Below are 57,379 nucleotides of genomic sequence, written 5' to 3'. Positions count from 1 at the left end.
CCCCGACGGGTTCCGCGTCGGCAACACCACGGTCAAACTCAACGGCTTCGTCCGGCTGAACACCATCGCTAGCCGCTACAGCGATGGCGAGGTCGCGGTCGGCGGGCTCGGCAAGGAATTCTACCTGCCGCAGCAGATTCCGGTCGGCGGAGGCTTTGCGAGCGAGGATCTGTTGCTGTCGGCGCGCCAGTCGCGGATCGTGCTGAGCTCGTCGACCCCGGTGGGCGGTGTCGACATCAAGACGCTGATCGAGTTCGACTTTGCCCTCGCGACGGCACCGGTTGGAGCGCAGCGCGCGACCAACCCCTATGTGCCCACCTTCCGCCGCGGCTTCATCGAATATGGCCATCTGCTGGTCGGGCAGGAATGGTCGACTTTCCAGAATATCGGCGTGCTGCCCGAGACCACCGATTTCGTCGGCCCGCTCGAGGGCACGGTGTTCAACCGCCAGGCGCTGATCCGCTACACCGTGCCGCTGTCGAAGACCGCGAACCTGCAACTGGCGATCGAGAACCCGCAGAGCGAGACTGCGCTGCCGGGCAACGCGGCGTTGGTCGACACCGATGACGATCGCGCCCCCGATCTGGTCGCTCGGCTCAACCTGAAACCCGCGTTCGGCGACTTCGCGATCGCCGCGATCGCGCGCGAACTGCGCGTCGATGCCCTGGGCGTTGGCGACAGCGCATTTGGCTGGGGCGTCTCGGGATCGGGCAAGGTACCGATCGGCGCCAATGGCAGCGATATCCGTTTCATGGCGACCTATGGCCAGGGCATCGGCCGCTATCTGGGCCTCGGCTATGTCCCCGACGCGCTCTATGCCGGGCCCGGCGGCCAGCTCGAGGTGATCGACAATTTCGCGGGCTTCGCGGCGGTGAAGCTCGGCTGGACGCCGACGATCCGATCCACCTTTACCGGCAGCTACCAATCGGCGCAGTATCCCGACGGGCTGATCGTCACCGGCCTGGCCAATGCCAAGGCCTATAGTGGCGCGGCCAATTTGTTCTGGACGCCCGCCAAGGGTTTCGACGTCGGCGTCGAATATCGCCACGGCGTCCGCGAATTGCTCAATGGCGACACCGGTGCGCTCGATCGCATCGAATTCGCGATCAAATACGGCTTCTAATTCACCACAGGGAGAGGGTGCATGGCGACGACATATGACGAGGTGCCACCGGGCAAGAAGTCGGTGAAGCAGAACGAGAAACTGGTGATCGCGGCGTCGTCGCTAGGCACCGTTTTCGAATGGTACGACTTTTACCTCTACGGCCTTCTCGCGGCCTATATCACCGCGCAATTCTTCTCGGGCGTGAACGAGACAACGGGCTTCATCCTGGCGCTTGCGGCGTTTGCTGCGGGGTTCGCGGTGCGGCCGTTCGGCGCACTGGTGTTCGGGCGGATCGGCGATCTGGTCGGGCGCAAGAACACCTTCCTGGTGACGATGGGCCTCATGGGCCTGTCGACCTTCGCGGTCGGGCTGTTGCCGAGCTATGCCTCGATCGGCGTTGCCGCGCCGGTCATCCTGGTGGCGCTGCGGCTGGTGCAGGGCCTGGCGCTTGGCGGCGAATATGGCGGCGCGGCGACCTATGTCGCCGAGCATGCCCCGCCGGGCAAGCGCGGGCTGTTCACCAGCTGGATCCAGACGACCGCGACGATGGGGCTGTTCGCGGCCTTGCTGGTCGTCATCGGGCTGCGCACCGCGATGGGCGAGGAAGCCTTCGCCGCCTGGGGCTGGCGCGTGCCGTTCCTGATCTCGATCTTCCTGCTGGCGGTATCGCTGTGGATCCGCTTGCAGCTCGCCGAAAGCCCGGTCTTCCAGAAGATGAAGGACGAAGGCGCGACGTCGAAGGCACCGCTGACCGAAGCGTTCGGCACGTGGAGCAACGGCAAATGGGTGCTGATCGCGCTGTTCGGTGCGGTCGCGGGGCAGGGCGTGGTCTGGTACACCGGGCAATTCTATGCGCTGTTCTTCCTCGAACGCACGATGAAGGTCGATGGCGCGAGCGCGAACATCATGATCGCGATCGCGCTGGCGCTGGCGACGCCGTTCTTCGTGTTCTTCGGCTGGCTGTCGGACAAGATCGGTCGCAAGCCGATCATCCTCAGCGGCTGCGCATTGGCGGCGATCCTGTACTTCCCGCTGTTCGGTGCGCTGACCGACGCGGCCAACCCGGCGCTGGCGCGCGCCACTGCCGCTGCACCGATCACCGTGCTGGCGCACGAGAATGAATGCTCGTTCCAGTTCGATCCGGTGGGCAAGAACAAGTTCGACAGCACCAGCTGCGACATCGCCAAGGCGTATCTCGCCAAGAACGGCCTCGACTATAACAATGTCGAGGGGCCAGCGGGCACCGTGGCGCAGATCCGCATCGGCGAGACGGTGTTCACCTCGCCCGATCCGGCGACGGTGAGCGGCCCCGAACGGGCAGCCGCGATCACCGCGTTCCAGAACGAGGTGAAGGCCGGGCTGGCGACTGCTGGCTATCCCGCCAAGGCAGATCCGGCGCAGATCGACCGGGTGAAGGTGGTCGCGATCCTGTTCGCGCTCGTCTTCCTGGTGACCATGGTCTACGGCCCGATCGCGGCGCTGCTGGTCGAATTGTTCCCGACGCGGATCCGCTACACCTCGATGTCGCTGCCCTATCATATCGGCAATGGCTGGTTCGGCGGGTTCCTGCCGACGGTAGCCTTCGCGATGGTCGCGGCGACGGGGGATATCACCTATGGCCTGTGGTACCCGATCGTGGTCGCCTCGCTGACCGTGGTCGTCGGACTGATCTGGCTGCCCGAGACGTTCAAGCGGAGCCTGAACGACTAACCCGAGACCCGCCCCTTCAAATCCTCCCCCGCAAGGGGGAGGTGGCAGGTGAAGCCTGACGGAGGGGGAGGCCGCGAGCCGCTGGGTTCGGGAGTCCTCCCCCTCCGTCGCCTTCGGCGCCACCTCCCCCTGGCGGGGGAGGATTGGTTTGGGCCGGCACCTGCCGCGGGGTCATCCGCCCTTTTCTCGCACAACGGGCTTGCCCGTGGCCCCCCCCATCGGCCACACGCACCCGATGGCGATATCGGTGGACATGGGGGTCGACGATGCGGGACGTCCCGCGTCGATCGATCTGGAAGAACTATTGGCGACCCGCCTGCTGGTGCAGGGGAATTCGGGGTCGGGCAAATCGCATCTGCTGCGCCGGCTGCTCGAGCGCAGCGCACCGCACGTGCAGCAGGTCATCATCGATCCCGAGGGCGATTTCGTCACCTTGTCCGAACGCTATGGCCATGTCGTGGTCGAGGCGGGGGAGTATTCGGCGGCGGAGATCCTGCGCTTCGCCGGGCGCTGCCGCGAGCATCGCGCGTCGGTGGTGCTGAGCCTGGAAGGGCTCGAGGCCGAGGGCCAGATGCGCACCGCCGCTGCGTTCCTGGGCGGGCTGTTCGATGCGCCACGCGAGCATTGGTATCCGGCCTTGGTCGTGGTCGACGAGGCGCAGGTGTTCGCGCCGGCGGGCGGCGGCGAAGTCGCCGAGGAGGTGCGCCGCGCGTCGCTGGGGGCGATGACCAACCTGATGTGCCGCGGGCGCAAGCGCGGGCTGGCCGGGATCATCGCGACTCAGCGGCTGGCCAAGCTGGCCAAGAACGTCGCCGCCGAAGCGTCGAACTTCCTGATGGGGCGCACCTTTCTCGACATCGACATGCTGCGCGCCGCCGATTTGCTGGGGATGGAGCGCAAGCAGGCCGATGCGATCCGCGATCTGGCGCGCGGCAGTTTCCTGGCGCTGGGGCCGGCGATCTCGCGGCGGCCGGTGTCGATCCGCATCGGCTCGGTCGAAACCGGCGCGCGTGCGGTGGCACCCAAGCTGACGCCGTTGCCGACGCCTTCGGCGGACATGAAGCAGACATTGCTCGAAGAACCCGAGCAGGCCAGCCTGTTCCTGGTGCCGCCACCCCCGCCGCCGCCAGCCCCCGCCGAGAGCGTGCTCGAAACGCTGGGGCAGGTCGATCTGCCGCCGCCGGTCGAGGATGATTCGCCCCCCGTCGATGTCGCCGCGGTGGTTGCCGATGTGCTGCGCGCGATCGTTGCCGAGCCCGATGCCGCCGCGCGATCGGCAACGATGTTGTTCCAGGATTTCCAGGTCCGCTGCCGGATGCAGGGGGTGCATCGCTCGCCGCTCGATGCTTCGGCCTTCGCCCGCCGGGTCGCGGCGGCGCGCGCGGGGGTGTATGATTGCGAGGGCGAGGAATGGGCACCCGCGATCCGCGCCGCGCGTGACCTGCCCGACGACATGCTAGGGCCGTATCTGGCGATCGCGCGCGCCGCGCGCGACGGGGCGCCGTGCCCGAGCGACGAGGAACTTGCGCGGGTATATGGCACCACCTCGCTTGGGCGCGCGCGGCGGGTGATAGGCTATATCGAGGAGCGTCAGATATTGGTCACGCGGGTCGATCTGTCGGGCAAGCGTTCGATGACGATCCCCGCGCTGGGCTGGACGACGCTGCCGGCGGCGGCCTGATCGCACGGGTCAGGCGGTCGCGAAGGCCCAGCGTAGCGCCCGTGCGACCCCGGTAGTCGTCCCCGACACCAGCGGTCGGCGCATCCGCGAGGTCGGCAGGCCGTGCATCGCCGCCGCCCAGGGCGGCAGCAGGTCGACCGCCGCCTGCAGCAGCATCGCCTGCACGGGTCCCGCGACCGCCGAGCGCGGCGGCTGCGACAGGATCAGCCGCGAAACCTCGCGCGTCCGCGCATCGACGCGCAACTCGCTTCGATAGGACAGCAACAGCGCATCGGCGGCGGCGCGGGTTTCGGGCACCGGATCAGCACCCAGCGCGCGCGCAATCTGTGCGAACTGCGCGAAATAGCGGTCCTGTTCGGGGCGGGTGAGCGGCTTCGATCCGAATTTCTGCCACGCATCGAGGAAGCCGATCGCTTCGGCGACATGCACCCATGCCAGCAGATGCGGATCACCCGCGCGATAGGGGGTGCCATCGGCCAGCGTGCCGCCGACATGATCGTGGATTCGACGTACCCGCGCCATCGCGGCCTCGGCGTCGACACGGTCGCCATAAGTGGTCACCGCGATGAAGCGCGCGGTGCGGCGCAGGCGGCCGAGCATGTCGTCGCGGAAATTCGAATGGTCCCACACCCCGGCAAGCGCGGCGGGGTGGAGCATCTGGAGCAACAGCGCGGCGACTCCGCCGACCATCATGCTGGTGACGTCGCCATGCACGCGCCAGATCGGCGTGCCCGGGTCGAACAGCGCGTTGTCCGATCGCATCACCGGGCGCTCGCCCTTGGCCTGGTCGTTAAAGACGGCGCGCACCTGACCGATCATCTGCCGCCGCAGCAGCGCGGCGGGACCCGAGCCGATATCGGCCAAGCGGAGCGGGGTGGGGGCTGGCATCCCCACCGATATGGGGCCGCGGTGCGCAACGTGCAGGGGGAAGCGCACGAAATCGTCAGCCCAGATGCTTTCGCAGCGCGGCGACGAAGGCGGGCGGGGTGGTGGCGAGCCCCTCGGCATTGGCGGCGTAGATCAGCCCGATCGATCGGCGCAGCTTGAACCCGGCGAGCTTGGGCCGGGCGACGCCGGCCGCGACATAGGCGTCGGGCATCACCGTCAGTCCCAGCCCCCCGGCGATCATCGCGAGCACGCGCTCGTCATTGGTCGATCGATAGGCGAAATGCGGGCGCACCCCGCGTTCGGTAAAGTGGCGGCTGGTTTCGGAGAGTGCCTCGCAATGGCGGCGGACGATCATCACCTCGGCGGCGAGCGCCTCGGCCTCGATCACCGCTTCGCCCGCCAGCGGGTGCGTGGCGGGGAGCGCGAGCGCATAGCCTTCGTCGATCAGCGGCTCATCGAGGAACCGGTCGCCGCCGCGCCCCACCAAGGTGACCGCGCAATCGACCCGCCCGCGCGCGACATGGCCGATCAGTTCGCGCTCGCTGCCACCGACGAGCTCGACCCGCGCGTCGGGGTCGATCGCGAGCATGCCCGCGATCGCGCCCGCGACCAGCGCTCCGGGGACGCTGCGCAGCATCCCGACGCGCAGCACCGCGCGATCGGTCGCGGCGGTGGCGGCCTGCAGCGCCAGGTTGAACTCGCTTTCGATTCGCCGCGCATGATCGAGGAAGCGCGTGCCCGCGCTGGTCAGTTCGACCCGCTGGCTCGATCGCAGGAACAGGGGGGTGCCAAGGAAGCGTTCGAGCTTCGCGATGCCGGCGGACAAGGTCGGCTGCGACACATGGCAATTGGTGGCGGCGCGCGAGAAATTGCCGTGATCGACCACTGCGAGGAAATAGCGAAGCTGATAGCGGTCGATCATAGACGTCATCTATAGCATGGGGCGCGAAGCTTCAATTTCTGTCGCAGCTCGAAATCGGCTAGAAGCGGTGTAAATAGGAGAGAGCCATGGCCAGTTTCGATTTCGCGCTCGGCGAAAATGCCGACATGATCCGCGACAGCACCCAGCGGTTCGCGACCGACCGGATCATGCCGATCGCCGCGCGCGTCGACGCCTATGACTGGTTCCCGCGCGAGCTGTGGCCCGAAATGGGTGCGCTCGGGCTGCACGGGATTACCGTTGCCGAGGCGGATGGCGGGCTGGGGCTCGGCTATCTCGAACATGTGATCGCGTGCGAGGAGGTCAGCCGCGCATCGGCGTCGGTGGGCCTGAGCTACGGCGCGCATTCGAACCTGTGCATCAATCAGATCGCGCGCTGGGGCAATGCCGAGCAGAAGGCGAAATATCTCCCCAAGCTGATTTCGGGCGAGCATGTCGGATCGCTGGCGATGTCCGAGGCGGGGGCCGGATCGGACGTGGTGTCGATGAAGCTGAAGGCCGAGCGCGTGGCGGGCGGCTATGTGCTCAACGGCACGAAGTTCTGGATCACCAACGCGCCCTATGCCGACACGTTGGTGGTCTATGCCAAGACCGGCGAGGGATCGCGCGGGATCACCACCTTCCTGATCGAAAAGGACATGGCGGGCTTCGCGATCGGCCAGAAGATCGACAAGATGGGGATGCGCGGCAGCCCCACCGCCGAACTGGTCTTCACCGATTGCATGGTCCCCGAGCAAAATGTGATGGGCCCCGAAAATGGCGGCGTCGGGGTGCTGATGTCAGGGCTTGATTACGAACGCACCGTGCTCGCGGGGATCCAGCTCGGGATCATGCAGGCCTGCCTCGACGTCGTGCTGCCCTATGTCCGCGAGCGGCGGCAGTTCGGCGCGGCGATCGGCTCGTTCCAGTTGGTGCAGGCCAAGATCGCCGACATGTATGTCGCGCTCAATTCGGCGCGCGCTTATGTCTATGCGGTCGCCAAGTCATGTGATGCGGGGCGGACGACGCGCTTCGATGCGGCGGGCGCGATCCTCCTGGCGAGCGAGAACGCGTTTCGGGTCGCGGGCGAGGCGGTGCAGGCGCTGGGCGGGGCTGGCTATACCAAGGACTGGCCGGTCGAGCGCTTCCTGCGCGATGCCAAGCTGCTCGATATCGGCGCCGGGACCAACGAGATTCGGCGGATGCTGATCGGCCGCGAGCTGATCGGAGCGGGGGCGTGAAGATCCTCCCCCGCAGGGGGAGGGGGACCATGCGTAGCATGGTGGAGGGGGGTCGCCATCGGCGAAACCGCTCGTTGCCAGCCCCCTCCACCACCAGCTTCGCTGGCGGTCCCCCTCCCCCTGCGGGGGAGGAATGCCGATGAGCGCGCCTGTTCTTACCTCGGCGATCGCGACCGACACGCCGGAGTTCGTCGCCCGTGCCGCGCATAACCGCGCGCTTGCCGATGACCTTCGGACGCGTGTCGCCGAGGCGGCGCAGGGCGGGCCGGAACGCGCGCGCGACAAGCACACCGCGCGCGGCAAGCTGCTGCCGCGTGATCGGGTCGAGCATCTGCTCGACGCGGGCAGTCCTTTCCTTGAGATCGGGCAGTTGGCGGCGAACGGGCTGTATGGCGACGAAGTGCCCGGCGCCGGCGTGATCGCGGGGATCGGCCGGGTATCGGGGCGGCAGGCGATGATCGTGTGCAACGACACCACGGTGAAGGGCGGAACGTACTTCCCGATGACGGTGAAGAAGCATCTGCGCGCGCAGGAGATCGCCGAGGCGAACCGGCTGCCGTGCATCTACCTGGTTGATTCGGGCGGCGCGAACCTGCCCAACCAGGCCGAGGTGTTTCCCGATCGCGACCATTTCGGGCGCATCTTCTTCAACCAGGCGAATATGAGCGCGGCGGGGATCGCGCAGGTCGCGTGCGTGATGGGAAGCTGCACCGCGGGCGGCGCCTATGTGCCCGCGATGTCCGACGAAAGCGTCATCGTGCGCGGGCAGGGCACGATCTTCCTCGCCGGCCCGCCGCTGGTGCAGGCAGCGACCGGCGAGGTCATCAGCGCCGAGGATCTGGGTGGCGGCGACCTCCACGGGCGGCGATCGGGCGTGGTCGACCATGTCGCCGAGGATGACGCGCATGCGCTAACGATCGTGCGCGACATCGTGTCGACGCTCGCGCCCGATGCAGTGCCCGACGTGAATTTGCGCATGCCGGTGCCGCCGAAATACGACCCCGCCGAGCTGTATGGCATCGTTCCCGACGATGTGCGGGCGCCCTATGACGTGCGCGAGGTGATCGCGCGGCTGGTCGATGCGTCGGAATTTCATGAGTTCAAGGCGCTGTACGGCACCACGCTGGTGTGCGGTTTCGCGCATATCCACGGGATGCCGGTCGCGATCCTGGCCAATAACGGCGTGCTGTTCAGCGAAAGCGCGGTCAAGGGCGCGCACTTCATCGAACTGGCGTGCCAGCGACGGGTGCCGTTGCTGTTCCTCCAGAACATCAGCGGCTTCATGGTCGGCGGCAAATATGAGGCCGAAGGGATCGCCAAGCATGGTGCCAAGCTCGTGACCGCGGTCGCGACAGCCAGCGTGCCCAAGGTGACGGTGCTGATCGGCGGCAGCTTCGGCGCGGGCAATTACGGCATGTGCGGCCGCGCCTACAGCCCGCGCTTCCTGTTTTCCTGGCCCAACAGCCGGATCAGCGTGATGGGCGGCGAGCAGGCGGCGAGCGTACTGGCGACGGTTCACCGCGACGCCGCGACCTGGTCCGACGAAGAGGCCGAAGCCTTCAAGGCCCCGGTGCGCGCGACCTATGAGGCCGAGGGCAGCCCCTATTACGCGACCGCGCGGCTGTGGGACGACGGGATCATCGATCCGGCGCAGACCCGCGACGTGCTGGGGCTGGCGTTCGCGGCATGTTTGAACGCCCCGGTGCCGCAGCGCGCAAGCTTCGGCGTGTTCCGGATGTGATGGGATTTAGGTAGATATCATGATCCAATCGCTGCTTATCGCCAATCGCGGTGAAATCGCCTGCCGCATCATCCGCACCGCGCGGGCGATGGGGATCCGCACCGTTGCCGTCTATTCGGATGCCGATGCCGGGGCGTTGCATGTTCGCCTTGCCGATGAGGCGGTGCATGTCGGGCCGTCTCCGGCGCGCGAAAGCTATCTGGTGGGCGAGCGTATTATTGCCGCTGCACGCGCGACGGGGGCCGAGGCGGTCCATCCGGGCTATGGCTTCCTGTCGGAAAACGCCGCGTTCGCGCAGAGCGTGATCGATGCTGGCCTCGTGTGGGTTGGGCCGCGCCCCGCCTCGATCACCGCGATGGGGCTTAAGGATGCGGCCAAGCGGCTGATGCAGGATGCCGGGGTTCCCACGACGCCGGGCTATCTGGGTGAGGATCAGTCGCCCGAGCGACTGGCGCGCGAGGCCGATGCGATCGGCTATCCGATGCTGATCAAGGCTGTGGCGGGCGGCGGTGGCAAGGGGATGCGGCGGGTCGATGATCCTGCCGACTTTGCCGAAGCATTGGTTTCGTGCCGGCGCGAGGCGAGCGCGAGCTTCGGCAACGATCATGTGCTGCTCGAAAAATGGATCACCAATCCGCGCCATATCGAGGTGCAGGTGTTCGGCGATGCCCATGGCAATGTCGTCCACCTGTTCGAGCGCGATTGCTCGCTGCAGCGCCGCCACCAGAAGGTGATCGAGGAAGCGCCTGCACCGGGCATGGACCCCGCCACCCGCGCCGCGATCTGCGATGCGGCGGTGCGCGCTGCGCGCGCGGTCGACTATGTCGGGGCGGGGACGATCGAGTTCATCGCCGATGGGTCGGGGCCGCTGTCGGCCGACCGGACCTGGTTCATGGAAATGAACACGCGGCTGCAGGTCGAACATCCGGTGACCGAAGCGATTACCGGGGTCGATCTGGTCGAATGGCAATTGCGCGTCGCATCGGGCGAACCGCTGCCGCTCACCCAGGATCAACTGACGATCACCGGCCATGCGATGGAAGTGCGGCTCTATGCCGAAGACCCCGCCAAGGGTTTCCTGCCGTCGATCGGGCGGCTCGACCGGTTCCGGTTGGGTGAGGGGTGCCGGGTCGATACCGGGGTAGAGGAAGGCGCGACGATTTCGCCCTTCTACGACCCGATGATCGCGAAGGTGATCACCCACGGACCGACGCGCGAGGCGGCGCGGGGGCGGCTTTCGGCGGCGTTGGCGACGAGCGTGATTTCGCCGCTGCGAACGAATGCTGGGTTTCTGGTCAAGGCGCTCGACCATCCGGCGTTCGTTGCGGGCGAGGTTGATACCGGGCTGATCGCGCGCGAGGGCGAGGCGTTGATGCCGGCGGCGATGCCTTCGGAGGCCGGGTTTGCGGCGGCTGCGGGGGCGCTGGTGGCGGGGGACGTGCTCGGCGGGTTTCGGCTGAATGCGGCGCGGCGGGGGACGGGGCGGTTTTTGCTCGATGGGGCGGTGGTCGAGACAAGCCTTGGGGGCGCCCTTCGACAAGCTCAGGGCGAACGGGGAGAGGGCACCACCCTGACCGGGGACCGTGTTCTCATCTCTGAAGCCGGCCAGACCTGGCAGCTCACTCCCTGGCGGGTCGACGGGAAGGGTGCGGCGGCGGCGGGTGACGGGTCGATCATCTCGCCGATGCCAGGGCGGATCATCGCGGTTGCGGTCTTGCAGGGCGAGCAGGTCGTCAAAGGCCAGAAGCTGCTGACGCTCGAGGCGATGAAGATGGAGCATAGCCTGGTCGCGCCCTATGACGGGGTGGTCGCCGAACTGAATGCGGTCGAGGGTGGGCAGGTGAGCGAAGGCGCGGTGCTCGCGCGGGTTACCGAAGCGGAGGCGGGGTGATGGCGGGGCGCTATTTCGACCAGTGGTATGTCGGCGACCGGATCGTCCACGACATCCGCCGGACGGTGACCGAGACCGACAATCTGCTGTTCACCGTCATGACGCACAACCCGCAGCCCTTGCACCTCGATGCCGAGGCGGCGCGCGCTTCGGAGTTCGGGCAGATCCTGGTCAACGGCACCTTCACCTTCGCGCTGATGGTCGGGTTGTCGGTGGGCGACACGACGCTGGGGACGCTCGTCGCGAACCTTGGCTATGACAAATTGGTGATGCCCTCGCCGGTGTTCCTGGGCGACACCTTGCGTGCCGAGACCGAGATCGTCGCGCTGAAGGACAGCCGCTCGCGGCCCGAGGCGGGGATCGTGACCTTCGGCCACCGGATGCTGAACCAGCGCGACCAGGTGGTGTGCGAATGCCTGCGGACCGCGCTGCTGCTGCGGGCACCGGCATGAGGCTGCGCTCGCTGCTGTTCGTGCCCGGCGACCGGCCCGAACGCTTCGCCAAGGCCGCGGCTAGCGGGGCCGACGCGATCATCCTCGACCTCGAGGATTCGGTGACGCCGGCGCGCAAGGACACCGCGCGCGCAGCGGTGGCTGACTGGCTGGCGGCTGAGCGGACGGTGCCTGCGATCGTGCGGATCAACCCGATCGATGGCGGTCTGGCCGAGCAAGACCTGGCGGCGGTGCTCGCGGCGCGGCCCGATGCGATCATGTTGCCCAAGGCCGAGGGGGCGGCATCGGTCGAGGCGCTGGTGGCGATGATGGGGGCGGGCGCGGTGCCGGTGCTGCCGATCGCGACCGAGACGCCGCGCGCTATCTTTGCGCTGGGTGAATATGCCGCGGTCGCCGATCGGCTGATCGGGCTGACCTGGGGGGCTGAGGATCTGCCCGCCGCGATCGGTGCCACCTCGTCGCGCAATGCCGATGGTGGCTACACCGCGCCCTATGAAATGGTGCGATCGCTCACGCTGTTCGGCGCGCATGCCGCGGGGGTGGCGGCGATCGAGACGGTGTTTCCCGCGATCGGCGATGGCGCGGGGCTGGCGGCTTATGTCGCGCGGGCGCGGCGCGATGGCTTTACCGGCATGATGGCGATCCATCCTGCGCAGGTGGCGGTTATCAACGAAGGGTTTACCCCGAGCGCCGACGAAGTGGCGCGCGCTCGGGCGATCGTCGCCGCGTTTGCCGGGGCCCCCGATGCCGGGGCGTTGCAGCTCGACGGGCGGATGATCGACCGCCCGCATCTGGTGCAGGCGCGCAAGCTGCTCGCCCAGGCGGGGGAAGCTTAACGGGTGGGCGTTACTTTTCGCTGACCCCAAGCGCATCGGTGATCACATAGTAGATGCTGTGCTGTTCGATCGTGCCCTTGAACAGATGCGCCTTGGGGCCCGCCGCGCGTACCGCGACGTCCTCGCCGGCATGGGTTTCGCCGCCGAGCGGCACCAAGGCCTGTTGCTTATAGTCGAGCACAGTGGTGTCGGTCGCGACGGGATCGGCGCGTTCGCCCTCGACCGCGCCGGGGCCGTTGGCATAGCCGAGCGTCGTGTACCCCTTGCCGTCGCGCGCGCGCGAAGGCTGCTTGTCGTCGCCCGCAACGACTCCCAGGATCGGATTGCCGCGCGCCGGATAGCCCGCCATCGCGAAGGCGTGGCTGTGATCGGCGGTGGTGACGATCAGCGTGTCGGTGCCCTTGGTCGCCTCAAGCGCGGCGGCGACCGCCTGGTCGAGCGCCACCGCATCCTCGAGCGCGCGGCGCGCGTTGCCGGCGTGATGCGCGTGATCGATCCGACCGCCTTCGACCAGCAGCACAAAGCCGCGGCGCTCGCGCGACAGCATCGCGATCGACGTCCGCGTCATGTCGGCTAGCGAGGGCTCGCCCGCCTTGTCACAGTTGCGATCGGCTTCATATTGCATGTGGTCGGGCTGGAAGAGGCCGAGCACCTTGCGGTCGCGCGCGGGGTCCAGCGCGGCAAAGCCGGCGGTGTCGGTGATGTAGCGCGCGCCGCGATTGCGCCGCTGCCATTCGGCGATCAGGTCGCGGCCATCGTCGCGCGCGCCCTTCACCTCGGGATATTCGGGGTCGACGGCGGTCGCGGGCAGGAAATAGCGCCGGCCGCCGCCGAGCACCACGTCGAGCTTCGATCCGACCTTGTCCTCGACCAGCTGCGCGGCGATGTCCTTGCATCCCCCCGCCTTGGCTTCGGCGGGCAGCTTGGCCTCCCAGTCGCGCTCGGGGGTGTGCGCATAGGCCGCCGCCGGGGTGGCGTGGGTGATCCGCGCGGTCGAGATCACCCCGGTCGCGCGGCCCTGCTGCTGCGCCAGCGCGATGAAAGACGGCACGACATGGCGAAGCGCGCCCGCGCAATCGGTGACGAGCGCTTCGGGGCCGACCCCGATCGATCCGTTGCGCGTCTTCACCCCGCTGAGGATCGCTGTGGCGGTCGGCGCCGAATCGGCGACCTGGGTGTCGTGCGAATAGGTCTTCACCAGCGCCGAATGGGGCAAAGTGTCCATCGCGGTGACGAAGGATTCGCCGTCCTTGCCAGCGATCTGCCCCTGATGAATCCGTGCCGCGGTGAGCGTCGATACCCCCATGCCGTCGCCGATGAAGACGATGACGTTGCGCGCCGGCCGATCGATCGGCACCGCCGCCTTCAATCGCGCAAGCTCGGCGCGTCCCTGCGCGCGATAGGCGGCGGTATCGGCCTCCTGCGCGGCGGCGGGCAGGGCGGCGGGCAGGGCGGCGATGCAGATGAGCGGAACGAGGCAGCGGCGCAGGGCGAGGGTCATCGAAATCTCCTTGGCGGTCCCCTTTCCAGACCGATGTGACAATATCGATACATTGGTGGGATGCGGGCGGCGGGGACGGCGGCCGGAGCCGATTGTGTTCCCGGCTAGCGGGACCCGTGGCGGCCCATTTTCGGAGTCGTGGTGGCCGAGCGGGTGGCTCGCGGTGTTCGGAAAGCTACAAAAGCTACACTACGTACCCCCCGGATTCGCCTATTCCGCCCAACAACGCGCGATGCGGGTGGAGTATGCGGGGAGCGTGGTCATGCGGCATGCGTACCAAAGCGGGGGCTTGTAGGACAGCGGGTTTGGTTGGCGGCGTGGGGGACGAGCCTGTTCGGTAGACGGGGGTGGCGGGAAGGGGTGGAAGGCGGCTGGCCGATTTCGGGAAGGCAGACGGCGATAGCCGAGATTGACCATTTGCGGACGTTCTCAAAGGGGTCAGAAAGTTGGAACGTAAACGGCTTCTCGAACCTCGGCATTTTGAAAAGGCGACGCCGGCCTCGCGCCAAGGGCTTTTGAAAATCAACGCTTGACGTTAAATCTATCTAGGTAGATTTATAGTGCATGTCTCGAATGCGCGCGCTCTCACCCCATGCCCGTACGGTCCTCGCCGTCCTGCTCGATGCCGGTGTCCAATGGTCACACGGCTATGAATTGGCTCAGCTTGCCGATGTGAAATCGGGCACCATCTATCCGCTGCTGATCCGTCTGGAGGCGCAAGGCTATCTCGAAGCGGAATGGCAGCAGCCGGCCGAAGGGGGGCGGCCGCCGCGACACGCCTATCGGTTGACGGCAAGCGGCGTGCAGCTCGCTCGCGCTAACCCCCCGGGACCGACGGCGGCACCGACCGTGCGACGCTGGGAGGCAATCATATGAGCGCTGGCCTTCGCCGACGGGTTACCGATCTGGCCTGCCGTGCTTTGCAAGCGATACTGCCACCCTCGTTGCAGTCGTGGGGATGGGCGGTCCGCTGCGAGGCGGCCAGCATCCCGGACGATACCAAAGCGCTCCTGTTCACGCTCGACAGCCTGTGCGGACTCATGCCGCGTGCGGTCGCTTCGCATCTTCTTTACCCCTTCGCTTCGCTTATCGGCGACGGCGCGCCTCTCTCCGAAGGATCGAGCATCATGAACATCTTCCACGCCACGATGCGTCGCCCGCGCGCCCTCGGCATCGCCTCCGCGATTGGCGCCGTGGTGCTCGGCATCGTCTATATGGCGATCGCCGGTGCGCCGATGCGCTATCTCGGGATCAACGCCGGCGCATTGGTGATCGGGCTGACGATGCTGGCGCTGCTCGGCCGCCCAGTAGCGGCGGGTCAACGATGGACGGGGGTTGCGATCATCGCGATAGCGGGCATGCTGCTCGCGACCGCTTTTCTCGGCTCCGAGGTCGAGGGCGCAGCGCGCTGGGTGAAGCTGGGCGGACTGGCGATCCAACCGAGCCTGATCCTGTTGCCGGTGATGCTCGTCGCCTTCTGCCGAACCCGTAGCTTGCCGGCGACCGCGGGCATCGTCGCTGCCGCTGCTGCTATCGCGCTTCAGCCCGACCGGGCTATGGCCGGAATGCTTGCACTATGCCTCGCCACGCTCGCGGTCATACGCCGTGACAGGCATGTCGTCGTGGCGCTCACCGCCAGCGTCGCCAGCTTCGCGGCAACGCTGGCGCATGCCGATACACTGCCGGCGGTCCCCTATGTCGACCAGATCCTCTATTCGTCTTTCAATGTTCACGCCGGTGCCGGTCTGGCTGTGTTGGGCGGTTCGGCGCTGCTCTTGGTCCCGGCGATCGTTGGTTGGAGCCGCGACGCCGACAATCGCGCGACCTATGCTGTTTTCGGCGCCGTATGGTTCGCCGCGATCATGGCCGCTGCGCTTGGCAACTATCCGACACCGATTGTCGGTTATGGCGGCAGCGCCATCATCGGCTATGCTTTGAGCCTCCTGGCGCTGCCGAAGCTGGCAGGAGCCTCCACCGGAGTTGGTTTCGGAACGGTCGGCACAACGGATCGATCGCCGTCCGACCACCATCTGCTCGTCGCACTGGCCTGAGCGCGTGTCTGCGTCCGCTGCTGGCAGCAGGCTTGGTCGGGGGGTGAGGTCGATGCTGACGCGCCCCTATCGATACTGGCTCATCGCGGCACTATTGACCGCCCTGGCCTACTACGCATGGGGCGAGATCACGCGAACACGGGGTGCTCAAAAGGTGTCGTTCCGCCCGGCGGAGGAAGCGTGCGATACGTCCGGGTCGCTTCGCTACTGCGTCTATCGTGATCGGCGGGGGACGAACGGCGACATCGTCTACCATCTTCACGGTCGCAACCTCGACGAGCGCATCTGGAACGACGACACCTATCTGACCGCACTGATCCAGTCGGAATGGCAGCGCAGCGACAAGCTGCCGCCCACTGTCGTGACCGTTTCCTATGGTTCGACTTGGCTGCTGACCCCGAAAGGCGAGAAGCCCGACAGCGGGCTACTGGACGATCTGATGACCCGTCTGCCGGCGATCGAGGCCAAGGTCGGACGTCCGCGTCGGCGCCTCCTGATGGGAGAGTCGATGGGCGGCCTCAATGTCCTGATCGCCGGCCTGTCCCACCCGTCCCGGTTCGCCAAGGTCGCGGCGCTATGCCCCGGTGTATATTCGATCTCGCCGTTCGCATCGCTGTCCACGATCCGTGCGACGATGCAGCGCGCCGGGGCGAACCCCAAGATCATCTTCGGGGTTTGGATGATGGCGCGGAAATATGCAGCGAACGATGCCGAGTGGCAGCGGGTATCGCCACTCGCCCTGATTCAGCGGGCTGGTCCGGCCTATCCGGCGCTCTATCTCTCTAACGGTCTCTATGACGTCTACGGCAATTTCGATGGCACGCAGCGGCTTGCCGACATGGCGCGCGAGCGCGGTGTCAAAACCGAATGGCACCCTCTCTATGGTGGGCATTGTGCCACCGATACATCCTCGCTCGCAGCCTTCCTCTCGTCCTGAGGTTTTCCCAAAAACAAACGTCGATCGGGAAGGCAGGGCCGGGATCGCTTACCTCGCTGCAACCAATATGACCGCTTTCCCAAAATGAGCCGTTGAAGATGGAGCAATGGGAATGTCGAGCTAGCGCTCGAACGGCCACCTTCGGTTGATACGCGCTCGCTCCCCGCGGTATGCCACTCACCAAAGGAGCAAGCATGACGACAACGCTGTACGGCATCCCCAATTGCGACACCGTCAAGAAGGCGCGGGCGTGGCTCGCCGAGCATGGCGTCGCCTATCACTTCCACGACTATAAGAAGCAGGGCGTCGATGCCGCGCGGCTTGCCAAGTGGAGCGAGCAGGTCGGCTGGGAGCGGCTGGTCAATCGCGCGGGCACCACCTTTCGCAAGCTGCCCGATGCCGACAAGGCGGTTGCCGATGCCGATGCGGCGATCGCGCTGATGGTCGCCAACCCGTCGCTCATCAAGCGGCCGGTGGTCGAATATCCCGGCGGATTGCTCGTCGGCTATTCGCCCGAAGGCTTCGCCGCGGCGCTGGGCTGAGCGCGGTCGGCGGCGCTGGCATCGTCGTTGTATCTGCGTTACGATTGGGCTCGGGCGCCGCTTCGGGCGCGGGCATGAGAGGACATCCGCCATGTTTAAACGGCCTTTGCCCGGCTGGTATTGGATCGCAGCGGCGTTGATCGTGCTGTGGGGCGCGATGGGGGTGTTCGCCTTCTATACCGATGCGACGATGTCCGATGCGGCGCTGGCGGCGCTGCCCGCATGGGATCGCGCTTTTTATCAGGCGCGACCGGGCTGGTTCGTCTGGGTCTATGGCATCGCCACCTGGGGCGGGCTGCTCGGCGGCATCGCCTTGCTCGCCAAGCGGCGGCTGGCGATCGCGTTGTTCGGGGTTTCGCTCGCGGCGATCGTCGTCCAGTTCGGCTATGTGTTTCTGGCGACCGATATCGTCGCGGCCAAGGGCGCGGCGGCGACGGTGCCGTTCCCGCTGCTGATCGCGGCGGTCGGCGTGGTCCAGCTGTGGCTCGCGCGAACCGCGGCGGCGCGCGGCTGGCTGCGGTGAGGCTTGCCGCCGCGCTTGGCGTTTGGGCGCCGAGGCTCTAGAGCGCGGCGCAATGTCCACGACCTTCACCCTCGACACCGGCACCAGCCGCGCCAACCCCACGCCGGCACCGATGCGCCGGCTGACCGTGCCCGCAATCGCGGCGCGCAAGGGGGGCGAGCCGATCGTGATGCTCACCGCCTATACCGCGCGGACGGCGCAGCTGCTCGATCCGCATTGCGACATGCTGCTGGTCGGCGACAGCTTGGGGCAGGTGATCTATGGCCTGCCCTCGACGCTGTCGGTGACGCTCGACATGATGTGCGCGCATGGCGCGGCGGTGGTGCGCGGCAGCTATCATTCGGTGGTGGTGATCGACATGCCCTTCGGCAGCTATGAGGCGAGCCCGCAGCAGGCGTTCGCCTCGGCGGCGCGGATCATGGCCGAGACCGGCGCGGCGGCGGTGAAGCTCGAGGGCGGCGCGGCGATGGCGCCGACGATCGCGTTCCTGGCGCAGCGCGGGATCCCGGTGATGGCGCATATCGGGCTGACTCCGCAGGCGGTGAACGTGCTGGGCGGCTATGGCGCGCGCGGGCGTTCGGATGCCGAGCATGCCAAGATCCTTGGCGATGCGCGCGCGGTTGCCGATGCCGGCGCGTTCGCGCTGGTGGTCGAGGGCGTGGTCGAGCCGCTGGCGGTGGCGATCACTGAAGGCGTGTCGTGCCCGGTGATCGGCATCGGCGCTTCGGCCAAATGCGACGGGCAGGTGCTGGTGACCGAGGATATGCTGGGCATGTTCGAGCGCACCCCGCGCTTCGTGAAGAAGTTCGACGACATGGCTGGCCGCATTTCCGCCGCGGTTGCGCACTATGCGGCCGACGTACGCGGGCGCAGCTTTCCGGGGCCGGACCAGCTATATCAACCCAAGCCCTGACCGATCCGATAGACCATTTCGTTTCGCCCGCGCTGCGGCTAATGTCCGCCGCCGCAATACCGCATGGAGTTCCCCTTGGCGTTAACCCCCCAGAATAACGACCAGTTCGCTCGCGAAGTCGACGAGGAACTGCGCCGGGAAGAATTGCGCAGCTTCTGGCAGCGTTGGGGAATCGCGCTGATCGCGGGGATCGTGCTGGCGCTCGCCGCGCTGGCGGGCTGGCTGTGGTGGCAGCAGCATCAGGTGACGCAGGCGGGGGTGCAGGGCGAGCAATTCTCCAAGGCGCTCGAAAGCCTGGGCGCGCAAAAGGCCGATGCGGCCAAGGCGCCCTTGGCCGAGCTCGCGGCCTCGGATGCCGCGGGCTATCGCGCGATGGCGCAGTTCACCCAGGCCGATATCCTGCTGCAGGCCGATGATCTGAAGGGCGCCGCCGCCAAGTTCGCCGCGGTCGCCGCCGATGGCTCGCTGCCGCAGCCCTATCGCGACCTGGCATTGGTGCGTCAGACCAGCGCCGAATATGACACGCTGAAGCCGGCGGCTGTGATCGACCGGCTGCGCGGCCTCGCGACCAAGGACAGCCCGTGGTTCGGCAGCGCGGGCGAGATGGTCGGCATCGCTTACATGCGGTTGGGCCGCAACGCCGAGGCGGGGCGGCTGTTCGGCGAAATCGCGCAGGCCGAAACCGTCCCCGAAACCATCCGTCAACGCGCGGTTCAGCTCGCCGGCGTACTCGGGGTCGACGCGGTCGACACCGACCAGGAAAAGAAAGCGGCATCATGATCAATCGGGTCAAATTTCCCATCGCGTTGCTCGCGATGACCGCGCTGAGCGCGTGCGGGATCTTCAAGGGCGGCGACAAGAAGACCCCGGTGCTGGGCAATCGCGTGCCGATCCTGGTGTCCGAAAGCGATACCGAGGTCGATCTGACGCTGGCGGGGCAGGAAGTGCTGCTGCCGCCCGCGGTGGCGAACACCGGCTGGACCCAGCCCGGCGGCAATGAATCGAAGGCGATGGGGCATCTGGCACTGGCGGCGCAGCCGACGCGCGCCTGGTCGGTATCGATTCCCGGCGGCGACACGCGCGTTCGGCTTGCCGCCACCCCGGTGATCGATGGCGCGCGGCTATACGTCTCCGACGTCAACGGCGCGGTGCACGCGATCGACACCGCGACCGGCGCGACCGTGTGGCGCGCCGAAACCGCGCGCGGTGACGAGAACCAGAATGCGCGCTTCGGCGGCGGCGTGAGCGTCGAGGGCGACCGGCTCTATGCCAGCAACGGCGTCGGCGACGTGGTGGCGATGAACATCGCCGATGGCAGCGAGATCTGGCGGGTGAAGCCCGGCGGCCCGCTGCGCGGTGCGCCGACGATCGCCAACGGCGCGCTGTACATCCTCACCCAGGACAACCAGCTGTTCGCGCTCAACACCGCCGACGGCAAGACGATCTGGACGCAATCGGGCTCGCTCGAGGCGCAGGGGGTGTTCGGCGTCGCCGCGCCCGCCTCGGCGCAGGGCACCGTGGTCGCGGGCTTCTCGTCGGGCGAACTCAACGCCTATCGCTACGAGAATGGCCGCTCGGTCTGGGCCGACAGCCTGTCGCGCACCAGCATGACGACCTCGGTGTCGAGCCTGGCCGATATCGATGCCTTCCCGGTGATCGACAATGGGCGGGTCTACGCCGTCGGGCAGGGCGGGCGGATGGTTGCGCTCGAAATCCTCAGCGGCCAGCGGCTTTGGGAACAGAATATCGCGGGCATCTCGACTCCCTGGGTCGTGGGCGAATGGATCTTCGTCGTGACCGACGAAGCGCGACTGATGGCGATCTCACGCGGCAATGGCCGGATCCGCTGGATCTCGCAGCTGCCGCGCTGGCGCAACGAGAAGAAGAAGTCGGGTGCGATCCGCTGGGTCGGGCCGGTGCTGGCGGGCGATCGCCTGCTGGTGGCGAGCTCGCGCGGCGTGGTGGCTTCGGCATCGCCCGCCGACGGAACGCTGACGACGATCGCCGAGGGCAAGACCGGCTACACGCTGCCCCCGGTGGTGGCGGGGAACACGATGTACCTGCTCGACGATGCGGGCGAGCTGAGCGCGTATCGGTAAGTTAAATCCCCCTCCCGCTTGCGGGAGGGGCTAGGGGAGGGCATGTCCGGGTGCGGTGGCGTTCGATAACCCCACCCCCGACCCCTCCCGCAAGCGGGAGGGGGGAAGAAAATCGCCTCCCACCAGGTAATATCCATGCCCCTGCCTACCGTCGCCATTATCGGCCGCCCCAATGTCGGCAAATCGACGCTCTTCAACCGCCTGGTCGGCAAGAAGCTGGCGTTGGTCGACGACCAGCCCGGCGTCACGCGTGACCGGCGCGAGGCCGATGCGCATTTGCTCGGTCTCGATTTCCGCATCATCGACACTGCTGGTTTCGAGAACGAGGATATCGCAACGCTGCCCGGGCGGATGCGCGCGCAGACGCAGGCGGCGCTCGACGAGGCCGATGTCGCGCTGTTCCTGGTCGATGCGCGCGACGGGCTGACGCCGATCGACGAGGAAATCGCGCGCTGGCTGCGCGTCGCCGACGTGCCGGTGATCCTGGCCGCGAACAAGGCCGAGGGGCGACTGGCGCAGAGCAGCATCTACGAGGCGATGTCGCTCGGCTTCGACGACCCGATCGCGCTGTCGGCCGAACATGGTGAAGGCATCGCCGACCTGTTCGACGCGCTTCGCCCCTATATCGAACGGCTCGAACAGGAGATCGAGGAAGAGGATCCCGAGGATCCCGACGCGATCCTGAAGCTGGCCGTCGTCGGCCGCCCCAATGCGGGCAAGTCGACGCTGATCAACCGCATCCTCAACCAGGAACGGCTGATCACCGGCCCCGAGGCGGGCATCACCCGCGATTCGATCGCGATCGACTGGGTGTGGACCGATGCCGAGAACAAGGACCGCCGAGTCCGGCTGATCGACACCGCGGGCATGCGCAAGCGCGCCAAGGTGCAAGAGAAGCTCGAGAAGCTGTCGGTTGCCGACGCGCTGCGCGCGGTCGATTTCGCCGAGGTCGTCGTGCTGCTGCTCGATGCCACCAAAGGGCTCGAGGTGCAGGACCTCAAGATCGCCGACAAGGTGCTGCAGGAAGGCCGCGCGCTGGTGATCGCGCTGAACAAATGGGACGTCGCCGAGAATGCGTCGAGCCTGTTCAACGGGGTGAAGGGCGCGCTCGACGAGGGGCTGGCGCAGGTCAAGGGCGTGCCGCTGCTGACGGTGTCGGGCGCCACGGGCAAGGGGCTCGACGTGCTGTTGCGCGTGGCGTTCGAAACCCGTGCGGCGTGGAGCCGGCGCACCTCGACCGGCGCGCTCAACCGCTGGTTCGAAAAGGCTATCGAGGCCAATCCGCCGCCCGCCCCCGGCGGCAAGCGGATCAAGCCGCGCTACATCACCCAGAACAAGACGCGCCCGCCGACGTTCGTGCTGTTCGGCACCCGCGTCGATCTGTTGCCCGAGAGCTATCGCCGCTATCTGGTCAACAGCATGCGCAAGGAATTCGACATGGGCGCGGTGCCGGTGCGGCTGATGCTGCGCGCCTCGTCGAACCCGTTCGACCACGACAAGTGAGCGATGCGCCGCTGCGGATCGACGCACGCGGGCTAAAATGCCCCTGGCCCGCGATCCGGCTGGGCCGCGCGCTGCGCGGAGGCGCGGCGATCGTCGAGATCAGTGCCGACGACCCCGCCGCCGAGCGCGAACTGGCGGCACTGGCTTCGGCGTGTGGGGCGGCGTTCACGCGTTTGGAATCACAAGTTTTTCGTATCGAGACGCGGGCGGTGTAACCGGTCATTTACCCCGGCGCGCTAGACCTCAGCCGTCTGCGATCTGGCGGATGGGAGGCATTGCATGATCCTTGGCGCCGATACTGGTTCGCTGGTGAATATGGCGACCCTGTCGCAGGCGCGCGCCGAATTGGGCGCGAATTTCGTGCGCATCCTAGGGTATTTTCGCGAGGACGGGATCAAGTCGCTCGACCGCATCGAAGCCGCGATGCGCGGCGGGATCGCGGCGGCGATGGTGATCCCGGCGCACACGCTCAAGGGCGAAGCCGCGCAGTTCGGTGCCGATCAGCTCGCCGAGCTTGCCGAAGCGATCGAGATGATCGCGCGCGATTGCGTGGAGACGCATGATTCACCCGATGAGGCGCTGGCGCATGTGGTGCGGTTGCGGCCCCTCTTCGAGGCGACGCTGGCGCTGCTCGAAACGGAGGCAAATCCGCTGGTGGCGCGCAAGTCGGCGGTCTTCGGGCGCCGCGCGGTCTAGCCGGGGGCGCCGTCCGCCATTCGCGCAGGCCGCGCGAACGGCGGATCGCGACGATCAGTCCTTCTTGTCGGCGTCGGCCTCGGCCTGCGAGTTCAGCTGGACATAGTTTTGCAGCCCCATCCGCTCGATCATGTCGAACTGGCGTTCGAGCGTGTCGAGATGGCTCTCCTCGCTGTCGAGGATGCGGCGGAACAGGTCGCGGCTGACATAGTCGCGGACCTTCTCGCAATGCTCGATCGCGTCGCGCAGCAGCGGGATCGCTTCTTCCTCGAGCGCGAGATCGCCCTTGAGGACTTCCTCGACGGTTTCACCGATGCGCAGGCGGCCGAGCAGCTGGAAATTGGGCAGGCCGTCGAGGAAGAGGATGCGTTCGGCAAGCCAATCGGCATGCTCCATCTCTTCGATCGATTCCTGGCGCTCGAACTTGGCGAGCTTGTGGACGCCCCAATGGTCGAGCAGGCGATAATGCAGCCAATATTGGTTGATCGCGGTCAGCTCGTTCTTGAGCGCCGTGTTCAGATATTCGATGACTTGGGGGTCGCCCTTCATGGTCGCAGCCTTTTTGGAATTAAGGCACGGTCATAGCGCGGCGAGCGCCAAACGAACAGGGAAAAATCGGCGGTTTTCCGCGGGTTTCAGCCGCTGCGAACGCTACGCAGCAGCGCGTTCGGCGTCGATAATGGCTCGCGCGAACGGGACGCACTGGCCGCATTTGGCCTGGCAGCCGAGTGTGCGATACGCCTGGCAGGCGCTCATCGCACCGTTGCGTGCAGCGGCGCGTACTTCGCGTTCGCGGATGGCATTGCAGACGCAGACGACCATGAGCACCCTCGCTTTGTTGGATGCATGCTACGGCTAATGCGAAACGCTCGCAAGCGTTATTGCGTCGCTCTCGCAACTTTTCGCAGCGGTTCGATCCGGCCGCGCGCCAATGAGCGCCAGAGCCATTCGAGCGGACCGTTCGAGAAACGCTGCAGCCAGGGCTGTGACCAGGCGAGGATCAGCGCCCAGACGAACAGCATAATCGGCACCAGTTCGGCGCGGTGGAGCTGCCCGAACAGCGCGAGGCCGTGGCTGTAGAAGATCGCGGTGCACACCAGGCTCGTCGCGATATAGTTGCTGAACGCCATCCGCCCGGTTGCCGCCAGCCGGCGGGCGATCGCGCTTCCTGCAGGGACGGCGAGCAGGATCAGCGCGATCCAGCCGAAGATCATTACCGGGCGCACCGGAACGGGCAAAGTGAGCACCGCCAGGACGATCGAATGGAGGTCGAAGCTGTGCGCCGCGACGTAGAAGGCGAGCAGCAGGTAGATCGGCAGCGAGATGCCGAAGCCCAATGTCGCGAGCCATAGCAACCGGCGTCGCTCCCAGCCGCCGGTGAGCAGCCCCGAGCGGAACGCCGCCATGCCGAACAGTATATAGGCCAGCGTTTCGAACCCGTTCTGCAGCAGCGCGTTCCACGGAGTGCCGGCATAGACGCGCCAACGAAACGCGACGGCATCGGCATAGCTGCCGCGATAGACAGCGAGCTGCTGCGCGATATGCGCGGGATCGGGGCGCCCGAAGGCGCGCTCGAGCTCGATCAATGTGCGCGCCGCTGCGGCGGGGTTGGGCGCGCCTTCCTGCGCCGCCGCGACCGCGACGGGCAGCCCCGCCATCGTGATCGTCTGGATCCCGACCAGCACGATGCCGGTGACGATCAGCTGGTGCGTCGCCTGACGCCGGAACGCATAGGCGATCATCCCCACCAGCGCATATTGCGCGAGGATGTCGCCCCACCAGATCAGGTACAGATGCGCCAGCCCGAAGGCGAGCAGCCAGCCCATCCGCGCGAAATGCACCTGCGCCGGGCTTCGGCCATCGGCCTGCGCGCGCTCGATCACCAGCAGCATCGATGCGCCGAACAGCACCGAGAACAGCCCGCGCATCTTGCCGTCGAACAGCACGAACTGCGCAAGGTAGAGCAACGTGTCGAGCGCGCTCGCCGGGCCGGTCGCGGTCGGGTTCAGATAGGCGGCGGGGACGTTGGCGAAGGCGACGATGTTCATCGTCAGGATGCCGAGCACCGCCACCCCGCGAACGATATCGAGGCTCGGGAAGCGGGTGTCCCTTCCCGAGCCTTGGGGAATCACGCCGCGACTTCGCCCTGCATCAGTCTGGGCAGGAAGCCTTCATGCGCCGTGCGCAGGTCGTCGAGCGCAACAGTCCAGTCGCCGGCGTCCATCTCGAACACGATCTTGTCGCGGATCGTGCGGCCAAGCCCGTCGACCGCGACGTCGGCACGGTGTGCGGATGCCATGAAATCGGCCAGGCAGGTGTCGCAGACCGTCACGACGTACACGCCCTGGTCTTCGCCGAAGAAGCTTTCGGCCATGCCGAAGGGCTGTACCGAATCGATCAGCGCGCCGATGTTCGATGCCAGCGCCATCTCGGCGACCGTTACCGCAAGCCCGCCATCGGAGACGTCGTGGCACGCGGTGATCGCGCCGCACGCGATCTGGCTGCGGACAAAGTCGCCGGTGCGGCGTTCGGCCTTGAGGTCGACCTCGGGGGGCGGGCCTTCCTCGCGGCCATGGAGTTCGCGCAGGTACAGCGACTGGCCGAGATGGCCGGCGCGCTCGCCGATCACCAGGATGACGTCACCGAACCCCTTGAAGCCGATCGTTGCCGATTTCGACCAGTCAGCGAGCAGCCCGACGCCGCCGATCGCGGGGGTGGGCAGGATTGCCGATCCGCCGCCGGTCGCCTTGCTTTCGTTGTAGAGCGAGACGTTGCCGCTAACGATCGGGAAGTCGAGCGCGCGGCAGGCATCGGCCATCCCTTCGAGACAGCCGACGATCTGGCCCATGATCTCGGGCCGCTGCGGGTTGGCGAAGTTGAGGCAATTGGTGATCGCGAGCGGGGTCGCGCCGACCGCGGTGAGGTTGCGCCAGGCTTCGGCCACCGCCTGCTTGCCGCCCTCGACCGGGTCGGCGAAGCAATAGCGCGGGGTGCAATCGGTGGTGATCGCCAGGCCCTTTTGCGTGCCGTGGACTCGCACCACCGCGGCGTCGCCGCCGGGGCGCTGGACGGTGTCGGCGCCGACCATGTGGTCGTACTGCTCCCAGATCCAGCGGCGGCTGGCGATGTCGGGCGTGCCGATCAGCGCGAGCAGGTCACGGGCCACGTCGTCGCTTTCGGGAACGTCGGTCAGCGCATCGCGCGGCGGGGTGGGGACGTGCGGACGGTCGTAGAGCGGGGCTTCGTCGGCGAGCGGCGCGAGCGGAATGTCGGCGACGGTCTCGCCCTTCCATTTCAGCACCATCCGCCCGGTATCGGTGACGCGGCCGATCACCGCGAAATCGAGCTCCCATTTGCGGAAGATCGCCTCGGCCTCGGCCTCGCGGCCGGGCTTGAGCACCATCAGCATGCGTTCTTGCGATTCGGACAGCATCATCTCGTACGGGGTCATGCGGGTTTCGCGCTGCGGCACGTCGTCCATGACGAGCTCGATGCCGACCCCGCCCTTGCTCGCCATTTCGACCGAGGAAGAGGTGAGGCCAGCCGCGCCCATGTCCTGGATCGCGACGATCATGTCGGTCGCCATCAGCTCTAGGCACGCCTCGATCAGCAGCTTTTCGGTGAAGGGGTCGCCGACCTGAACCGTCGGGCGCTTGGCGTCGGCATCGTCGCCGAAATCGGCCGAGGCCATCGTCGCGCCGTGGATGCCGTCGCGCCCGGTCTTCGACCCCACATAGACGATCGAATTGCCGATGCCCGACGCCGCCGAATAGAAGATCTTGTCCTGATCGGCGATGCCGACGGTCATCGCGTTGACCAGGATGTTGCCGTCATAGGCGGGGTGGAAGTTCACCTCGCCGCCGACCGTCGGCACGCCGACGCAATTGCCATAGCCGCCGATGCCGTGGACGACGCCCGAGATCAGGTGGCGCATCTTGGGATGATCGGGGCGGCCAAAGCGAAGCGCGTTCATGTTGGCGACCGGGCGTGCGCCCATCGTGAACACGTCGCGCAGAATGCCGCCGACCCCGGTCGCCGCGCCCTGATAGGGTTCGATGTACGACGGGTGGTTGTGGCTCTCCATCTTGAAGATCGCCGCCTGGGGCTTCCCGTTGGGTCCTGGGCCGATGTCGATCACGCCGGCATTCTCGCCGGGGCCGCAGATCACCCAGGGGGCCTCGGTCGGCAGCTTCTTCAGGTGGATGCGGCTCGATTTGTAGCTGCAATGCTCGGACCACATGACCGAGAAGATGCCGAGCTCGGTCAGGTTCGGCTCGCGCCCCATCGCGTGGAGGACGCGGTCATATTCCTCGGGCGACAGGCCGTGCTCGGCGACGATTTCGGGCGTGATCTGGGTCATGGCTTGCCCTTAGCCGGGGGCGGGGCGGGGGGCTAGAGCGTGAATGCCCTCCGACACGGGGAGGGACTAGTTCTTTCGCCCCGAAAGGAACCGATCGACCGCTGCCGCCGTCGCGTCGGGCGCTTCCTCCATCGGCAGGTGGCCGATGCCGGGATAGGTCACCAGCTCGGCACCGGGGATGTGGCTCGCCAGCCAGTCGCCCGACGACGCCGGGATCATCCGATCGTCGATGCCCCACAGGATCAGCGTCGGCGCCGCGATCCGGCCGAGCGCCTCGGGGGTGGCGGGGGTGTTCGGGGTCGCGAAACGGTCGATCGTCGCGAGGCGATTGCCGGGGTAGCGGAGCAATTCCCAATAGAGGTCGATCGCCGCGGCATCGACCTTGGCGGGGTCGCCATAGGCCGAAGGCAGCGCCTGTTCGATCCAGCTGCGCGGCGTGACCATCGTCGCCAGGTCGCGCAGCACCGGCAGGCGGGCGATGCGCATCACCAGCGGCGGCTCGGCATATTGCGGGTCGGGCTGGCCGGTCGAATCGACGAGCACCAGCGCGTTCACCCGCGCGGGATGCGCCAGCGCATAGGACCAGGCGACCCCGCCGCCCATCGAATTGCCGCCGATCGCGAACCGGTCGATCCCGAGCACCCGCACCAGCCGATCGACGATCTCGACCTGCCGCGCGGTCGAATAATCGCGCGCCGGGTCTTCGCCGGTCAGCCCGTGCCCCGGCAGGTCGAGGCGGACGATGCGGTATCGCTGGTCGAGCCGCTCGGCCCAGGGCTCCCAGGTGTGCAGCGACGCGTTCGATCCATGGACCAGCAGCAACGCCGGTGCATTGCGCGGCCCGGTGTCGCGTACATGCAACGTCAGGCCGTCACCAAGATCGACGAATCTTGAATCGGTACCGCCATATTTATCCCGCATGGCGGCGGCGTCGGTGTCGGGCGTGCGGAAGATAAACAACGCTAAGATGGTGACGACGATCAGCGCGACGAACGCACCGATCAGCCATTGCCACCATCGCATCAGGCGGCGTCCTCGCGCGCCAGCCACTCTTCCAGCCACTTGATCGTATAGTCGCCGCGCTGGAAATCGGGGTCGTTGAGCAGCGCCTGATGCAGCGGGATCGTCGTCTTCACCCCGTCGATCACGAATTCCTCGAGCGCGCGGCGGAGCCGCATCAGGCAGCCTTCGCGCGTGCGCCCGTAGACGATCAGCTTGGCGATCATCGAATCATAATAAGGCGGGATGCGATAGCCGGCGTACAGCCCGCTATCGACGCGGACATGCATGCCGCCGGGGGCGTGGTAATAGGTCACCTTGCCCGGCGATGGCGCGAAGGTGCGCGCGTCCTCGGCATTGATCCGGCATTCGATCGCGTGGCCGTGGAAGACCAGGTCCTCCTGCCGCACCGACAGCGGATGCCCCTCGGCGATGCGGATCTGTTCGCGCACCAGATCGACCCCGGTGATCATCTCGGTCACCGGATGCTCGACCTGCAGCCGGGTGTTCATCTCGATGAAGTAGAACTCGCCGTCTTCCCACAGGAATTCGATCGTGCCCGCGCCGCGATAGCCCATATCGGCCATCGCCTTGGCGCAGATCGCCCCCATCCGCGCGCGGTCCTCGGCGCCGAGTGCGGGCGAAGGCGCCTCTTCGAGCACCTTCTGGTGGCGGCGCTGGAGCGAGCAGTCGCGCTCGCCCAGATGGATCGCATTGCCGTTGCCGTCGCCGAACACCTGGAATTCGATGTGGCGCGGGTTGCCGAGATATTTCTCGATATAGACGGTGGCGTCGCCGAACGCCGCCTTCGCCTCGCTGCCTGCTTGGGCCATGAGCGTTTCGAGCTGGTCTTCGGACTCGCACACCTTCATGCCGCGACCGCCGCCGCCCGAGGCCGCCTTGATGATCACCGGATACCCGACGCGCGCCGCGATCGCCTTGGCTTCGGCGAGGTCGCTCACCGCGCCGTCCGAGCCGGGGACCAAAGGCAGCCCGAGCGCGCCGGCTGTGCGCTTGGCCTCGACCTTGTCGCCCATCGTGCGGATATGTTCGGGCTTCGGCCCGACGAACATCAGATTATGCAGCTCGACGATCTCGGCGAATTTGGCGTTTTCGCTGAGGAAGCCATAGCCCGGGTGGATCGCGTCGGCACCCGAGACTTCGGCGGCCGAGATGATGTTGGGGATGTTGAGATAGCTCTCGCCCGCGGGTGGCGGGCCGATGCAGATCGCCTGGTCGGCCAGCCGGACGTGCATCGCATCGGCGTCGGCGGTCGAATGCACCGCGACGGTCTGGATGCCCATTTCATGGCAGGCGCGATGGATCCGCAGCGCGATCTCGCCGCGATTGGCGATCAGCAGCTTCTTGATCTGCGCCATTATTCGACCACGACGAGCGGCTGATCGAACTCCACCGGCTGGCCGTTTTCGACCATGATCGCACCGACGGTGCCCGCCGACGGTGCGAGGATCGGGTTCATCACCTTCATCGCCTCGACGATCAGCAGCGTGTCGCCCGCCTGGACCTTCTGGCCCGGCGAAACGAACGCCTTGCTGCCGGGCTCGGCCGACAGATACACGGTGCCGACCATCGGCGAGCGGACCGCGTTCGCCGCCGGATTGGGCGCGGGCGCGCCGACCTCGGCAGGCGCTGGGGCAGCGTTGGTCAGCGCGGGGGCCATGTTCGCCATCGGCGCGGCCTGCATCATCTGCGGCGCGATCATCACTTCGCGCGCGACGCGGACGCGGCGTTCGCCGTCCTCGACCTCGATTTCGGTCAGTTTCGTCTCGTCGAGGACCGCGGCGAGCTGGCGCACGAGATCGACATCGATTCGCATATTGCCCGGTTCGTCGTGTTCGTTGCTCATTGCGACCTATTTCTCTGTTAAGCGCGGGGCCTTACGGCAGGCGAGCGGCGGCTTCAAGCGCGAGCACATAGGATTGCGCGCCAAAGCCGCTGATGCTGCCATGCGCCGCCATCGCGACATAGCTTTTGTGGCGGAAAGCCTCGCGCGCATGCGGGTTCGACAGATGCACCTCGATCACCGGGGTGCGGATCGCGCGGATCGCGTCGTACAGCGCGACCGAGGTGTGGGTGAAGGCCGCGGCGTTGAGCAGCACCGCGCGCGCGCCCTCGGCCTGCGCCTCGTGCAGCCAATCGACCAGATGGCCTTCATGGTTCGACTGGCGGACCTCGACCTCGACGCCGAGCTCGCGCGCGCGATCCTCGAGCATCCCAGCAATGTCGTCGAGCGTGTCGGCGCCATAGACATCGGGCTCGCGCATGCCGAGCAGGTTGAGGTTGGGGCCGTTGAGGACATAGATGGTCGCCGGGATCGCGGCTGGATTCGTTTCGGCCATCATGCCCCTCTTGCTTGCGGGCACGCTCTCGCACCCCTAGATCGCGCATTCCTTACCCGTTCGTGTCGAGCGAAGTCGAGACATGTCGCGGGCGCAACGAAACTCGTTTGCGGGCTTTGCTCGAAACGAACGGCTTGGGGCAGACATGCACACCGACGGTACCGTATCGATCATGGTCAATGGCGAGCACAAGCGTGTTCGCGCGGGCCTCAGCATTGCCGGACTGGCGAGCGAACTCGGCCTCGTGCCCGAAAAGGTCGCGGTCGAGCGCAATCTCGAGGTCGTGCCGCGTTCGACGCTGGGCGATGTCATGGTCGAGGATGGCGATGAGCTCGAGATCGTCCATTTCGTCGGCGGCGGCGACCATGAGCCCGCGGTCGACACCGACAGCTGGAGCGTCGCCGGGCGCACCTTCCGCTCGCGGCTGATCGTCGGCACGGGCAAGTACAAGGACTTCGCGCAGAACGCCGCCGCGGTCGAAGCCGCGGGGGCCGAGATCGTTACCGTCGCGGTGCGCCGGGTGAACGTCAGCGACCCCAAGGCGCCGATGCTCACCGACTTCATCGATCCCAAGCGCGTGACGTATCTGCCCAACACCGCGGGCTGCTTCACCGGCGACGAGGCGATCCGCACGCTGCGGCTGGCGCGGGAGGCCGGGGGCTGGGATCTGGTGAAGCTCGAAGTGCTCGGCGAGGCTCGTACGCTGTATCCCGACATGGTCGAGACGCTGCGCGCGACCGAGGTGCTGGCCAAGGAAGGCTTTCTGCCGATGGTCTATTGCGTCGACGACCCCATCGCGGCGAAGCGTCTCGAGGATGCCGGCGCGGTCGCGATCATGCCGCTGGGCGCGCCGATTGGATCGGGGCTGGGGATCCAGAACCGGATCACGATCCGGCTGATCGTCGAGGGGGCCAAGGTGCCGGTATTGGTCGATGCGGGGGTCGGCACCGCCTCCGATGCCGCCGTGGCGATGGAGCTCGGCTGTGACGGCGTGCTGATGAACACCGCGATCGCCGAAGCCAAGAACCCGGTGATGATGGCGGCGGCGATGAAGGCCGCGGTCGAATCGGGGCGGCTCGCCTATCGCGCGGGACGGATGGGGCAGCGGCGCTATGCCGATCCATCGAGCCCGCTGGCCGGGCTTATCTAACTCGGAACCAAGTTCACCCCGGGCCGTTCTTACCACAAGCGCAAGCAATGATGGCAAACATCGTCGCCGCACATGATTTGAGGAGAAACCCCATGGGTGAATTCGTAGACAAGGTCAAAGGCAACACCAACGAAGCCATTGGCGAAGTCAAGCAGCAGTCGAGCAATCCTGAGACGCGCGCCGAAGGCGAAGCGCAGGAAGCCAAGGGCAAGCTTCAGCAGACTGCAGGCAAGGTCAAGGGCGCCCTCGGCGACGACATCTGACCTGCAGCGTTACTTCAGGTAACGCGAAACGATTGGGCCGCTCCGGGAAACCGGGGCGGCCTTTTTCGTGGGGTTCATCCTTGGAAGATCAGCGCGCGCGGATCGCGCTGATCGTCGTGGCCGGATTGATCACTTCAATGTTGGTACGCAGATGGAGCAGCCGCACACCGGACTGTTCCTGCGCGCGGGCGAGCGCCGGGGCGAAATCCTCGGTACGCTCGACGGTTTCGGACCAGCAGCCATAGGCGCGCGCCAGGGCGGCGAAATCGGGGTTGGCGAGCCGCGTGGCGCTCACCCGGCCGGGGAATTCGCGCTCCTGGTGCATGCGGATCGTGCCGTATCCGCCATTGTCGATCACCAGCACGAGCATATCGGCGCCATGCTGGACCGCGGTCGCGAGCTCCTGGCCGTTCATCAGGAAGTCGCCGTCGCCCGCCAAGGCCACGACCATGCGGTCGGGCGCGCGAAGCGCGGCGGCGACGGCGGCGGGTACGCCATAGCCCATCGCACCGCAGGTCGGCGCGAGTTGCGAGGGCTGGACGCCATAATGCCAATAGCGGTGCCACCAGCCGGCGAAATTGCCCGCGCCGTTGCAGATGATCGTATCCGCCGGCAGCGCTTCGCGCATCGCCGCGACGCATAAGCCCAAGTCGAGCGTCACGCCTTCGCGCGGCTTGGGGGTCGACCATTCGCGCCATTCGGCGTGCGCCTCGGTTCCGCCGGCGTGCGGGGTCGGCGGATAGTCGGCGCGCACCAGCGCATCGGCGAACGAGAAGGTGTCCGAACAGACCGCGACGTCGGCGCGATAGACGCGGTTGAGTTCGGCGGGATCGGGGTGGACGTGGATCAGCTTCTGGCCCGGATGGTCGGGGGTGATCAGCGTATAGCCGTCGGTGGTCGCCTCGCCGAGCCGGGCGCCGAGGACGAGCACGACATCGGCAGCCTTGATCCGCGCGACCAGCTTGGGGTTGGGGCCATAGCCCAGATTGCCCGCCCACGCCTTCGACGCGTTGGGGATCGCGTCCTGCCGGCGGAACGCGCCTGCGACGGGGATGCCCCAGTTGCGCGCGAAGCAATCGAAGGCGCCGGTGGTCGCTTTGTCCCAGCCCGCGCCGCCGACGATCGCTACGGGGCGCTCTGCGGCGCGCAGCAGGTCGAGCGCCGCGTCGGCGTCGTCGGGATTGGCGGCCTGCCAGACGCGCTCGATCCGCGGCCGATCGACCGCCTCGACCACATCGCACAGCATGTCCTCGGGCAGCGCGATCACCACCGGGCCGGGGCGGCCGCTGATCGCGGTGTTCCACGCGCGCGCGACATATTCGGGGATTCGCGCGGCGTCCTCGATCCGCGTCGCCCATTTGGCGAGCGGCGCGAACATCGCGGGAAAATCGACTTCCTGAAACCCTTCGCGGTCGCGCATGCCGCGGTCGACGTCGCCGATGAACAACAGCATCGGCTGCGAATCCTGCATCGCGACATGGACCCCGATGCTGGCATTGGTCGCGCCCGGCCCGCGGGTGACGAAGCACACGCCGGGCCGCTGCGTCATCGCCGCGTCGGCGCAGGCCATGAAGGCCGCACCCCCCTCCTGCCGGCAGGTCACGACGTCGATTTCGGGCACGTCGACCAGCGCGTCGAGCACCGCGAGGAAGCTCTCGCCGGGCACCTGGAACAGCCGATCGCACCCTTGCGCTACCAGATTGTCGACGAGGATCCGGCCGCCGGTGCGCTTGGTCATGCGATACTCTCCTGCAACGCCCGCTCGATCGGACCGTCAATCATCGTCGGCCGCAAAGCCCTGTTCCTCGACCGCGGCCAGCAGCACGGTGATCGCGGCGCGTTCTTCCTCGCCGATATCGGGTCGCCAGATTTCGAACAACAGCACCACCCGGTCCGAGCTGCCGCGATTCCACGCCTCATGCTCGAAGCTGTCGTCGAGGATCAGCAGCTCGCCTTCGCGCCATTGGCGGGTATGGCTGCCGACGCGGATGCCGCAGCCATCGGGCACCACCAGCGGCAAATGGCAGATCAGCCGGGTGTTGAAGACGCCGTGGTGCGGCGCGATGTGGGTGCCGGGCTTGAGCCGCGAGAACAACGCCATCGGCGAGCGGGTGCCGATCGCGGGCTGCGGCGCAAACGCCAGCGCCGCCATCGTCGCGGGGCAGCGCGCGGCATGCACGGGGTGCGGGCGCCCCTGTTCGATCAAGTGGATGGCGCCCCAGCCGGGATGTTCGAGCAGGTGGTTGGCGGGGGCCGGCGCGCGCGGGTCGGCGCGGACATAGGGGGTGAAGACATCCTGGAGCGCGGTCAATTCGTCGCGAATCGCATCGGTCGCGGCTTCGACTTGCGAGGCCCAGGCGAATTCGGAGCGGTCGAAGAACGCGCGCTGCGCTAGGCCGGGGAAATAGAACATCGAGGGCTGCTCGAGGTACAGCTGGCGGCGACCCAGCAGCAGGTCGATCGCCTCGGCGACGCGCGGCGGGGTGTCGGCGCGCGTCAGCCCCGCGGCTTCGACCGCGGCGACCATCGTGTCGGTGAAATGCTGCGTTTGCTCGGCAAGGAACGCCTGCGCCTCGCGGAGCGCCGGGTGAAGCGCCGGCGGCGGCGGTGTCGCGGCGGCTACCGCCAGCGCGGTGCGCAGGAACCGTACCGCCACGCGCGGTTCGCCCGCGCGCCGTTCGCAATCGCCGCGCGCCAACAATGCCGACAGGTGGCGCGGTTCGTGGCGCAACGCTTCGATCAGCGCCGCGCGCTCGGCGGCAAGATTGCCCGCCTGGCGTTCGACAAAGGCAAGTGCCGTGGCGCGATCGGCGCTCGCCCCGAGTCGCCCCAACATCGCGCGCGCGCCGTCCAGATCGCGCGCCCGCGCCAATCCGATCGCTGCGCCGACATTGTCGAGGACGTTTCGCTGCTGCATCGAAGCCAAGGTGCCGCAACGCTTCGCCGTTGCCTAGATGGCACATGGTTTATAAGCACGGCGGCATCTCTCCATCGTTCCACGAGGCCGCGCATGCAGAAACTCTATCCCGATGCCGCAGCCGCGCTCGACAGGCTGCTCCATGATGGCATGACGATCTGCGCGGGCGGGTTCGGCCTGTGCGGTATTCCCGAACGGCTGATCGATGCGATCCAGGCATCGGGGGTCAAGGACCTGACGATCGCCAGCAACAATGCCGGCATTGACAATGAGGGCCTCGGCAAGCTGCTGCGCACGCGGCAGGTAAGGAAGATGATCTCGTCCTATGTCGGCGAGAACAAGGAATTCGAGCGGCAATATCTCTCGGGCGAGCTCGAGGTCGAATTCTGTCCGCAGGGCACGCTCGCCGAACGCTGCCGCGCGGGTGGGGCGGGGATTCCGGGCTTCTATACCAAGACCGGGGTCGGCACCTTGGTGGCCGAGGGCAAGGAGACCAAGGTCTTTGATGGCCCAAACGGGCCTGAAGAATATATCCTCGAACGCGGCATCCGTGCCGACCTTTCGATCATCAAGGGGTGGAAGGCCGACGAGGCGGGCAATCTGATCTTCCGCAAGACCGCGCGCAACTTCAACCAGCCGATGGCGACCGCGGGGCGAATCTGCGTCGCCGAGGTCGAGGAGATCGTGCCGGTCGGCTCGCTCGATGCCGACGCGGTGCATCTGCCCGGCATCTACGTGAAGCGGATGATCGTCGGCGCGCCCTATGACAAGAAGATCGAGTTCCGCACCGTCCGCGAGCGCGCGGCGTGAGCGAGGGGTTCTCTCCCCTCGCTGGAAGGGAGGGGCCGGGGGTGGGTCGCGTGTTCGCGGTACGGCCACCCGATAGTGTGGACGGCGACCGTATCGCCCGGACCAGACCCACCCCCAACCCCTCCCTTTCAGGGAGGGGAGTGATGACGGCTGGCCTTCTCGCACTCTCGGCGTGCGCGACTGCGCCGGCGCAGGTGGCGAGCGCGCCGCCGCCGCCGCCCAAGCAATATCAGTGGCTGCTGGGGTCGGGCGAGGCGGCGGTGCTGTCGCGCCAGGCCTATGACGGGATGGTCGATCATGTCGCTGCGGCGCTCGACGCGCGCAAGGCCGGTCGCGCGGTTGATTCCGCAATCTTTGCCCCCGGCGCGACACCGACCGCGCCTAGCTGGGCTAGCTGTGGTGCCAAGCCGCCGGCGGTGGTGCTCGATATGGACGAGACCGCGATTTTGAACACCGGTGCGAATTACGACACCGCGCTGCGCGGCGATCCGCCGTTCGATCCGGCGCGCTGGGAGCGCTGGGAGCAGGATGGTGCGACGCTGGTCGAGCCCGCCCCTGGTGCGGTCGATGCGCTGGCGAAGCTGCGCGCGGCGGGCGTCGCGGTCGTGTTCAATTCTAACCGCGAGAACCGCTTCGCGCGCCAGGCCACAGAAGCGCTCCGCGCAGCGGGGCTGGGCGATGCCAAGCCGGGCGAGACGCTGTTCCTGCGCGGCGATGTCGCCCCCGGATCGGGCAAGGACCCACGCCGCACCGCGATCGCCGAGCGCTATTGCGTGCTGGCGATGGCGGGCGACCAGCTCGGCGATTTCTCCGACGCCTTCAACGACAAGGCGCTCGGCGTACAGCAGCGCCGCGCGCTCGCGGTGACGCCGGGTATCGCGGGCAAATGGGGCAAGGGCTGGTTCCTGCTTCCCAACCCGATGTACGGCCCCGGCGTCGCGGGCGGCTATGACGACCTGTTTCCGGCGGACAAGCGCTGGACCCCCAAAGGAGCGAACTGACATGCCCTGGACTCGTGACGAGATGGCGGCGCGCGCCGCCAAGGAACTGCAGGACGGCTTCTATGTGAATTTGGGCATCGGCATCCCGACGCTGGTCGCCAACCACATCCCCGCGGGGGTCGAGGTGACGCTGCAATCGGAGAACGGGATGCTCGGCATCGGCCCGTTTCCCTTTGCGGGCGAGGAAGACCCCGACCTGATCAACGCGGGCAAGCAGACGATCAGCGAGCTGCCGCAATCGGTCTATTTCTCGAGCGCCGACAGCTTCGCGATGATCCGCGGCGGGCATATCGATCTGACCGTGCTCGGCGCGATGGAAGTCGCCGAAAATGGCGACATCGCCAACTGGATGATCCCCGGCAAGATGATCAAGGGGATGGGCGGCGCGATGGACCTGGTCGCGGGGGTCAAGAAGATCATCGTGGTGATGGAGCACACCTCGAAGAACGGCGATCCGAAGTTCATCCCGGCGTGCACGCTGCCGCTCACCGGCAAGAACGTCGTCGACATGATCGTCACCGATCTGGCGGTGTTCCAGCGCCCCGACCATGACAGCGCGTTCCGGCTGGTCGAGACCGCGCCCGGCGTCACCGCCGACGAGGTCGCCGCCAAGACCACCGCGCGGTACGAGGCGTGATCCGGCTGGCGGTGCCGGCACTGATCGCGGCGGCACTGTCGGCCTGTTCGCCGCCCGCCCTGCTCAACCGCCTCGATTCGGTCGCGGGCGGCGGGGCCGGGGTCGAGCGCGCGGGCCAGGGGATGGCGTTCGGCAGCCACGGCCAGACGCTCGACGTGTGGCGTCCGCGCGGTGGCGGCACGCACCCTGTGGTGATCTTCTGGTATGGCGGCGGCTGGGTGTCGGGCCGGCGCGAGGAATATGGCTTTGCCGGGCGCGCGCTGGCGGCCCGCGGCTTCGTCGTGGTGGTGCCCGATTACCGCAAGGTGCCCGCGGTGCGCTTCCCCGCCTTTGTCGAGGATGGCGCGCAGGCGGTACGCTGGACGCGCGACACGATCGCGTCCTTTGGCGGCGATCCCGAGCGGATCGCGCTCGCGGGCCATTCGGCGGGCGCCTATACCGTCGCGATGCTGGCGCTCGACCCGCGTTTTCTCGCGGCTGAGGGGGTGCCTGCGGGCACCGTAAAGGCCGGGATCGGCCTGAGCGGGCCCTATGACTTCTATCCCTTCGACACGCGGCGCTCGATCGACGCGATGGCGGGGGTGGCCGATCCGGCGGCGACCCAGCCGGTCAATTTCGCGCGCCGGGATGCGCCGCCGATGCTGCTGGTGACGAGCAGCGACGATACCGTGGTGCGCCCGCGCAACGCGATCAACCTCGCCGCGCGGCTGAAGGCAGCGGGCGCGCCGGTCGAACTGCGCAATTACCCCGGGCTGGCGCATGAGGAAGTCGTGATGGCGCTCGCCAAGCCGTTTCGCGGCAAGGGGCCGGTGCTCGACGACAGCGTGGCGTTTCTCGAGCGGACGCTGGCCAAGCGATAGATCAGGCGCGTGCGCGCAGCGGCACCGGATCGGGCGCGACCATCCGATCGACGAACGCCTGGTGCGGCGGCAGCTTGGCGACCGTCGCGCCCACCTGTCCCGACAGATTGCCGAGCACTTCCTTGAGCCGCCCCGGCGGCATCAGCCGCGCGACGCGGTTGTGCCCCGCGGGATGCAGTTCCTGCCCCAGCATCACCTGCACCCAGGAGGTGACGGTGAATAGTTCGTCGCTCGCCTGGAACGCCTGTGCGCTCTCGGCGAACAAAGCGATCCGCTGGGCGAGGCTGTCGGGCAGCGACGCCTCGCGATGCGCGCGCCAGAAGGGCTCGTTGCGCTGGTTGAGGTGGTAATGCAGGACGATGAAGTCGCGCACCCCCTCGATCTCGCGCCGCGACATGTCGTTGAAGCGCGCCGCGGCGGGGGCATTGACGCCGTCGAAGGGGAACAGCTGGAGCAGCCGGGTGAGCGCGATCATGATCAGGTGGATGCTGGTCGATTCGAGCGGCTCGACGAACCCGCCCGCCAGGCTCAGTGCGACGCAATTATGCTCCCACGCCTTGGCGCGGCGCCCGGTCTGGAAGCGGATCAGCCGCGGATCGGTCAGCACCTTGCCCTGCACCGCGCCGAGCAACCGCTGGTGCGCGGCATCGTCTGACAGATGGTCGCTGCAATAGACGATGCCGTTGCCGACGCGGTGCTGGAGCGGGATTCGCCACTGCCAGCCGGCATCGTGCGCGGTGGCGCGGGTATAGGGCACCGCGGGCCCGACCGCGGCGGTCTGCACCGCCAGCGCGCGGTTGGTGGGCAGCCAGTGGCTCCAATCCTCATAGGGCACGCCCAGCGCGTCGCCGATCAGCAGCGCGCGGAAGCCGGTGCAATCGATGAACAGATCGCTCTCGATCCGCGACCCGTCGGCCATCACCACTGCGGCGATGTCGCCGGTTTCGGGATCGCGTTCGGCGCGGGTGATCCGGCCCTCGATCCGCGTCAGCCCATCGGCTTCGCAGCGTTCGCGCAGGAAGCGGGCGTAGCGAGCGGCATCGAAATGATAGGCGTAGTTGAGTTTCGTCTCGGGCCGTCCGGCAAAGCGCTCGGCGCGCGCGGCTTCATGCTCGACGCAATAGGCGCCGAGTTCGGCATTGCTGCCCTGCGCGCGTGCTTCGAGCCAGAAATGGTGGAAATCGGCCATCCAGGTCGAGGTGCCGAGCGTGCCGAACGAATGGATGTAGCGCGAATCGGGCTGCGACCAGCCTTCGAAGGAGATGCCGAGCTTGAAGGTCGCGCCGGTTTCGCGAACGAAATCCTGCTCGTCGATCCCGAGCAGCGTGTGGAAGGCCCGCACGGTGGGGATGGTCGATTCGCCGACCCCGACGGTGCCGATCTCGTCGGATTCGATCAGCGTCACCTCGACCAGCTTGCCGATCTGGCGTGTCAGCAAAGCGGCGGCGAGCCAGCCGGCGGTACCGCCGCCGGCAATCACGACGCGTTTCACGGGCTTCATCGGTTCAGCCTCCGCAAGAGTTCGGCGCGCAGCCGCCGCGCGCCCATGTCGTCGAGCGGGGCGAGCGGACCCTGCGCGGCCCTTGGCAGATGCGCCACCGGGCGGGTGGCGGGGCCGAAGACATAATAGTCGAACATCGCCGCCCACGCATCCTTCTCGGCCTGCGGCCGATCGCGCAGGCTGAGCATCGCGTGGAGCAGCGTGTTCATCGGGGTATCGGCAAACGCCGGCGCGGCGTTCCACCAATAATTCACCAGGATGTTGAAATCATCAAGCGCCTCGACTTGGTGCCACCACAAAGCCGGATACACGACCGCGTCGCCCGGCCCGAGCTCGGCGATCTGCGCCGCCTGCGCCGCGTGCGCGAAATTGGGAAAGGCGGTGAGATCGGGATCGGCGAGGTTCACCAGCGACACGACTTGCCCGCCGGGGGTGGGTTCGAGCGGGCCGGGGTAGAGGTTGGCGACCTGATCGGGGGGGAACAGCGTGAAGCGACGGCGGCCCGCGGCGACGCACGCGATGTTGTTCGACATGTCGTAATGCGTCGTTGCGGTGGTCCGGTTGCCGATCCAGATGCTGCGCAGCACGCGATCGAAGGCAGGCCCCGGCAGCGCGAGCGGATTGGCGTCGCTGAAGCCGGGGAAATATTGGTCGAGGTCGGTCGATCCGACGTAGAAGCCGGGGGCGGCGGGGTCGCCGAGCGAGCCGAGGATGCGCGCAAGATAGTCGTCGAGCTGGACGCGTTCGCGATCGAAATCGAGGCTGGTGAGCGTCTCGTCGTAATAATAGCGCCCGCGCAATTCGGGTCGCGCGGTGTAGCCGGTACCGGGGCGGCCATTGTAGAATTGCAGCACATAGTCGGCGGCCGCCTTGGCGCCGCTGCGTCCCGCCGCCACTACCGGCCAGTCGGCAACCAGCCCGCGGATCACTACCGGCTGGCCCGCCGCGACCAAGGCTTCGAGATCAGCCGCGGCGGGGTCGCCGGCCGAAATCTCGATCGCGTGCCGGTCGGTGATCGGCTGGGTCACGTCGCCGCACGCTTTCGGTTCTTGCGCGCGATCAACTCGGCGATGTTGCCGAGCGAGCAGGCGGCCATCGTCGCGGCGTGGAGCAACCCGTTGCGGTGCAGCCGTTCGAGCGCCTCGCCCGACAGCCCGGCGAGCGCCTGTGGATCGACCGTCAGCAGGTCGGGCACTTCATATTGGGTCTCGTCGTCGAGATCGATCTGCATCGTCACCGGCTTCAACAGCCCGGCGGCTTCGAGCTCGGCGTTGATCGCGGGCGCGGTCTGCATTCCTTCGAAGATGACGTTCAGCACCGCGCCGGCCTCGTCGAGGTACGGCGCGTTGCCGCCATGATCGAGGAACAGCGGCAATCCGTCGGGATCGCCGACGCGCGGATCGTCGAGGTCGACATGGATCATCAAGTCGGTGTTCGCGGGCGCGCCGCCAGGTTCGGGCCGTGCCAGTGCAATCGAGAAGGGGCCGCGGCGCTGGACCGCGGGGACATAGCGGCTGGTCCAGCCATGCTGGCCGAGGAACAGGTTCTCGTCGCGATCGAGCCCGAGCAGGACATAGGCGTCGATCGCGTCGTCGTTGCGGCGGAAGACGATCGCGAACTCGCGCTGGAGCTCCTGAAACTCGGAAGGGAATACCGGCAGCTGGTTGGCGCAGTCGCCGAACGCGGCGCCGCTGCGGATCGCCACCTTCATGGCGTGATGATCGACGTTGTTGAGCAAAACGCGGTTCATTCGGTCGTGACGCCCTTCAAGGATGCAACAGGGTAGCAATCGTCCGGCGCCGGTCCAAACGGAAAGGGCCGCCCATGACGGACGGCCCTTCCTGATTTGTACGGTACCGGCAGGTGCCGATCAGAAGCGATAGCGGGCACCGAAAAGGATGCGTGGCTTGAGCTCCTGCGCGAATACCAGGTTGCGCTCGGTCCGGCCGTAGGTCCGCACGCTTTCGCTGAGCAGGTTGATGCCCTCGAGCGTGAGCGCGATGTTGTCGTTGACGTCGTAGCTGATGTTGGCGTCGAGCGTCCCGAACGGCGCGACGAACAGCGGGTTGCGGTTGCCGCCCTGGTTGGTGGCCGTCAGGTAGGATGCGCGCCAGTTGTAGGCGACGCGCGCAGACAAACCGCTCTTGTCATAGATCGCGGTGGCGTTGGCGCTGTCGCCCAAGCCGGTCAGTGCGAAGATGTTGACCAACGGGTCGGCATAGGGGTCGACGTTCACGTCGCCGCTGACCTTGGTATACGACCCAGCAAAACCGAAGCCGGTATCACCAAAGAAGTGGGTCAGGGCAAATTCGAAACCGTTGATCTTGCCTTCGCGGTTGTTGATCGGCTGCGATACCGAGAAATTGAACAGCGGATCATTGGCGTCGGCAACAATGTCGACTTGGTTGAGGACCGTATCGACAAACCCCTGGTTCAGTGCGCCGTTCGAATAATTCGCCTCGAACTGCGCGGTTGCTGCGGCCTGGTTACCGTTGTTGCGGATCAGCAACGCAGTGTATGTGAACAGGTTGACGTCGCTCAAATCGCGCGCGTTGGCGCGAAGATAGGCGGCGGCAATTCCCGAGCGCGAACCCGGTGCGCCCGATGTCGGGTCGCGCAACCCGAACAGTTCTTGATTGATCACGCCGTTGCCGAGGAAGTTCGACACGCGCTTGTCGAAGAAGCCAAGCGAAACGAAGCTCGACGGCTTATAATACCATTCGACCGACACGTCGAAATTGTCCGACAGCAATGGTAGCAGGTTGGCGTTGCCCGAGCTGCCGGTGGGGATGCCCCCCAGCAAGGTCGGCCGACCTGGTGCACCGGCAGACGACGTGGCGAAGAGGCTGCCGTAATCGGGGCGACCAAGCGTGCGGCTAAACGAAACGCGTGCCTTGACGTTCTGGATCGGCTCGACGCTGAAATCGACCGCGGGTAGCAGGTTGTTGTAGTTGCCGCGCTGAGTGATCGTCGTGAACACCCCGCTGGCATCGCCGCGGAAATCATTGTCCGAAATCCAGGTGATGTTGTTGTAGGTCTGGACCGCATCGGACCTGACGCGCGTCTGCTCGTACCGCGCGCCGATCACGAGGTTGGCGGGAACCTGCGCGACTTCGCCGTTCCAGGTGAACTGACCATAGACCGCCCAGATGCGCTCTTGCACCGTGTCGTCGGCAGGCGCCGACGCGATGTCGGGATTGCCGAGACCTGCATAATAGGGGCTGAATACGTTGAGCAGATCGACCGCATTGCCGCGAAAGGCGATCAGCGACGACCCGGTCGCGCCTGGATCGAAATCGTCGAACTTGCAGGTGATGCAAATCGTGTCGACCAAATCGCCCGCCAGCCGGTTGACGATTCCGGTGTCCTCAATTCCCCAGTTACCCAGCGTCTGTTGGGTTTGCGCCTGTGTCGAGCGCATCTTCGAATCGGTATAGTTGAAGCCGGCGTCGAAGCGGCTGCCGCCGCCCAGATCCCAGCCAAGCTCGGCACGCGCCTGCGTGATCGTCTGCGTCTGGTTGGCAGTCACGGTGCGCCCGATCTGCGTACCCAGGTCACCGACGTCGAGCTGGTTGTTGCAATTGCCCTTCACGCAATCGTTGAGCGTCTGCGTCTGCTGCGGGAAGCCGCTGGTGAAGTCGAGCGTATGGCCTGCGATGACCGGCGCGCCCATCGAGAACAACGTTGCCGACGTCCCATTAGGGTTGTCCGGCGACGAGGTCGACTTCGAATGATGTCCGTCGAGCTTCAGCGTGAAGTTGTCGGCGAATTCCCACTTTGCATTGAGACCGACCGACACCAATTCGGTCTTGGTCGCGAAACGCTGTTGCTCGAAACCCTCGTCCTTCGGCCCGCTGGGCAGATAGTCCGACAGGAACGTGGCGGTCGCCATGTTGGGATTGTCGTCGAAGGTGACGCGGCTGAACGGGCGGTTGAACCAGTTGGTCTGCTCGCTGCGTTCCTCGCTCAGACGATTCTGCGCGTACAGGCTGTCGATGCTGATCTCGAGCCGGTCAGTCGGCCGAAACTGCAAAACGCCCTGGAAGTTGATACGTTCGCGGCGGTTTTCGGAGAACGCATAGCGGCTGTCGTTGGGGATCAGCACATAGGGCGCCGTCGGACGGCTATCGACCACGGTCAGCGCGTTGATGAAGGTACCCGGGGTGAAGAAAGTCGAGGTCGGAACCACGTTCCAATAGTTCGGATTCGAGTTCACCGATGCCGAATGGCGCAGCTGATAGCTGCCGAACACCGCCGCGCCGAAGGTGTTATCTTCGTTGGCATAGCTTAGGAGCCCCGAAAGCTCTGGGGTGATGCGGTTCTTGTCGCCCTCGGCCTTCTCGACCGAGGTGTCGTACAGGGCCTTGGCACCGATCGACCCGGTGAGGCCGCTTTCGCGCGCATCGAGCGGCTTGCGCGTGACGATGTTGATCGCGGCGCCGATGCCGCCCGACGGGATCGCGGCGCGACCGGTCTTGTACACTTCAAGCCCGCTGACGCCTTCCGACGCGACATTCTGGAAATCGAATGAGCGGCCTGCGCCGCGTGCGAAGGCGTTGGCGCCGCTGGTGTCGATGTTCGACGCCGGCAACTGGCGGCCGTTGACGGTCACCAGGTTATAGCCGCCCGAGAAACCACGGACCGCGACCTGCGAACCTTCGCCGTTGACGCGGTTGATCGACACGCCGGTGATACGCTGGAGCGATTCGGCGAGGTTGGTGTCGGGGAACTTACCGATGTCTTCGGCCGAGATCGCATCGACGACGCCCGACGAATTGCGCTTGATGTCGATCGCGCGCTGAAGGCTGGCGCGAACGCCGGTGACGACGATGTCCTCCTGCCCGGCGGTATCCTGATCCTGGCTGGCGACCGGTGCGGTCTCCGCCGGCTGCGCATTGGTCGGCGACTCGGCAGCGACCTGGGCGCTAGCCGTTCCCGGCAGCGCGAGCCACGTCAGCAATGCAATTGTCGATGTGGTGTGCGCGAGTGCGCGCGTGCGTGTTGAACGCATCGTAATCCCCTCCCTGTGCGGCGGTCGCCGCTCGCGTTGCCGACTCTTCTGGCCGTCCTGATAACGCTACCACTGCGGCAATTTGTGTCAATTGAGAAAGTACAACAAGGGTATAGCAGGCGAACTGATGTTGCGCGGCGGCCACAGTCGTGGCCGCCGCTAGCATCGCCGGGCTTAGGTCAATCGCGCGGGATCGGCGGGGGTATAGCGCGGCACGATCAGGTGAATCACCAGCAGCGCCAAAAGATATGCGCAAGACGCGACGATGAAGATCGGCTGGTAGCTGCCAAGCGTTTCTAGGATGTTGCCGGCGAAGCGCGCCATCAACATGCCGCCGATCGCGCCCGACAGTCCGCCCAGGCCGACGACCGATCCCGCCGCCCAGCGCGGCAACAGATCGCCGGGCAGCGCGTAGAGGTTGGCCGAGAAGCCCTGGTGCCCCGCGCAGGCCAGCCCGATCAGCAGCACCGCCCACCACATCGACGGCACCTCGGTCGCGAAGGCGATCGGCACCGCGCACAGCGCGCAGGCGAACATCGCGGTCTTGCGGCCGCGATTGATGCTCGCGCCGCGACCGATCAGCCGCGACGAGAACCAGCCGCCCGCCACCGATCCGACATCGGCGAGCAGATAGATCGCGATCAGCGGCGGCCCGAAGGCGAGCATGGTGACGCCATATTGGCGGTTGAAGAAGTCGGGCAGCCAGAACAGGAAGGTCCACCACACCGGATCGATCAGGAAGCGGCCCGCCATATACGCCCAGGTCTGACGCTGGCGCAGCAATTTGCTCCACGCGACGGCCCGCATCGGCTCGACCGGATCGCTCTCGATGAACGCCAGTTCCTCGGCCGAGACGCGCTTGTGCTCCTGCGGGCGGCGGTAGAAGCCCAGCCAGACGACCAGCCAGATGACGGTCAGCAGGCCAGTCAGGATGAACGCCATCCGCCAGCCCATCGTCACCGCGATGATCGGCACGATCAGCGGCGTCAGGATCGCGCCGATATTGCTGCCGGCGTTGAAGATGCCGATCGCCAGCGCGCGCTCGCGCTTGGGAAACCATTCGTTGGTCGCGGCGATCGCGGCGGGGAAGGTGCCCGCCTCGCCGATCGCCAGCGGTATCCGCGCGAGGATCATGCCCCCGGTCGAGGTGAAGAAGATGTGCGCGACATGGCCGATCGTCCAGATCGCCACCGCCATCGCATAGCCGATCCGCGCGCCGACCTTGTCGATCAGCCGCCCGAATACGACGTACGAGATACCGTACGCCGCCTGGAACCAGATCGCTAGGTCGGCATAGCCCGTCTCGCTCCAGCCATAGCGCCCCTGCAGGTCGGGCTTGAGCGTCGGCAGCACCAGCCGATCGACATAGCTCAGCACGACCGCGAAGAAGAGCAGCGCGCAGACGATCCAGCGGACATTGCCCGATGGCTTCGGCATCGCCGCGGCGGTTTCGGCGGTGTTGCTCACCAGTCGTGCATCGTGCCGTCTTCGAGACGGTTCACCGGCAGATAGGCGCGGCTATACTCATAGCCTGCCGCGAGTTCTTCATCGATGTCGACGCCGAGGCCCGGCGCATCGCCGGGGTGCATCGCGCCGTCGGCGAAGCTGTAGGCGTGCGGGAAGACCGCGTCGGTCTCGGGGGTGTGGCGCATATATTCCTGGACGCCGAAATTGGGCACCGACAGGTCGAAATGCAGCGCGGCGGCCATGCAGACCGGCGACAGGTCGGTCGCGCCGTGGCAGCCGGTCTTGATCTGGTAGAGGTCGGCGAGCGCGGCGATCCGGCGCAGATGGGTGATGCCGCCGGCATGGACCACGGTGGCGCGGATATAGTCGATCAGCTGGTTCTCGATCAGCGCCTTGCAGTCCCAGATCGAATTGAAGATCTCGCCCACCGCCAGCGGGCTGGTGGTGTGCTGGCGGATCAGCCGGAACGCGTCCTGGTTCTCGGCGGGGGTCGCGTCCTCGAGCCAGAAGGGGCGATACGGCTCGAGATCCTTGCCGAGGCGCCCGGCCTCGATCGGGGTCAGCCGGTGATGGATGTCGTGGAGCAGGTGGACGTCCCAGCCCAGCGCCTCGCGCGCTGCCTTGAACAATTCGGGCACGACGCGGAGATATTTGCTGGTCGACCAGACATTCTCGCTCGGCAGATCGGCATCGGCGGGCTCGTAGAAATAACGGTCCTTCGACACGCCATAGGTCGATGCCATGCCGGGAACGCCGCATTGCAGCCGGATCGCCTTATACCCCTGCTGCTGATATTCGAGCGCGGCCTCGATCGTGTCGTCGATCGATTTGCCATTGGCGTGGCCATAGACCATCACGCTCTCGCGGCTCGCCCCGCCGAGCAGCTGGTACACCGGCAGCCCCGCCAGCTTGCCCTTGATGTCCCACAACGCGGTATCGACCGCGGCGATCGCCGACATCGTCACCGGGCCGCGCCGCCAATAGGCGCCCTTGTACAGATACTGCCAGACATCCTCGATCCGGTGCGCGTCGCGACCCATCAGGCAGGGGATGACATGCTCGGTCAGATAGCTCGCCACCGCCAGCTCGCGGCCGTTGAGCGTTGCGTCGCCGACGCCGGTGGTGCCATCGTCGCACTCGATCTTGAGTGTGACGAAGTTGCGGCCGGGGCAGGTGATGATCACCCGGGCGGCGGTGATACGCGGCATTCGGCATCCTCTCGTTTTTCGGGGCGACGCTTAGCGTTTCCCCCGGATTTTGGCGATCGATGATCGCCCCTTTATTGATAGCGCTACCATGGTATAGCCCCTGTCTGTCAATGCCGGCCATGCACGAGCCGGCGAATCGGAGCGGATAAATTATGCAGCGATCGTTGACGAAATTCGGACTGGCCCTTGCAGCAACGCTGAGCGCCACCGCCCCCGCGCAGGCCGAAGACGGCTATGATCTGTGGCTGCGGCACGCGCCACTTCCTACCGCGCAGCGGCTGGCGGTCGATCCCTATGCCGGCTGCGTCGCCGCCGCGCAGCGCGCGACCCAGGTAACGATCGCGATCGCCGCGCGTGAGATCGAATCCGCGATCGACGCGATGACCGACAAAGCCGCGCCGCGCGATTGCACCGCCTCGGCCGCTGCCGCCGCACCCAGCCATGGCGTGATGATCGGCACGCGCGACGATCCCGCGATCGCCGCGCTCGGGCTGCCGCTCGCCAAGGCGGGGGATGAAGGCTTCGTGATCCGCAGCATCGAGCGCGACGGGCGTAAGCTGATCGTCGTCGCCGCCAATCGGCCGGTCGGCGTGTTGTACGGTGCGTTCGCGCTGCTGCGCGAGCTGCAGACCGGCACCGCGATCGATGCGCTCGACGTTACCGAACAGCCCAAGGTCGATCTTCGCTTGCTCAACCACTGGGACAATCTCGATCGCACCGTCGAGCGCGGCTATTCCGGCCAGTCGATCTGGGACTGGTGGAAGCTGCCCGACGTCAACGACCCGCGCTATACCGACTATGCGCGCGCCAACGCATCGATCGGCATCAACGGCGCGGTGCTCAACAACGTCAACGCCAAGCCCGACAGCATGACCGCGCCGTGGATCGCCAAGGCAGCCGCGGTCGCCGACGTGCTGCGTCCCTATGGCATCAAGGTCTATCTGTCGGCGCGCTGGTCGACCCCGGTCGAGCTCAAGCAGACCACCACCGCCGATCCGCTCGATCCCGCGGTGGCGGCGTGGTGGAAGGCCAAGGCCGACGAAATCTATGCCGCGATCCCCGATTTCGGCGGGTTCCTGGTGAAGGCCAATTCGGAAGGGCAGCCGGGGCCGCAGGATTACAAGCGCACCCATGCCGAGGGTGCCAACATGCTCGCCGCGGCGGTCAAGCCGCATGGCGGCATCGTGATGTGGCGCGCCTTCGTCTATTCGGAAGCCGATCCCGATGACCGCGCAAAGCAGGCCTATGCCGACTTCAAGCCGCTCGACGGCAAGTTCGCCGACAACGTCATCGTCCAGGTCAAGAACGGCGCGATCGACTTCCAGCCGCGCGAACCCTTCCACCCGATGTTCGGGACGATGCCCAAGACTCCGCTGATGATGGAGTTCCAGATCACCAAGGAATATCTCGGCTTCGCGACGCATCTCGCCTATCTCGCGCCGATGTACGAGGAGGTGCTCGACGCCGACACCTTCGCCAAGGGCAAGGGATCGACCGTCGCCGAGGTGATCGACGGGTCGCTCGAAGGGCACAAGCTCAACGGCATGGCGGGGGTCGCCAATATCGGCAGCGACCGCAACTGGTCGGGCTCGATCTTCGACCAGGCCAATTGGTACGCCTTTGGCCGGCTCGCCTGGGATCACCAATTGTCGTCGGACGCGATCGCGCGCGAATGGGCGAAGCAGACCTTCACCCCCGATCCGGCGTTCGTCCAGCCGGTCACCGCGATGATGATGGGGTCGCGCGAAACCGTCGTCGATTACATGACCCCGATGGGGCTCGCGCACCTGATGGCCACCGGCCACCATTATGGTCCGGGGCCGTGGGTGTCCGATCTGGCGCGCCCCGAATGGAACCCGGTCTATTATCACCGCGCCGACAAGGACGGCATCGGCTTCGATCGCACCGCGAGCGGATCGAACGCGGTCGCGCAATATATGCCGCAGGTGGCGCGCGGCTTCGCGAGCCGCCGCAGCGTCGACGACAAGGATCTCTTGTGGTTCCACCATGTCGGCTGGGACGAAAAGATGAAGTCGGGGCGGACGCTCTGGGCCGAATTGCTGCACCGCTATGATCGCGGCGTTGCCGGGGTGGGGGACATGCAGGCACGCTGGGCGACGCTCAAGCCCTTCGTCGATGCCCCGCGCTTCGAAGAGGTTACCCGCTTCCTTGCGATCCAGCAGCGCGAGGCCATATGGTGGCGTGACGCCAGTATCGCCTATTTCGCGAGCGTTTCAGGCCGGGCGTTGCCAACGGGCGTCCAGCCCCCAGCGCATGATCTCGAATATTACAAGGCCATCGAGCATTCCTATGCCCCTGGCCATCATTAAGACTGTAACGGAGAAGCATCTATGAAACTTACCGGCGATCTCTTCATCGGTGGCGAACGCCGCCAGTCGACCGAAAGCTTCCGTGCTTATGATCCCTCGAAGGGCACCGAGATCGACGATGCGTCGTTCTTCGGCGCGACCGAGCAGGACGTCGCCGACGCGTGCGCCGCTGCCGAAGCGGCATTCCTGCCCTATTCGAGCGCACCGATCGCCGACCGCGCCGCGTTCCTCGACGCGATCGCCGATGAGATCGAAGCGCTGGGCGACACGCTGGTCGAGCGCGTCTGCCGCGAGAGCGGGCTGCCGCCTGCGCGCATTACCGGCGAGCGCGGCCGCACCGCTGGCCAGATGCGGCTGTTCGCCAAGGAAATCCGCGACGGCCAGTGGCAGAAGCTGCGGATCGACCATGCCGACAAGCAGCGCACCCCGCCCAAGCCCGACCTTCGCCTGCGGATGATCGCGCTCGGCCCCGTCGCGGTGTTCGGCGCGTCGAACTTCCCGCTCGCCTTCTCGACCGCGGGTGGCGACACCGCCGCCGCGCTTGCCGCCGGTTGCCCGGTGGTGATGAAGGGCCACAGCGCGCACCCCGGCACCGCCGAGCTGATCGCCACCGCGATCGAGCGCGCGGTCGAAAAGACCGGCATGCCCAAGGGCGTGTTCAGCCTGGTCAACGGCATGTCGCGCAAGGTCGGCCAGGCGCTGGTCGCCGATCCGCGGATCATGGCGGTCGGCTTCACCGGATCGCGCACCGGCGGCGAGGCGCTGATGAAGATCGCCGCCGAGCGTCTGCGGCCGATCCCGGTCTATGCCGAAATGTCGGCGATCAACCCCGTCGTGCTGATGCCCGAGGCGTTGAAGGCACGCGGCGCAGCGCTTGCCGAAGCCTATGTCGCCAGCCTCGGCATGGGTGCGGGCCAGTTCTGCACCAATCCCGGCCTGGTCATGGCGATCGACGGTCCCGAGCTCGACGCCTTCGTCGCGCGTGCGGGCGAAGTGCTGACCGGCCAGGCGGCGCAGGTGATGCTCACCTCGGGCATCTACCAGGCGTTCGAGGACGGCAAGGCCAAGCTCGAGGGCAGCCCCTTCGTCACCAAGGTCGCCGAGGGTGCCGAGGCTGCCGGGCCGACGCAGGGCCGCGCCGCGCTGTTCAGCGTCGCGGGCAAGGACTTCCTGGCCGATCCGGTCCATCTGCACGAGGTGTTCGGTGCGTCGTCGGTGGTGGTGCGCTGCGCCAACCTCGACGAACTGCTGAGCGTGTTGTCCGAGCTCGAAGGCCAGCTCACCGCGACGCTGCAGATCGACGAGGGCGACTATGCCGATGCCAAGCGCGTCCTGCCGGTGCTCGAGCGCACCGTCGGCCGCATCCTGGCCAATGGCTGGCCGACCGGCGTCGAAGTGACGCACGCGATGGTCCATGGCGGCCCGTATCCGGCGACGTCGGATGGGCGTTCGACCTCGGTCGGCACGCTGGCGATCGATCGCTTCCTGCGCCCGGTCAGCTATCAGGACCTGCCCGAGGCGCTGCTGCCCGAAGCGCTGCGCGAAGGCGCGCAGGCCGGCGTGCTGACCCGCGTCGACGGCGCCTGGAAGCTCTGATCGGCTGAACCCGCCCCCACTTGCCTCGCGGTCGCCAAGGCGACATCGTCATGCGATGGCAAGTGGGGGAGGGGCTTCCCGATCGGCTGCGAACGATAGCCGGCGGTTGCAACGACCTTGCAAAGCCCCGGAACGTCGTCGGAGAGTTGCGTGAATAGCCTGCCTGAACCCCGGCCGCTTGCCGAACGCGAACCGGTCGCCGCCGACCGTTTCACCACCGACATCTTCGATCACTATGAGCCGATCGTGCTGCGCGGCCAGGCCGCGCAATGGCCCGCGGTTGCGGCGGCGCGCGAGGGGCACGAAGCGATCGCGCGCTATATCGCCGGCTTCGATACCGGACGCCCCGTCGAGGTGATGGTCGGCGCCCCGACGATCGAGGGGCGCTTCTTCTACCGCGACGACATGCGCGGCTTCAATTTCAAGCGCGAGCCCGCCAGCGTCACCACGCTGCTGCGCGAACTCGTGCGGCTGGCGGCCGACCCGGCGGCGCCCGCTCTCTATGCGGGTGCGGCGGCGGCGGGGCAGCATCTTCCCGGCTGGATCGAGGCCAATGCGATCGGCCTGCCGCTCGCTGGCGCCACCCCGCGCGTCTGGATCGGCAACGCCACCCATGTATCGACGCATTTCGACATCTCGCCGAACCTTGCCTGCGTCGTCGCGGGCGAGCGGCGCTTCCTGCTGTTCCCGCCCGACCAGATCGCCAACCTCTATATCGGCCCGATCGACGTCACGATGGCGGGGCAGCCGTCGAGCATGGTCGATCCCTATGCCCCTGATCTCGATCGCTTCCCGCGCTTCGCCGAGGCGATGCGCCATGCCCGCGTCGCAGTGCTGCGGCCCGGCGACGCGATCTTCATGCCCGCTTTGTGGTGGCACAATATCCGCGCGTTCGGCCCGCTCAACGTGCTGGTCAATTATTGGTGGGACAGCGACCCGCGCGCATCGCCGCTGGGGGTGCTCGCGCACGCGCTGCTCGCGATCCGCGACCTGCCGCCGGGCGAGCGCGCGGCGTGGCGCGGGTGGTTCGACCATTATATCTTCGGCGATGCCGCCCCCGCCGCGGTCGATCACCTGCCCGAACATGCGCGCGGGGTGCTCGGGCCGGCGACCCCGGCACGCGACGATCGGCTGCGAACCTTCCTGAAGAACACGCTGCCGGGCTGAGCAATATGCACGATCGGTCCATGTTGCGGACCGGCGTCAACGCTGATAGCGCTATCAGCATAAGCCGGATTGGGAGAGGTACATGCAGGTAAACTGGAGTTCGCAGGCATTGCCTGTCGATCACGCCGATGCGGTGCTCGCGGGCCGGGTGCTGACCCCGCAGGGGCCGGTGCCGGTGATCGTCCGCGGCGGCACGGTGGAATCGGTGATCGCGCATGCCGAGACGACGTCGGACCTGTTCGACATGGCCGATCCCACCGCGGTGTCGGGCGAGGCGCTCTGCGCGGTCGAGGATCTCGGCGCCGCCGGTTCGGACGCGCGCTTCCAGCTGCTGGCGCCGATCGACCTGCAATGCGTCAAGGCGGCGGGCGTCACCTTCGCGGTGTCGGCGATCGAGCGGGTGATCGAGGAGCGTGCGCGCGGCGATTCGGCTGCAGCATCGGCGATCCGCGCCGAGCTCGAGGAAAAGGTCGGCGGCGGTATCCGCTCGGTGGTGCCGGGCAGCGACGATGCCGCACGGCTCAAGACCGCGTTGATCGACGCGGGCATGTGGTCGCAATATCTCGAGGTCGCGATCGGCCCCGATGCCGAGGTCTTCACCAAGACCCCTGTGCTGTCGTCGATCGGCTGGGGCGGCGAAGTCGGCGTCCGGTCGGATTCGACCTGGAACAATCCCGAGCCTGAAATCGTGCTGGTGTCGGACAGCCGCGGTCGTACCATCGGCGCGACGTTGGGCAACGACGTCAATCTTCGCGATTTCGAGGGGCGCAGCGCGCTGCTGCTCGGCAAGGCGAAGGACAATAACGCATCGTGCGCGATCGGGCCGTTCGTTCGGCTGTTCGATGGCGGCTTCACGATGGACGATGTCCGCAGCGCCGAGCTCGACCTGACGATCGAGGGGACCGAGGGCTATACGCTGACCGGGCACAGCTCGATGCGCGAGATCAGCCGCGATCCCGAGGATCTGATGCGCCAGGCGATGAGCGAGCATCAATATCCCGACGGCTTCGTGCTGTTCCTGGGCACGTTGTTCGCGCCGGTGCAGGATCGCGACGAGCCGGGCCGCGGCTTCACCCACAAGCAGGGCGATGTCGTATCGATCCGCGCCGCGCGGCTGGGCACATTGGTCAACCGCGTCACCACGTCGAAGGCCGCCGCCCCGTGGGCGTTCGGCATCCGCGACCTGATGCGCAACCTCGCCGATCGCCGCCGCGCGGCGGCATGAACGACATTCTAGACAGCGGAACCACCATGGCCGAAGCCGACATCAGTATCTCGAAACAACAGACGGCCGCGCAGAGCAACCGCGCAATCTACCCCAGCCTGCGCGGCAAGCGCGTGCTGGTCACAGGGGGTGGATCGGGGATCGGCGCCGGCCTGGTCGAAGGCTTCGTCGCGCAGGGCGCCGACGTCACTTTCTTCGACATCGCCGAGGCCGATTCGCGCGCGCTGGTCGAAACGCTGGCCCCGGCCAAGGTGCGCTTCGAGCATGTCGACCTGACCAAGATCGATCTGCTTCGCGACACGATCGCGCGGCTGATCGCCGAGGAGGGCGCGTTCGACATTCTGGTGAACAACGCTGCCAATGACGACCGCCATTCGATCGACCAGGTCGACGAAGCCTATTGGGACAACCGCCTGTCGGTAAACCTGAAGCACATGTTCTTCAGCGCGCAGGCGGTGATCCCCGCGATGCGCGAACGCGGCGGCGGGGTGATCATCAACCTCGGCTCGATCTCGTGGCATTTGGCGCTGGCCGACCTGACCTTGTACCAGACCTGCAAGGCGGCGATCGAGGGCATGACCCGCAGCCTGGCGCGCGAACTCGGCCCCGACGGCATCCGCGCCACCTGCGTGATCCCGGGCAATGTCCGCACCGAGCGGCAGCTCAAATGGTACACGCCCGAGGGCGAGGCCGAGATTGTCGATGCGCAGTGCCTCAAGGGCCGGCTGCTCCCGCACGACATCGCGGCGATGGTGCTGTTCCTGGCGAGCGACGATGCCGCGCTGGTGACCGGGCATAACTATTTCGTGGACGCGGGCTGGCGGTGAGTGGCGTGGCGACAAACGAACCGCGCAGCGTCTGGTCGCTCGGCGCGCCGTTGCTCGAGGGACCCGTCTGGGTCGCGCGCGACAACGCCTTGTGGTTCGTCGACATCAAGGGCCGGTTCGTCCATCGCTACGATCCCGCGAGCGGTGGCCGGCAGAGCTGGGACGCGCCCGCGCAGGTCGGCTTCGTGCTGCCGATGCGCAGCGGTGGCTTCGTCGCCGGGCTGCAGACCGGGCTGGCGCGCTTCGATCCCGCCGACGGATCGTTCGCGCCGTTGATCGATCCCGAGCCCGACATGCCGGGCAATCGGTTGAACGACGCGACGGTCGATGCCGCGGGCCGGCTGTGGTTCGGGACGATGGACGATGCCGAGGCGGCGGCGACCGGGCGGATCTATCGCTACGACGGCAAGGATTGCGTCGCCTCGACCGCGCCGGTGTCGATCACCAACGGGCCGGCGATCAGCCCTGACGGGCGCACGCTGTACCATGTCGATACGCTGGGCGGCACGATCCATGCCTGCGCGCTCGCCGCCGACGGCACGCTGACCGACACCCGATTGTTCGCGCAGATCGACCGCGCGGACGGCTATCCCGATGGCCCGGTATGCGACGCCGAAGGCTGCGTCTGGATCGGGCTGTACAATGGCTGGGGCGCACGGCGTTATTCGCCCGCCGGCGAACTCCTCGAAACCGTTCGCTTTCCGGTGAGCGCGATCACCAAGCTCGCCTTTGGCGGGCCCGATCTGCGCACGGTGTTCGCGACCACCGCCGCCAAGCACCTCGATGCCGCGGGGCGCGAACGTGAACCGCTGGCGGGCGATCTTTTCAGCTTCACCGTCGACGTGCCGGGGGTGGCGGGAGTCGAGGCGGCGTTCTAAGCGCCGGACGATGATCCACGCAGGACGAGCATGAACTTCTTCAAACCGCTGCTGGCCGGCGCCAACTTCACCAATCGCCTGATCGGTTGCCTGGGCGCGACGATCGGCATCGCGCTGACGATCGTCGTCACCGGGGGCTTGCCGCTGACCAGCATCGATTTCCCGCTGATCGTCGCGCCGCTCGGCGCGTCGGCGGTGCTGGTGTTCGGGGTGCCGTCGAGCCCGCTGGCGCAGCCATGGCCGGTGGTGGGGGGCAACGTCATCTCGTCTTTGGTGGGGGTCGCGGTGTATCGGCTGATCCCCGATTCGACGATGGCCGCTGGCGTCGCGGTGGGGGCGGCGATCCTGATCATGTCGCTGCTGCGCTGCCTGCATCCGCCCGGCGGCGCCGCGGCGCTGACCGCAGTCATCGGCAGCGAGGGGATTCATGCGGCGGGCTTCGGCTTCGCGTTCGCGCCCGTGGCGATCAATTCGATCGCGCTGGTGGCGGTGGCCTTGCTGTTCCACCGCGCGACCGCGGGCAATTATCCGCATGTCCCGGCAGCGGTACCGGTGTCGCGGCTGCAGCATGCCGATATCGAGGCTGCGCTCGAGGACATGCACGAGAGCTTCGATATCGCGTCGGAGGATCTGGAAGCGCTGCTCGCGCATGCCGAGCGCCACGCCGCGAAGCGCGAAGCCAAGCGCTGAAGCCCAAACGTCATTCCTGCCTTCGCGGGAATGACGAAGAAGCCGCACCCTAGTGGTTATGCCGCGGCGGCTTTTCCGAGGTGCCGCGATATTTCAGCGCCATTTCCATCACCCCGCCCTCGGCGAGCTGGCCGGTCTTTTCGCGGTACAGCTCTTCCCAGGGCGTGTTGCTGGCGGGCACCGGCGGTGCGGGTTCGGCCTTGCGGCGTTCGATCTCACCCGGTTCGACCAGCGCGTTGCACTCGCCGCGGTTGAGATCGACGCGCACGCGGTCGCCGGTGCGCAGCCAGGCGAGCCCACCACCACCGGCGCTCTCGGGCGAGGCGTTGAGGATCGAGGGGCTGTCCGACGTTCCCGACTGGCGGCCATCGCCCAGCGTCGGCAAGCTCTGCACACCGCGTGCCAGCAGCGCGTCGGGCGGCTGCATGTTGACGACTTCGGCCGAGCCCGGCCAGCCGAGCACGCCCGCACCGCGGATCACCAGGATGCAGTCTTCGTCGATGTTCAGCGCGGGATCGTTGATCCGGTGATGATAATCGTCCGATCCGTCGAACACGATCGCGCGGCCCTCGAAGATATTCTCCTCGCCCGGACGCGACAGATAGCGCGCGCGGAAGGCGTCGGAGATCACGCTGGTCTTCATGATCGCGAAGTCGAACAAATTGCCCTTGAGCACCAGGAAGCCCGCGCGTTTCTTGAGCGGCGCGTCATAGGGCCAGATGACGTCGCGGTCGCGCGTCTCGCGCCCGGCGACATTCTCGGCCAGCGTGCGGCCGGTGACCGTCGGCACGCCGCCGTCGATCTTGCCCTTGGCGAGCAGCTCGCACAGCACCGCGGGCACGCCGCCCGCGCGATGGAAGCGTTCGCCCAGATATTTGCCCGCCGGCTGCATG

52 protein-coding genes (2 of these 52 cut by a window edge) are annotated in these 57,379 nt (G+C 66.9%); 32 read left to right on the top strand and 20 right to left on the bottom strand.

The window, feature by feature from the left end:
* The 3 genes from NMP03_RS08455 to NMP03_RS08445 all read left to right on the top strand — a co-directional run.
* On the top strand, window positions 1-1,123 hold the 3' portion of the coding sequence (locus NMP03_RS08455; protein WP_256504916.1) for a DcaP family trimeric outer membrane transporter. Its footprint begins 308 nt before the window's first position; only the last 1,123 of its 1,431 coding nucleotides appear in the window; its start codon lies off the left edge, out of view; it ends in the stop codon at window positions 1,121-1,123.
* Window positions 1,124-1,144: 21 nt separating this feature from the next.
* Window positions 1,145-2,815: an MFS transporter gene (locus NMP03_RS08450; RefSeq protein WP_256504915.1), complete on the top strand. Its 1,671-nt coding sequence runs from the start codon at window positions 1,145-1,147 to the stop codon at window positions 2,813-2,815.
* A gap of 235 nt (window positions 2,816-3,050) precedes the next feature.
* Window positions 3,051-4,496: an ATP-binding protein gene (locus NMP03_RS08445; protein WP_256504914.1), complete on the top strand. Its 1,446-nt coding sequence runs from the start codon at window positions 3,051-3,053 to the stop codon at window positions 4,494-4,496.
* A gap of 9 nt (window positions 4,497-4,505) precedes the next feature.
* Here the strand turns inward: NMP03_RS08445 and NMP03_RS08440 are convergent, their stop codons facing one another.
* Together NMP03_RS08440 and NMP03_RS08435 are read right to left on the bottom strand one after the other, a co-directional pair.
* The gene (locus NMP03_RS08440; RefSeq protein WP_256504913.1) at window positions 4,506-5,384 is read right to left on the bottom strand and encodes an oxygenase MpaB family protein; all 879 of its coding nucleotides are present in this window, start codon (window positions 5,382-5,384) and stop codon (window positions 4,506-4,508) included.
* A 55-nt stretch (window positions 5,385-5,439) separates the two neighbouring features.
* The gene (locus NMP03_RS08435) at window positions 5,440-6,306 is read right to left on the bottom strand and encodes a LysR family transcriptional regulator (protein WP_256504912.1); all 867 of its coding nucleotides are present in this window, start codon (window positions 6,304-6,306) and stop codon (window positions 5,440-5,442) included.
* Window positions 6,307-6,392: 86 nt separating this feature from the next.
* On the opposite strand from NMP03_RS08435, the gene NMP03_RS08430 reads away from it, so the two are divergent.
* From NMP03_RS08430 to NMP03_RS08410, 5 genes are all read left to right on the top strand, one after another.
* Window positions 6,393-7,544 carry an acyl-CoA dehydrogenase family protein gene (locus NMP03_RS08430; protein ID WP_256504911.1) on the top strand — a complete coding sequence of 384 codons (1,152 nt, stop codon included), beginning with the start codon at window positions 6,393-6,395 and terminating at the stop codon, window positions 7,542-7,544.
* A 139-nt stretch (window positions 7,545-7,683) separates the two neighbouring features.
* Window positions 7,684-9,285 carry a carboxyl transferase domain-containing protein gene (locus tag NMP03_RS08425; RefSeq protein WP_256504910.1) on the top strand — a complete coding sequence of 534 codons (1,602 nt, stop codon included), beginning with the start codon at window positions 7,684-7,686 and terminating at the stop codon, window positions 9,283-9,285.
* A 19-nt stretch (window positions 9,286-9,304) separates the two neighbouring features.
* Window positions 9,305-11,176 carry an acetyl/propionyl/methylcrotonyl-CoA carboxylase subunit alpha gene (locus NMP03_RS08420; RefSeq protein ID WP_256504909.1) on the top strand — a complete coding sequence of 624 codons (1,872 nt, stop codon included), beginning with the start codon at window positions 9,305-9,307 and terminating at the stop codon, window positions 11,174-11,176.
* A complete protein-coding gene (locus NMP03_RS08415) occupies window positions 11,176-11,628 on the top strand; it encodes a MaoC family dehydratase (RefSeq protein ID WP_256504906.1) in 453 nt (150 codons plus the stop codon). The genes NMP03_RS08420 and NMP03_RS08415 overlap by 1 nt, the downstream gene beginning before the upstream one ends.
* Window positions 11,625-12,464 (top strand): HpcH/HpaI aldolase/citrate lyase family protein, encoded by an 840-nt coding sequence (locus NMP03_RS08410; RefSeq protein WP_256504905.1) that lies wholly within the window; start codon window positions 11,625-11,627, stop codon window positions 12,462-12,464. The genes NMP03_RS08415 and NMP03_RS08410 overlap by 4 nt, the downstream gene beginning before the upstream one ends.
* Window positions 12,465-12,474: 10 nt before the next feature.
* On the opposite strand, the gene NMP03_RS08405 is transcribed toward NMP03_RS08410, so the two are convergent.
* The gene (locus NMP03_RS08405) at window positions 12,475-13,965 is read right to left on the bottom strand and encodes an alkaline phosphatase (protein ID WP_256504904.1); all 1,491 of its coding nucleotides are present in this window, start codon (window positions 13,963-13,965) and stop codon (window positions 12,475-12,477) included.
* A gap of 573 nt (window positions 13,966-14,538) precedes the next feature.
* Between NMP03_RS08405 and NMP03_RS08400 the strand changes: the two genes are divergently transcribed.
* From NMP03_RS08400 to NMP03_RS08350, 11 genes are all read left to right on the top strand, one after another.
* The gene (locus NMP03_RS08400) at window positions 14,539-14,841 is read left to right on the top strand and encodes a PadR family transcriptional regulator (protein ID WP_256504903.1); all 303 of its coding nucleotides are present in this window, start codon (window positions 14,539-14,541) and stop codon (window positions 14,839-14,841) included.
* Window positions 14,838-16,016: a hypothetical protein gene (locus tag NMP03_RS08395; RefSeq protein ID WP_256504902.1), complete on the top strand. Its 1,179-nt coding sequence runs from the start codon at window positions 14,838-14,840 to the stop codon at window positions 16,014-16,016. The genes NMP03_RS08400 and NMP03_RS08395 overlap by 4 nt, the downstream gene beginning before the upstream one ends.
* A gap of 52 nt (window positions 16,017-16,068) precedes the next feature.
* On the top strand, window positions 16,069-16,953 hold the full coding sequence (locus NMP03_RS08390) for an alpha/beta hydrolase-fold protein (protein WP_256504901.1): 885 nt from the start codon (window positions 16,069-16,071) through the stop codon (window positions 16,951-16,953).
* 194 nt (window positions 16,954-17,147) lie between these two features.
* Window positions 17,148-17,495, top strand: coding sequence for an ArsC family reductase (locus NMP03_RS08385; protein ID WP_256504900.1), 348 nt, complete (start codon window positions 17,148-17,150; stop codon window positions 17,493-17,495).
* A 91-nt stretch (window positions 17,496-17,586) separates the two neighbouring features.
* Window positions 17,587-18,018, top strand: coding sequence for a hypothetical protein (locus NMP03_RS08380; RefSeq protein WP_256504899.1), 432 nt, complete (start codon window positions 17,587-17,589; stop codon window positions 18,016-18,018).
* A gap of 52 nt (window positions 18,019-18,070) precedes the next feature.
* The gene (panB, locus tag NMP03_RS08375) at window positions 18,071-18,931 is read left to right on the top strand and encodes a 3-methyl-2-oxobutanoate hydroxymethyltransferase (protein ID WP_256504898.1); all 861 of its coding nucleotides are present in this window, start codon (window positions 18,071-18,073) and stop codon (window positions 18,929-18,931) included.
* 75 nt (window positions 18,932-19,006) lie between these two features.
* Window positions 19,007-19,711, top strand: a complete 705-nt coding sequence (locus NMP03_RS08370) for a tetratricopeptide repeat protein (protein ID WP_256504897.1) — start codon at window positions 19,007-19,009, stop codon at window positions 19,709-19,711.
* Window positions 19,708-21,030 carry an outer membrane protein assembly factor BamB family protein gene (locus NMP03_RS08365; protein WP_256504896.1) on the top strand — a complete coding sequence of 441 codons (1,323 nt, stop codon included), beginning with the start codon at window positions 19,708-19,710 and terminating at the stop codon, window positions 21,028-21,030. The genes NMP03_RS08370 and NMP03_RS08365 overlap by 4 nt, the downstream gene beginning before the upstream one ends.
* Window positions 21,031-21,165: 135 nt before the next feature.
* Window positions 21,166-22,533 (top strand): ribosome biogenesis GTPase Der, encoded by a 1,368-nt coding sequence (gene der, locus NMP03_RS08360; protein ID WP_256504895.1) that lies wholly within the window; start codon window positions 21,166-21,168, stop codon window positions 22,531-22,533.
* Window positions 22,530-22,748: a sulfurtransferase TusA family protein gene (locus tag NMP03_RS08355; RefSeq protein ID WP_256504894.1), complete on the top strand. Its 219-nt coding sequence runs from the start codon at window positions 22,530-22,532 to the stop codon at window positions 22,746-22,748. Before der ends, NMP03_RS08355 begins: the two co-directional genes overlap by 4 nt.
* A 64-nt stretch (window positions 22,749-22,812) precedes the next feature.
* Window positions 22,813-23,229, top strand: coding sequence for an Hpt domain-containing protein (locus NMP03_RS08350; RefSeq protein WP_256504892.1), 417 nt, complete (start codon window positions 22,813-22,815; stop codon window positions 23,227-23,229).
* Window positions 23,230-23,283: 54 nt separating this feature from the next.
* On the opposite strand, the gene bfr is transcribed toward NMP03_RS08350, so the two are convergent.
* The 8 genes from bfr to aroQ form a co-directional block, all read right to left on the bottom strand.
* Window positions 23,284-23,778, bottom strand: coding sequence for a bacterioferritin (bfr, locus tag NMP03_RS08345; RefSeq protein ID WP_256504891.1), 495 nt, complete (start codon window positions 23,776-23,778; stop codon window positions 23,284-23,286).
* Between the two features lie 102 nt (window positions 23,779-23,880).
* A complete protein-coding gene (locus NMP03_RS08340; RefSeq protein WP_256504890.1) occupies window positions 23,881-24,051 on the bottom strand; it encodes a (2Fe-2S)-binding protein in 171 nt (56 codons plus the stop codon).
* A 56-nt stretch (window positions 24,052-24,107) separates the two neighbouring features.
* The gene (locus NMP03_RS08335; RefSeq protein WP_256504889.1) at window positions 24,108-25,361 is read right to left on the bottom strand and encodes a DUF418 domain-containing protein; all 1,254 of its coding nucleotides are present in this window, start codon (window positions 25,359-25,361) and stop codon (window positions 24,108-24,110) included.
* Complete coding sequence (purL, locus tag NMP03_RS08330; protein WP_256504888.1) at window positions 25,358-27,589, bottom strand: phosphoribosylformylglycinamidine synthase subunit PurL; 2,232 nt, start codon at window positions 27,587-27,589, stop codon at window positions 25,358-25,360. The genes NMP03_RS08335 and purL overlap by 4 nt, the downstream gene beginning before the upstream one ends.
* A 66-nt stretch (window positions 27,590-27,655) precedes the next feature.
* A complete protein-coding gene (locus NMP03_RS08325) occupies window positions 27,656-28,612 on the bottom strand; it encodes an alpha/beta fold hydrolase (protein WP_256504887.1) in 957 nt (318 codons plus the stop codon).
* Window positions 28,612-29,967, bottom strand: a complete 1,356-nt coding sequence (gene accC, locus NMP03_RS08320) for an acetyl-CoA carboxylase biotin carboxylase subunit (RefSeq protein ID WP_256504886.1) — start codon at window positions 29,965-29,967, stop codon at window positions 28,612-28,614. The genes NMP03_RS08325 and accC overlap by 1 nt, the downstream gene beginning before the upstream one ends.
* Complete coding sequence (accB, locus tag NMP03_RS08315; RefSeq protein ID WP_256504885.1) at window positions 29,967-30,455, bottom strand: acetyl-CoA carboxylase biotin carboxyl carrier protein; 489 nt, start codon at window positions 30,453-30,455, stop codon at window positions 29,967-29,969. The genes accC and accB overlap by 1 nt, the downstream gene beginning before the upstream one ends.
* 31 nt (window positions 30,456-30,486) lie before the next feature.
* On the bottom strand, window positions 30,487-30,924 hold the full coding sequence (gene aroQ, locus NMP03_RS08310) for a type II 3-dehydroquinate dehydratase (protein ID WP_256508067.1): 438 nt from the start codon (window positions 30,922-30,924) through the stop codon (window positions 30,487-30,489).
* Between the two features lie 169 nt (window positions 30,925-31,093).
* Here aroQ and thiS point away from each other — a divergent pair, with 169 nt between their 5' ends.
* Window positions 31,094-32,098, top strand: a complete 1,005-nt coding sequence (thiS, locus tag NMP03_RS08300; RefSeq protein ID WP_319937574.1) for a sulfur carrier protein ThiS — start codon at window positions 31,094-31,096, stop codon at window positions 32,096-32,098.
* A gap of 92 nt (window positions 32,099-32,190) precedes the next feature.
* Window positions 32,191-32,361, top strand: a complete 171-nt coding sequence (locus NMP03_RS08295) for a CsbD family protein (protein ID WP_256504883.1) — start codon at window positions 32,191-32,193, stop codon at window positions 32,359-32,361.
* Between the two features lie 88 nt (window positions 32,362-32,449).
* Here NMP03_RS08295 and NMP03_RS08290 read toward each other — a convergent pair whose 3' ends face one another.
* Together NMP03_RS08290 and NMP03_RS08285 are read right to left on the bottom strand one after the other, a co-directional pair.
* Window positions 32,450-34,099: a thiamine pyrophosphate-dependent enzyme gene (locus NMP03_RS08290; protein ID WP_256504882.1), complete on the bottom strand. Its 1,650-nt coding sequence runs from the start codon at window positions 34,097-34,099 to the stop codon at window positions 32,450-32,452.
* A 36-nt stretch (window positions 34,100-34,135) separates the two neighbouring features.
* The gene (locus NMP03_RS08285) at window positions 34,136-35,278 is read right to left on the bottom strand and encodes an aspartyl/asparaginyl beta-hydroxylase domain-containing protein (RefSeq protein WP_256504881.1); all 1,143 of its coding nucleotides are present in this window, start codon (window positions 35,276-35,278) and stop codon (window positions 34,136-34,138) included.
* Window positions 35,279-35,371: 93 nt separating this feature from the next.
* Between NMP03_RS08285 and NMP03_RS08280 the strand changes: the two genes are divergently transcribed.
* The 4 genes from NMP03_RS08280 (at window position 35,372) to NMP03_RS08265 (ending at window position 38,586) form a co-directional block, all read left to right on the top strand.
* Window positions 35,372-36,088, top strand: a complete 717-nt coding sequence (locus NMP03_RS08280) for a CoA transferase subunit A (protein WP_256504880.1) — start codon at window positions 35,372-35,374, stop codon at window positions 36,086-36,088.
* Between the two features lie 143 nt (window positions 36,089-36,231).
* On the top strand, window positions 36,232-37,089 hold the full coding sequence (locus NMP03_RS08275; RefSeq protein WP_256504879.1) for a 5'-nucleotidase, lipoprotein e(P4) family: 858 nt from the start codon (window positions 36,232-36,234) through the stop codon (window positions 37,087-37,089).
* A gap of 1 nt (window position 37,090) precedes the next feature.
* Complete coding sequence (locus NMP03_RS08270) at window positions 37,091-37,726, top strand: CoA transferase subunit B (RefSeq protein WP_256504878.1); 636 nt, start codon at window positions 37,091-37,093, stop codon at window positions 37,724-37,726.
* Window positions 37,723-38,586, top strand: coding sequence for an alpha/beta hydrolase (locus NMP03_RS08265; RefSeq protein ID WP_406697484.1), 864 nt, complete (start codon window positions 37,723-37,725; stop codon window positions 38,584-38,586). Before NMP03_RS08270 ends, NMP03_RS08265 begins: the two co-directional genes overlap by 4 nt.
* 1 nt (window position 38,587) lies before the next feature.
* Here NMP03_RS08265 and NMP03_RS08260 read toward each other — a convergent pair whose 3' ends face one another.
* The 6 genes from NMP03_RS08260 to manD all read right to left on the bottom strand — a co-directional run bounded on the left by NMP03_RS08260 (window position 38,588) and on the right by manD (window position 47,773).
* Window positions 38,588-40,087 (bottom strand): tryptophan halogenase family protein, encoded by a 1,500-nt coding sequence (locus NMP03_RS08260; RefSeq protein ID WP_256504877.1) that lies wholly within the window; start codon window positions 40,085-40,087, stop codon window positions 38,588-38,590.
* Window positions 40,084-41,115, bottom strand: coding sequence for a cupin-like domain-containing protein (locus NMP03_RS08255; protein WP_319937573.1), 1,032 nt, complete (start codon window positions 41,113-41,115; stop codon window positions 40,084-40,086). Before NMP03_RS08255 ends, NMP03_RS08260 begins: the two co-directional genes overlap by 4 nt.
* Complete coding sequence (locus tag NMP03_RS08250) at window positions 41,112-41,837, bottom strand: SapC family protein (RefSeq protein WP_256504876.1); 726 nt, start codon at window positions 41,835-41,837, stop codon at window positions 41,112-41,114. Before NMP03_RS08250 ends, NMP03_RS08255 begins: the two co-directional genes overlap by 4 nt.
* Window positions 41,838-41,957: 120 nt before the next feature.
* The gene (locus tag NMP03_RS08245) at window positions 41,958-45,098 is read right to left on the bottom strand and encodes a TonB-dependent receptor (RefSeq protein WP_256504875.1); all 3,141 of its coding nucleotides are present in this window, start codon (window positions 45,096-45,098) and stop codon (window positions 41,958-41,960) included.
* Between the two features lie 174 nt (window positions 45,099-45,272).
* Window positions 45,273-46,535: an MFS transporter gene (locus tag NMP03_RS08240; RefSeq protein WP_256508063.1), complete on the bottom strand. Its 1,263-nt coding sequence runs from the start codon at window positions 46,533-46,535 to the stop codon at window positions 45,273-45,275.
* Window positions 46,536-46,561: 26 nt separating this feature from the next.
* Window positions 46,562-47,773, bottom strand: coding sequence for a D-mannonate dehydratase ManD (gene manD / locus NMP03_RS08235; RefSeq protein ID WP_256504874.1), 1,212 nt, complete (start codon window positions 47,771-47,773; stop codon window positions 46,562-46,564).
* 152 nt (window positions 47,774-47,925) lie between these two features.
* Here manD and NMP03_RS08230 point away from each other — a divergent pair, with 152 nt between their 5' ends.
* The 7 genes from NMP03_RS08230 (at window position 47,926) to NMP03_RS08200 (ending at window position 56,486) form a co-directional block, all read left to right on the top strand.
* Complete coding sequence (locus NMP03_RS08230) at window positions 47,926-50,103, top strand: alpha-glucuronidase family glycosyl hydrolase (protein ID WP_406697480.1); 2,178 nt, start codon at window positions 47,926-47,928, stop codon at window positions 50,101-50,103.
* 21 nt (window positions 50,104-50,124) lie between these two features.
* Complete coding sequence (locus NMP03_RS08225) at window positions 50,125-51,699, top strand: aldehyde dehydrogenase (NADP(+)) (protein WP_256504872.1); 1,575 nt, start codon at window positions 50,125-50,127, stop codon at window positions 51,697-51,699.
* Window positions 51,700-51,849: 150 nt separating this feature from the next.
* Window positions 51,850-52,866 (top strand): cupin-like domain-containing protein, encoded by a 1,017-nt coding sequence (locus tag NMP03_RS08220; RefSeq protein ID WP_256504870.1) that lies wholly within the window; start codon window positions 51,850-51,852, stop codon window positions 52,864-52,866.
* 82 nt (window positions 52,867-52,948) lie between these two features.
* Window positions 52,949-54,091: a fumarylacetoacetate hydrolase family protein gene (locus NMP03_RS08215; RefSeq protein WP_256504869.1), complete on the top strand. Its 1,143-nt coding sequence runs from the start codon at window positions 52,949-52,951 to the stop codon at window positions 54,089-54,091.
* Window positions 54,092-54,117: 26 nt separating this feature from the next.
* A complete protein-coding gene (locus NMP03_RS08210; RefSeq protein ID WP_256508062.1) occupies window positions 54,118-54,918 on the top strand; it encodes an SDR family NAD(P)-dependent oxidoreductase in 801 nt (266 codons plus the stop codon).
* Window positions 54,919-54,923: 5 nt separating this feature from the next.
* Complete coding sequence (locus NMP03_RS08205; protein WP_256504868.1) at window positions 54,924-55,796, top strand: SMP-30/gluconolactonase/LRE family protein; 873 nt, start codon at window positions 54,924-54,926, stop codon at window positions 55,794-55,796.
* Window positions 55,797-55,826: 30 nt separating this feature from the next.
* On the top strand, window positions 55,827-56,486 hold the full coding sequence (locus NMP03_RS08200) for an HPP family protein (protein ID WP_256504867.1): 660 nt from the start codon (window positions 55,827-55,829) through the stop codon (window positions 56,484-56,486).
* 49 nt (window positions 56,487-56,535) lie between these two features.
* On the opposite strand, the gene NMP03_RS08195 is transcribed toward NMP03_RS08200, so the two are convergent.
* Window positions 56,536-57,379: the final stretch of an IlvD/Edd family dehydratase gene (locus NMP03_RS08195; protein ID WP_256504866.1), read on the bottom strand. 929 nt of this gene lie beyond the right edge of the window; 844 of the gene's 1,773 nt are visible here — the last part of the coding sequence; its start codon lies beyond the right edge, outside the window; it ends in the stop codon at window positions 56,536-56,538.

It is taken from the genome of Sphingomonas qomolangmaensis, from assembly GCF_024496245.1.
GTDB classification, from domain to species: Bacteria; Pseudomonadota; Alphaproteobacteria; order Sphingomonadales; family Sphingomonadaceae; genus Sphingomonas; species Sphingomonas qomolangmaensis.
This window is presented reverse-complemented; position numbering and strand designations above follow the sequence as displayed.

Coding starts and splice junctions, on each gene's coding strand:
- NMP03_RS08450 (WP_256504915.1), top strand. CDS start 1,145: ATGGCGACGACATATGACGAGGTGCCACCGGGCAAGAAGTCGGTGAAG.
- NMP03_RS08445 (WP_256504914.1), top strand. CDS start 3,051: ATGGCGATATCGGTGGACATGGGGGTCGACGATGCGGGACGTCCCGCG.
- NMP03_RS08440 (WP_256504913.1), bottom strand. CDS start 5,384: ATGCCAGCCCCCACCCCGCTCCGCTTGGCCGATATCGGCTCGGGTCCC.
- NMP03_RS08435 (WP_256504912.1), bottom strand. CDS start 6,306: ATGATCGACCGCTATCAGCTTCGCTATTTCCTCGCAGTGGTCGATCAC.
- NMP03_RS08430 (WP_256504911.1), top strand. CDS start 6,393: ATGGCCAGTTTCGATTTCGCGCTCGGCGAAAATGCCGACATGATCCGC.
- NMP03_RS08425 (WP_256504910.1), top strand. CDS start 7,684: ATGAGCGCGCCTGTTCTTACCTCGGCGATCGCGACCGACACGCCGGAG.
- NMP03_RS08420 (WP_256504909.1), top strand. CDS start 9,305: ATGATCCAATCGCTGCTTATCGCCAATCGCGGTGAAATCGCCTGCCGC.
- NMP03_RS08415 (WP_256504906.1), top strand. CDS start 11,176: ATGGCGGGGCGCTATTTCGACCAGTGGTATGTCGGCGACCGGATCGTC.
- NMP03_RS08410 (WP_256504905.1), top strand. CDS start 11,625: ATGAGGCTGCGCTCGCTGCTGTTCGTGCCCGGCGACCGGCCCGAACGC.
- NMP03_RS08405 (WP_256504904.1), bottom strand. CDS start 13,965: ATGACCCTCGCCCTGCGCCGCTGCCTCGTTCCGCTCATCTGCATCGCC.
- NMP03_RS08400 (WP_256504903.1), top strand. CDS start 14,539: ATGCGCGCGCTCTCACCCCATGCCCGTACGGTCCTCGCCGTCCTGCTC.
- NMP03_RS08395 (WP_256504902.1), top strand. CDS start 14,838: ATGAGCGCTGGCCTTCGCCGACGGGTTACCGATCTGGCCTGCCGTGCT.
- NMP03_RS08390 (WP_256504901.1), top strand. CDS start 16,069: ATGCTGACGCGCCCCTATCGATACTGGCTCATCGCGGCACTATTGACC.
- NMP03_RS08385 (WP_256504900.1), top strand. CDS start 17,148: ATGACGACAACGCTGTACGGCATCCCCAATTGCGACACCGTCAAGAAG.
- NMP03_RS08380 (WP_256504899.1), top strand. CDS start 17,587: ATGTTTAAACGGCCTTTGCCCGGCTGGTATTGGATCGCAGCGGCGTTG.
- panB (WP_256504898.1), top strand. CDS start 18,071: ATGTCCACGACCTTCACCCTCGACACCGGCACCAGCCGCGCCAACCCC.
- NMP03_RS08365 (WP_256504896.1), top strand. CDS start 19,708: ATGATCAATCGGGTCAAATTTCCCATCGCGTTGCTCGCGATGACCGCG.
- der (WP_256504895.1), top strand. CDS start 21,166: ATGCCCCTGCCTACCGTCGCCATTATCGGCCGCCCCAATGTCGGCAAA.
- NMP03_RS08350 (WP_256504892.1), top strand. CDS start 22,813: ATGATCCTTGGCGCCGATACTGGTTCGCTGGTGAATATGGCGACCCTG.
- bfr (WP_256504891.1), bottom strand. CDS start 23,778: ATGAAGGGCGACCCCCAAGTCATCGAATATCTGAACACGGCGCTCAAG.
- NMP03_RS08340 (WP_256504890.1), bottom strand. CDS start 24,051: ATGGTCGTCTGCGTCTGCAATGCCATCCGCGAACGCGAAGTACGCGCC.
- purL (WP_256504888.1), bottom strand. CDS start 27,589: ATGACCCAGATCACGCCCGAAATCGTCGCCGAGCACGGCCTGTCGCCC.
- NMP03_RS08325 (WP_256504887.1), bottom strand. CDS start 28,612: ATGCGATGGTGGCAATGGCTGATCGGTGCGTTCGTCGCGCTGATCGTC.
- accC (WP_256504886.1), bottom strand. CDS start 29,967: ATGGCGCAGATCAAGAAGCTGCTGATCGCCAATCGCGGCGAGATCGCG.
- accB (WP_256504885.1), bottom strand. CDS start 30,455: ATGAGCAACGAACACGACGAACCGGGCAATATGCGAATCGATGTCGAT.
- thiS (WP_319937574.1), top strand. CDS start 31,094: ATGCACACCGACGGTACCGTATCGATCATGGTCAATGGCGAGCACAAG.
- NMP03_RS08295 (WP_256504883.1), top strand. CDS start 32,191: ATGGGTGAATTCGTAGACAAGGTCAAAGGCAACACCAACGAAGCCATT.
- NMP03_RS08290 (WP_256504882.1), bottom strand. CDS start 34,099: ATGACCAAGCGCACCGGCGGCCGGATCCTCGTCGACAATCTGGTAGCG.
- NMP03_RS08285 (WP_256504881.1), bottom strand. CDS start 35,278: ATGCAGCAGCGAAACGTCCTCGACAATGTCGGCGCAGCGATCGGATTG.
- NMP03_RS08280 (WP_256504880.1), top strand. CDS start 35,372: ATGCAGAAACTCTATCCCGATGCCGCAGCCGCGCTCGACAGGCTGCTC.
- NMP03_RS08275 (WP_256504879.1), top strand. CDS start 36,232: ATGACGGCTGGCCTTCTCGCACTCTCGGCGTGCGCGACTGCGCCGGCG.
- NMP03_RS08270 (WP_256504878.1), top strand. CDS start 37,091: ATGCCCTGGACTCGTGACGAGATGGCGGCGCGCGCCGCCAAGGAACTG.
- NMP03_RS08260 (WP_256504877.1), bottom strand. CDS start 40,087: ATGAAGCCCGTGAAACGCGTCGTGATTGCCGGCGGCGGTACCGCCGGC.
- NMP03_RS08250 (WP_256504876.1), bottom strand. CDS start 41,837: ATGAACCGCGTTTTGCTCAACAACGTCGATCATCACGCCATGAAGGTG.
- NMP03_RS08245 (WP_256504875.1), bottom strand. CDS start 45,098: ATGCGTTCAACACGCACGCGCGCACTCGCGCACACCACATCGACAATT.
- NMP03_RS08240 (WP_256508063.1), bottom strand. CDS start 46,535: ATGCCGAAGCCATCGGGCAATGTCCGCTGGATCGTCTGCGCGCTGCTC.
- manD (WP_256504874.1), bottom strand. CDS start 47,773: ATGCCGCGTATCACCGCCGCCCGGGTGATCATCACCTGCCCCGGCCGC.
- NMP03_RS08230 (WP_406697480.1), top strand. CDS start 47,926: ATGCAGCGATCGTTGACGAAATTCGGACTGGCCCTTGCAGCAACGCTG.
- NMP03_RS08225 (WP_256504872.1), top strand. CDS start 50,125: ATGAAACTTACCGGCGATCTCTTCATCGGTGGCGAACGCCGCCAGTCG.
- NMP03_RS08215 (WP_256504869.1), top strand. CDS start 52,949: ATGCAGGTAAACTGGAGTTCGCAGGCATTGCCTGTCGATCACGCCGAT.
- NMP03_RS08210 (WP_256508062.1), top strand. CDS start 54,118: ATGGCCGAAGCCGACATCAGTATCTCGAAACAACAGACGGCCGCGCAG.
- NMP03_RS08200 (WP_256504867.1), top strand. CDS start 55,827: ATGAACTTCTTCAAACCGCTGCTGGCCGGCGCCAACTTCACCAATCGC.